General features: G+C 42.1%; 41 protein-coding genes and 2 pseudogenes (1 of these 43 running past the window's edge). 18 read left to right on the top strand and 25 right to left on the bottom strand.

What is annotated here, in order from left to right; all coding sequences use genetic code 11:
- Positions 1–1061: 1061 nt before the first annotated feature.
- Positions 1062–3062, bottom strand: coding sequence for a ribonuclease catalytic domain-containing protein (locus TPSD3_RS00980; RefSeq protein ID WP_086486729.1), 2001 nt, complete (start codon positions 3060–3062; stop codon positions 1062–1064).
- 26 nt (positions 3063–3088) lie between these two features.
- Positions 3089–3283: a DUF1737 domain-containing protein gene (locus TPSD3_RS00975; RefSeq protein WP_086486728.1), complete on the bottom strand. Its 195-nt coding sequence runs from the start codon at positions 3281–3283 to the stop codon at positions 3089–3091.
- Positions 3284–3570: 287 nt separating this feature from the next.
- Here TPSD3_RS00975 and TPSD3_RS00970 point away from each other — a divergent pair, with 287 nt between their 5' ends.
- Positions 3571–4029: a PIN domain-containing protein gene (locus tag TPSD3_RS00970; protein WP_140048448.1), complete on the top strand. Its 459-nt coding sequence runs from the start codon at positions 3571–3573 to the stop codon at positions 4027–4029.
- A 70-nt stretch (positions 4030–4099) separates the two neighbouring features.
- On the opposite strand, the gene TPSD3_RS00965 is transcribed toward TPSD3_RS00970, so the two are convergent.
- Together TPSD3_RS00965 and TPSD3_RS00960 are read right to left on the bottom strand one after the other, a co-directional pair.
- On the bottom strand, positions 4100–5131 hold the full coding sequence (locus TPSD3_RS00965; RefSeq protein ID WP_086486662.1) for an IS630 family transposase: 1032 nt from the start codon (positions 5129–5131) through the stop codon (positions 4100–4102).
- Positions 5132–5397: 266 nt separating this feature from the next.
- Positions 5398–6429, bottom strand: a complete 1032-nt coding sequence (locus TPSD3_RS00960; protein ID WP_086486726.1) for an IS630 family transposase — start codon at positions 6427–6429, stop codon at positions 5398–5400.
- A 62-nt stretch (positions 6430–6491) separates the two neighbouring features.
- On the opposite strand from TPSD3_RS00960, the gene TPSD3_RS00955 reads away from it, so the two are divergent.
- The 6 genes from TPSD3_RS00955 to TPSD3_RS00930 all read left to right on the top strand — a co-directional run bounded on the left by TPSD3_RS00955 (position 6492) and on the right by TPSD3_RS00930 (position 12300).
- Positions 6492–7304, top strand: coding sequence for a TonB-dependent receptor (locus TPSD3_RS00955; protein ID WP_086486725.1), 813 nt, complete (start codon positions 6492–6494; stop codon positions 7302–7304).
- On the top strand, positions 7297–8505 hold the full coding sequence (locus tag TPSD3_RS00950) for a methanobactin export MATE transporter MbnM (RefSeq protein WP_086486724.1): 1209 nt from the start codon (positions 7297–7299) through the stop codon (positions 8503–8505). The genes TPSD3_RS00955 and TPSD3_RS00950 overlap by 8 nt, the downstream gene beginning before the upstream one ends.
- A 239-nt stretch (positions 8506–8744) precedes the next feature.
- On the top strand, positions 8745–9518 hold the full coding sequence (gene ppgK / locus TPSD3_RS00945; protein ID WP_086486723.1) for a polyphosphate--glucose phosphotransferase: 774 nt from the start codon (positions 8745–8747) through the stop codon (positions 9516–9518).
- A gap of 21 nt (positions 9519–9539) precedes the next feature.
- On the top strand, positions 9540–10391 hold the full coding sequence (locus TPSD3_RS00940; protein WP_086486722.1) for an AAA family ATPase: 852 nt from the start codon (positions 9540–9542) through the stop codon (positions 10389–10391).
- 48 nt (positions 10392–10439) lie between these two features.
- Positions 10440–11576 carry a vWA domain-containing protein gene (locus tag TPSD3_RS00935; protein ID WP_245391497.1) on the top strand — a complete coding sequence of 379 codons (1137 nt, stop codon included), beginning with the start codon at positions 10440–10442 and terminating at the stop codon, positions 11574–11576.
- A 31-nt stretch (positions 11577–11607) separates the two neighbouring features.
- On the top strand, positions 11608–12300 hold the full coding sequence (locus TPSD3_RS00930; RefSeq protein WP_086486720.1) for a GntR family transcriptional regulator: 693 nt from the start codon (positions 11608–11610) through the stop codon (positions 12298–12300).
- 20 nt (positions 12301–12320) lie between these two features.
- On the opposite strand, the gene TPSD3_RS00925 is transcribed toward TPSD3_RS00930, so the two are convergent.
- Positions 12321–12599 carry an HP0495 family protein gene (locus tag TPSD3_RS00925; RefSeq protein ID WP_086486719.1) on the bottom strand — a complete coding sequence of 93 codons (279 nt, stop codon included), beginning with the start codon at positions 12597–12599 and terminating at the stop codon, positions 12321–12323.
- A gap of 12 nt (positions 12600–12611) precedes the next feature.
- Positions 12612–13994 carry a 23S rRNA (uracil(1939)-C(5))-methyltransferase RlmD gene (gene rlmD, locus TPSD3_RS00920; RefSeq protein WP_245391496.1) on the bottom strand — a complete coding sequence of 461 codons (1383 nt, stop codon included), beginning with the start codon at positions 13992–13994 and terminating at the stop codon, positions 12612–12614.
- 117 nt (positions 13995–14111) lie between these two features.
- Between rlmD and TPSD3_RS00915 the strand changes: the two genes are divergently transcribed.
- Positions 14112–14303: a hypothetical protein gene (locus TPSD3_RS00915; protein ID WP_086486717.1), complete on the top strand. Its 192-nt coding sequence runs from the start codon at positions 14112–14114 to the stop codon at positions 14301–14303.
- Positions 14304–14356: 53 nt separating this feature from the next.
- Here TPSD3_RS00915 and TPSD3_RS00910 read toward each other — a convergent pair whose 3' ends face one another.
- From TPSD3_RS00910 to TPSD3_RS00860, 11 genes are all read right to left on the bottom strand, one after another.
- Complete coding sequence (locus TPSD3_RS00910) at positions 14357–15502, bottom strand: ABC transporter substrate-binding protein (protein ID WP_086486716.1); 1146 nt, start codon at positions 15500–15502, stop codon at positions 14357–14359.
- Between the two features lie 39 nt (positions 15503–15541).
- Positions 15542–16684: an ABC transporter substrate-binding protein gene (locus tag TPSD3_RS00905; protein WP_086486715.1), complete on the bottom strand. Its 1143-nt coding sequence runs from the start codon at positions 16682–16684 to the stop codon at positions 15542–15544.
- Positions 16685–17071: 387 nt separating this feature from the next.
- The gene (locus TPSD3_RS00900) at positions 17072–17230 is read right to left on the bottom strand and encodes a hypothetical protein (protein WP_217884326.1); all 159 of its coding nucleotides are present in this window, start codon (positions 17228–17230) and stop codon (positions 17072–17074) included.
- 50 nt (positions 17231–17280) lie between these two features.
- A complete protein-coding gene (gene lpdA, locus TPSD3_RS00895) occupies positions 17281–19017 on the bottom strand; it encodes a dihydrolipoyl dehydrogenase (protein ID WP_086486713.1) in 1737 nt (578 codons plus the stop codon).
- Between the two features lie 94 nt (positions 19018–19111).
- Positions 19112–20488, bottom strand: a complete 1377-nt coding sequence (aceF, locus tag TPSD3_RS00890; protein ID WP_086486712.1) for a dihydrolipoyllysine-residue acetyltransferase — start codon at positions 20486–20488, stop codon at positions 19112–19114.
- Between the two features lie 14 nt (positions 20489–20502).
- Positions 20503–23175, bottom strand: coding sequence for a pyruvate dehydrogenase (acetyl-transferring), homodimeric type (gene aceE, locus TPSD3_RS00885; protein ID WP_086486711.1), 2673 nt, complete (start codon positions 23173–23175; stop codon positions 20503–20505).
- A 345-nt stretch (positions 23176–23520) separates the two neighbouring features.
- Positions 23521–24000 (bottom strand): hypothetical protein, encoded by a 480-nt coding sequence (locus tag TPSD3_RS00880; protein WP_086486710.1) that lies wholly within the window; start codon positions 23998–24000, stop codon positions 23521–23523.
- 3 nt (positions 24001–24003) lie between these two features.
- Entirely contained in the window at positions 24004–24198 is a 195-nt protein-coding gene (locus TPSD3_RS00875) for a hypothetical protein (protein ID WP_086486709.1), read from the bottom strand.
- Positions 24199–24381: 183 nt separating this feature from the next.
- On the bottom strand, positions 24382–24741 hold the full coding sequence (locus TPSD3_RS00870; protein WP_086486708.1) for a hypothetical protein: 360 nt from the start codon (positions 24739–24741) through the stop codon (positions 24382–24384).
- Between the two features lie 228 nt (positions 24742–24969).
- A complete protein-coding gene (locus TPSD3_RS00865; RefSeq protein WP_086486707.1) occupies positions 24970–25293 on the bottom strand; it encodes a hypothetical protein in 324 nt (107 codons plus the stop codon).
- 316 nt (positions 25294–25609) lie between these two features.
- Positions 25610–26641 carry an IS630 family transposase gene (locus tag TPSD3_RS00860; RefSeq protein WP_086486662.1) on the bottom strand — a complete coding sequence of 344 codons (1032 nt, stop codon included), beginning with the start codon at positions 26639–26641 and terminating at the stop codon, positions 25610–25612.
- A 775-nt stretch (positions 26642–27416) separates the two neighbouring features.
- On the opposite strand from TPSD3_RS00860, the gene TPSD3_RS17200 reads away from it, so the two are divergent.
- From TPSD3_RS17200 to TPSD3_RS17720, 4 genes and pseudogenes are all read left to right on the top strand, one after another.
- On the top strand, positions 27417–27788 hold the full coding sequence (locus tag TPSD3_RS17200) for a hypothetical protein (protein ID WP_140048447.1): 372 nt from the start codon (positions 27417–27419) through the stop codon (positions 27786–27788).
- 242 nt (positions 27789–28030) lie between these two features.
- Positions 28031–29353 carry an efflux RND transporter periplasmic adaptor subunit gene (locus tag TPSD3_RS00850; protein WP_086486705.1) on the top strand — a complete coding sequence of 441 codons (1323 nt, stop codon included), beginning with the start codon at positions 28031–28033 and terminating at the stop codon, positions 29351–29353.
- Positions 29354–29368: 15 nt separating this feature from the next.
- Positions 29369–31006: pseudogene (locus tag TPSD3_RS17725) on the top strand (efflux RND transporter permease subunit); the annotation flags it as partial.
- Positions 31004–32722 (top strand): efflux RND transporter permease subunit, encoded by a 1719-nt coding sequence (locus TPSD3_RS17720; RefSeq protein WP_217884333.1) that lies wholly within the window; start codon positions 31004–31006, stop codon positions 32720–32722. The pseudogene TPSD3_RS17725 and the gene TPSD3_RS17720, both read left to right, overlap by 3 nt.
- 305 nt (positions 32723–33027) lie before the next feature.
- Here TPSD3_RS17720 and tilS read toward each other — a convergent pair whose 3' ends face one another.
- The 3 genes from tilS to TPSD3_RS00830 form a co-directional block, all read right to left on the bottom strand.
- Positions 33028–34344 carry a tRNA lysidine(34) synthetase TilS gene (gene tilS / locus TPSD3_RS00840; protein WP_086486704.1) on the bottom strand — a complete coding sequence of 439 codons (1317 nt, stop codon included), beginning with the start codon at positions 34342–34344 and terminating at the stop codon, positions 33028–33030.
- A gap of 275 nt (positions 34345–34619) precedes the next feature.
- The gene (locus tag TPSD3_RS00835) at positions 34620–35417 is read right to left on the bottom strand and encodes a M48 family metallopeptidase (protein ID WP_086486703.1); all 798 of its coding nucleotides are present in this window, start codon (positions 35415–35417) and stop codon (positions 34620–34622) included.
- A 34-nt stretch (positions 35418–35451) separates the two neighbouring features.
- On the bottom strand, positions 35452–37353 hold the full coding sequence (locus tag TPSD3_RS00830; RefSeq protein WP_086486702.1) for an autotransporter assembly complex protein TamA: 1902 nt from the start codon (positions 37351–37353) through the stop codon (positions 35452–35454).
- A 116-nt stretch (positions 37354–37469) separates the two neighbouring features.
- On the opposite strand from TPSD3_RS00830, the pseudogene TPSD3_RS18245 reads away from it, so the two are divergent.
- The 6 genes and pseudogenes from TPSD3_RS18245 (at position 37470) to TPSD3_RS00795 (ending at position 44346) form a co-directional block, all read left to right on the top strand.
- Positions 37470–39557, top strand: a pseudogene (locus tag TPSD3_RS18245) (heavy metal translocating P-type ATPase).
- A 103-nt stretch (positions 39558–39660) separates the two neighbouring features.
- Positions 39661–40254 carry a DUF445 domain-containing protein gene (locus TPSD3_RS00815; protein ID WP_086486699.1) on the top strand — a complete coding sequence of 198 codons (594 nt, stop codon included), beginning with the start codon at positions 39661–39663 and terminating at the stop codon, positions 40252–40254.
- Positions 40255–40349: 95 nt separating this feature from the next.
- A complete protein-coding gene (gene rpoH, locus TPSD3_RS00810) occupies positions 40350–41219 on the top strand; it encodes an RNA polymerase sigma factor RpoH (protein ID WP_086486698.1) in 870 nt (289 codons plus the stop codon).
- 790 nt (positions 41220–42009) lie between these two features.
- Positions 42010–42369 carry an H-NS histone family protein gene (locus TPSD3_RS00805; RefSeq protein WP_176329667.1) on the top strand — a complete coding sequence of 120 codons (360 nt, stop codon included), beginning with the start codon at positions 42010–42012 and terminating at the stop codon, positions 42367–42369.
- 175 nt (positions 42370–42544) lie between these two features.
- A complete protein-coding gene (locus TPSD3_RS00800) occupies positions 42545–43549 on the top strand; it encodes a glycosyltransferase family 2 protein (protein ID WP_086486696.1) in 1005 nt (334 codons plus the stop codon).
- 23 nt (positions 43550–43572) lie between these two features.
- A complete protein-coding gene (locus TPSD3_RS00795; RefSeq protein ID WP_086486695.1) occupies positions 43573–44346 on the top strand; it encodes a uroporphyrinogen-III synthase in 774 nt (257 codons plus the stop codon).
- A gap of 21 nt (positions 44347–44367) precedes the next feature.
- On the opposite strand, the gene TPSD3_RS00790 is transcribed toward TPSD3_RS00795, so the two are convergent.
- From TPSD3_RS00790 to lepA, 5 genes are all read right to left on the bottom strand, one after another.
- A complete protein-coding gene (locus TPSD3_RS00790) occupies positions 44368–45504 on the bottom strand; it encodes an endonuclease/exonuclease/phosphatase family protein (RefSeq protein WP_086486694.1) in 1137 nt (378 codons plus the stop codon).
- A 23-nt stretch (positions 45505–45527) separates the two neighbouring features.
- Entirely contained in the window at positions 45528–46343 is an 816-nt protein-coding gene (folP, locus tag TPSD3_RS00785) for a dihydropteroate synthase (RefSeq protein ID WP_086486693.1), read from the bottom strand.
- A 3-nt stretch (positions 46344–46346) separates the two neighbouring features.
- Positions 46347–48179 carry a CHASE domain-containing protein gene (locus TPSD3_RS00780; protein WP_086486692.1) on the bottom strand — a complete coding sequence of 611 codons (1833 nt, stop codon included), beginning with the start codon at positions 48177–48179 and terminating at the stop codon, positions 46347–46349.
- Between the two features lie 348 nt (positions 48180–48527).
- Positions 48528–49358 (bottom strand): signal peptidase I, encoded by an 831-nt coding sequence (lepB, locus tag TPSD3_RS00775; RefSeq protein WP_086486691.1) that lies wholly within the window; start codon positions 49356–49358, stop codon positions 48528–48530.
- Positions 49359–50396: the 3' portion of a translation elongation factor 4 gene (gene lepA / locus TPSD3_RS00770; protein ID WP_086486690.1), read on the bottom strand. 762 nt of this gene lie beyond the right edge of the window; 1038 of the gene's 1800 nt are visible here — the last part of the coding sequence; its start codon lies beyond the right edge, outside the window — the gene reads right to left on this strand; its stop codon occupies positions 49359–49361. It lies immediately after the preceding gene.

Here is a 50396-nt window from a genome sequence, read left to right as displayed (position 1 = left end):
GTCTTTCAAAAAAAGACCTTAATGTTAAACGGTGATAAAGTCGGGCAGAACAGCTTATGTACGCGGAACGCTCCAGCGAGTAGCCAGTCAACGCCATGACGGAAAAAACGCAACAGTCTCCTCCATCCTCCTTTGGTGGTTTGGCGCGGTACAAAACGCCGCGCCTTTTTAAGAACAAGCAACAGCGACCGTACCATTTTTAATACTAAACGGTCACAAAGTCAGGCAAAAACAGCTTATGTACGCGGAACGCTCCAGCGAGTAGCCAGTCAACGCCGTGACGGAAAAAACGCAACAGTCTCCTCCATCCTCCTTTGGTGGTTTGGCGCGGTACAAAACGCCGCGCCTTTTTCGGTTACGCTGTAATGGTCTGCGTCTTCTCAGCAAGCAGACGATTACAACGAGTCTCCTCCGCCTTCCTTTGGTGGTTTGGCGCGGTGTAAAGCACCGCGCTCTTTTTGTCTTATAATGGCAATACTTAAACCACTTGAAACAACAGCAATTACGTCTCAAACGCGATTCGTTTCGCGGGGCATTACACACGACTTATCCAGCAAGCGGTTTAGTCTTCATTATCGTGTGCAACTAAATCCTTGATTGTTAGAGAATCTTCCCTGATATTCTCCATCCATCCCTCCTAGTGATTTGGCGTGGCGTACGGCTCGTGTTTGGACAGAGCCTTCGCTGAACCTTTTGACCGCCTGCATAAATGAAAGACAAACTCCGTTTATAGCCGCAAGCGGTGGCTGATTATAACACGTAAAATAATCCACTGATAGTAACGATATTGCTTTTTTATTGTTTTTCGTTTTTTTTTCGTGCTTAACGGCTGTTGTCACAATGTGGTCATTTTCATTTGAATTTATACAATTTGTGTTTCTTTACATTCACCGCATTTCCCAATGATGACAAGACAAAAAAAATGCAGAAACATAATACATTATTATGTCCCTGCACGATAAACTTCAGACTCTTCGCTTCAGCCAAAGAATAAGCGTCATTCTAAACCTAAGCCTTTTAAAAGCCAATACAAACATAAATTTTTTTGTATTTTATATTGTCTATCCCACTCTTAACCGAATTTGCCCCGTTTTCACCTTCGCTTTATCAAGTAACACTGTCACCACACTGCCCAAAGGCGGCAAAGATGCAGCATCGCTGCTGCCTAAAAAGGCCTCCACGCCCCACGGCCGCAATTCAACCTTGTAACCGCCGCGCACTGGGCTAATCAGTAAGGCTTCTAAGGGACGATTTTGCCATTCTCGGTTCAAATATTCGATAAACCAGCGTCGTTTCGCATCGGATTCTGCTTGTTTGGCTTCGCGGGCGGTGCGTTCAGCGGTGCTTAATACTTTTAGCAGTTCTTCTTGATCGTAAGGCAAGGTTTCGCCCAATAAATGCGCTAACAATTGTCGTTGCATCACCAAATCGGCAAAACGACGCAAGGGCGAACTTAATTGAGAATAAACCGATAAACCTAATCCACTGTGCTGGCCGGGATGTAAAGATAACGTCGATGGTTTTAACCATTTGATTACTTTATAAAAACCCAATGGCTCGGCTAACACTTCTGGCGTAATCGTTTCTGTCGGCGGCTCTTGTACGCGGTAAATAAACGGCACTTGACAGCGACTGGCATAACTGGCCGCAAGATGGTTGGCAAGAATCATCATTTCCGCCACCAACAATCGACTGGGAGAATCTCGATCCAATAGAGTCACTTCAATGTGATCATCGGGAGAAATACTGATTTTATATTCAGGACGCTGTAGATTAAACGCGCCCGCGGCCACCCGTTTATCTTGTAATTTTTTTGCTACATCAAACAGTTGCCGCAATGGCATCACCCAATCATGGTCTTCTGGCGTAGCGGTGTCACTCAAGTAATGATCCACATCGGTGTAATGCAAACGATAACGCACTTCAATGGCTTCACGGCTAATTTGACAATCTAACACCGTCGCATCGTCATCTAGCGTAATGCGCAAAACAATCGAAGATCGCACCACATTGGGATTAAGACTGGCTAAATCGCAGGAAATTCGCTCAGGAATCATTAAAACGGTTTGCGTGGGCAGATAAACTGTCGTACCGCGTCGCATGGCTTCCCGATCCAACACATCACCATTGTGAATTAACGTAGCAGGATCAGCGATGGCAATTTGAACCAACCAACGATCCCCGTCACGTTGAATACTGAGGGCATCATCGACTTCTCGCGTGTCCTCATCATCAATACTACATAATAACGGCGTAATCGTTTGTTGTGGCGCGGGCTGCCACAATTGAACGGTGGCGCAGGCTTCTTGTACGACTTGAGAAAATTCAGGTTTTAGCCCGGCGATGATCACATCTCGATCCGCATTGTCGGGCAAACGGCGTAATTTTTGTAAAATATCAAAAACAAATTCACGGGGAGTTTGCTTGGCTTGTTCGGCGACGGGATCGATTAATTCTTCAATGAATTTGTCATTATCACCGCGCAATAACCAAGCGTCTAAGCGGTCGGCAAAAGCATTTAATTCGCTGGGTAAAGTGAGAGATTCCGCGCGGATGGATTGTTTTAACCAATCGCGGGCTAATTCTTTTTCTTTAGCGCGCTGTTGTTCTCGTTCGCGTTGTTGTTTCAATTCATCAAGTTGCTGAACGGTGCGCGGCTCCCAAGCGCGTAATTTACGCTTAAAATAAAGCCGATCTTCTGCCAATAATAACCAAATGGCTGCCAATTGTTCCGTGCCAATTTCACCACCGAAATATAAATCGGCCAAATCATCCATTTCTGACACCGCCAATTCCAAAGCACTCTCCCATAATAGGCGAATGTCCATGGTAGAACGAATGCCCATCACCGCTTGAGAAATGCGACGAACGGCATTTGGCCACTCGCTGCTGTCTTTGACTTTCAAGGGATGTTGCCATAACAACTTGTCTTCGGACACGTTTTGTTCGCGTCCTTTGTCGGTTAATACGCGAACTTTGTTTTTATTGCGTTGTAAAACACAAACAAAACTCAGATCATCGTTATCGTGCATTGCCCAAATTTGGCCTTCAAAATCACTCACAGAATCAATTCCTTAAAACAAAAATGTTATTCGGTGGGTTGCACCATTCCCTGAGCATAACACACAGAGTCACCATGAAATGACACGGAGACTTGGCCGTGTAATTGCCAACCTTTGGCGATTAAGTCATTGGTTGTCTTTTCAAATGTGCTATGTAAATTGGCTTCAAGATGGGCAGTAGGTAAGACGGTTGTTATAAGACGGTATTTTTGATATTTCATTGATGTACACTCCACGCAAACACACAACGCGGTGTTTTTAGGGGCAGATTTAGAGACGAATTATAGCAGTTTTGTGGCAAAGGTTAATGAATTTAAAGGGGGATTTGATTGTTATTTTTAAATGAATATCGTGATCTGATGTTAAGATGAAATCTTCAAATCACCCAAATAAGTATGACTAACAAAAAATATAGACTGGTTTGAAATATCTTAGAGTGCTAAAATTGGCCAGAAGTAACGAATTGTGTCGTGCTTGAAGGGAAAAAAGTTTGAGAAATAATTACATTTTGATTGATTACGAAAATGTGCAGCCGAAAAGTTTATCTTTGCTTAATGCGCATGTATTTAAGCTGCTCGTTTTTGTCGGTGCTAATCAAACAAAAATACCGTTTGAAATGGCCGTAGAAATTCAGCAGTTAGGCAACAAAGCGGAGTATGTAAAAATAGGTGGAAGTGGGCCAAATGCTTTGGATTTTCATATTGCTTTTTATCTGGGTGAATTGGTGCAAAAAGACCCTAGTGGTTATTTTCACATTGTTTCCAAAGATACAGGTTTTGATCCGCTAATAAAACATCTTAAAGAAAAAAAGATTTTTGCCCAACGTAAAGAGGAATTAAATGACATCCAAATCTTAAATGTGTCAAGTTCCACGACAATGGACGAAAAAATTAGCGCAGTAGTGCAGCGTCTTGCTTCTTGCGCAAACAAAACCACGCAAAATGCCTGCATTAATAAATACAATTAATGCCTTATTCTTAAAAAAACTATACCAAAATTATGTGAGATATAAAAACAAATTAAGTTCTAATATCTAGCTAGATATTAGGTATAAGATACTGTTTAATTTTATTAAACTTAAACACTTTACCTGACAAAAAGGTCTCAAACATACTAGTGACTTCTTTAAAGCTTGATAGACGATGAAAATTCTTTCTGACCCAATTCTTACCTTGAAGCCAAATATCCTCGACTGGATTTTGCTCTGGGGCATTGGGCGCAAATCTTAATAAACGAACTTTCCATTCTGATTCTGGAAGTCCCCCATTTAATTTCTCTAAATAAGTTCTTAAACCTTCAGAACGATGATAACTTGCACCATCCCAAATAATCACATGACGGGCTTCTTTATATCTGTAAATGAGCCAGTTAATAAAGTCTATCGTATATTTTGTATCAGCTTTCTTTGCCCTATCTAAAATAAATTCTCCCGTATAAATATTCACCGCTCCATACCACGTTTGAGAAGTGCGATAATTACTCATCTTTATTGACGTTCTTTCTCCTTTTTTCGACCAAACATAACCACAAATATCTCCCCACAACTGATGGCTTTCGTCTTGCATCCAGTACATTACCTCTCCACTTTCTATCTGTTCACGCTCCTTATCTATTAAATCCTTAATCTCTTTTTTTTTAGCTTCTACTTTTACCTCATCTTTTGCCGAATTCTCTTTGTGTGTCTTCTTATAACTTAAATTCGCTTCTTCTAATAATTTAGTATAAGAAGTATTTGAAGAATAGAAAACATCATACTCCTCTTTTAAGTATCTCTTTAGTTCCTCTATTGTTATTGTCTTCTTTTCTTGTATCCAATTAATCACATCTTCTCGTTCACGCGGCTTTAAATACCCTGGTGAGCCTTTATACGCTAACTTTAATCCTTCAACCCCTGACGCTAAATAAATGGCTTTCCATTTATCCACAAATTGCACACTGACACAACACGCTAAAGCCGCTTCCGCACGCACAAAACCAAGCAAAGACATTCTTACTGCCATCGCTCGCTTCACTTCTCTCGCTTCACCTGTTGACATTAACTCTTCTAAATCTTCATATCTCTTGTTCATTATTCTCTCCTATTTAAAAAGTATTATTATACGACTCTGAAAAAATTGGTATAGGAGAAAGTGAATTGATTGCAATTGTTGAAGAAATGAAAAAACGCGGGATGATTGTGCTTGACAAGGAAAATGTCACCTATCATTTGTCTGTTAATTCACCTTAATTATTCTTTTTATTAAGAGAACGCGACAAAGAAATTGAACATTTAAAAAAATAAATCTTATACCAAAATTATGTGAGATATAAAAACAAATTAAGTTTTAATATCTAGCTAGATATTAGGTATAAGATACTGTTTAATTTTATTAAACTTAAACACTTTACCTGACAAAAAGGTCTCAAACATACTAGTGACTTCTTTAAAGCTTGATAGACGATGAAAATTCTTTCTGACCCAATTCTTACCTTGAAGCCAAATATCCTCAACTGGATTTTGCTCTGGGGCATTAGGCGCAAATCTTAATAAACGAACTTTCCATTCTGATTCTGGAAGTCCCCCATTTAATTTCTCTAAATAAGTTCTTAAACCTTCAGAACGATGATAACTTGCACCATCCCAAATAATCACATGACGGGCTTCTTTATATCTGTAAATGAGCCAGTTAATAAAGTCTATCGTATATTTTGTATCAGCTTTCTTTGCCCTATCTAAAATAAATTCTCCCGTATAAATATTCACCGCTCCATACCACGTTTGAGAAGTGCGATAATTACTCATCTTTATTGACGTTCTTTCTCCTTTTTTCGACCAAACATAAGCACAAATATCTCCCCACAACTGATGGCTTTCGTCTTGCATCCAGTACATTACCTCTCCACTTTCTATCTGTTCACGCTCCTTATCTATTAAATCCTTAATCTCTTTTTTTTTAGCTTCTACTTTTACCTCATCTTTTGCCGAATTCTCTTTGTGTGTCTTCTTATAACTTAAATTCGCTTCTTCTAATAATTTAGTATAAGAAGTATTTGAAGAATAGAAAACATCATACTCCTCTTTTAAGTGTCTCTTTAGTTCCTCTATTGTTATTGTCTTCTTTTCTTGTATCCAATTAATCACATCTTCTCGTTCACGCGGCTTTAAATACCCTGGTGAGCCTTTATACGCTAACTTTAATCCTTCCACCCCTGACGCTAAATAAATGGCTTTCCATTTATCCACAAATTGCACACTGACACAGCACGCTAAAGCCACTTCCGCACGCACAAAACCAAGCAAAGACATTCTTACTGCCATCGCTCGCTTCACTTCTCTCGCTTCACCTGTTGACATTAACTCTTCTAAATCTTCATATCTTTTGTTCATTATTCTCTCCTATTTGAAAAGTATTATTATACGACTCTGAAAAAATTGGTATAGATTATCCTGTGATTAATGCGCGTTTATTAGGCGGAGAAGGAACGCGAGGAATGGGGATTGAATTAGCACATCAATTGCCTGTGAATTGGTCATCACAAATTAGTTTTTCTATACAAAATGCAGATGATGAAACAGCGATCAGTTTTTTAGGCGAAGGGCATTCACACGGTGACGATGATCAGGATCATCAGCATATTAATACAGAAGAATATCCGTTTTACGATGGTGTGGGTGGTACGCCCATTGTGCGCACAAAAAGCAGTCAAATCAGTGACTTCCTTTATACTCTCCGCTCAACTCAACAGTGGCAGCCGTCTTCTTCTCTGACAGTAAATTGGGGACTTTCGGGCATGATGGGAGCGAATCGTGCGGGTAAAAACAGTAAAACTTATTTGTATGGTACTGATTTAACAGTCATTATTCATTTAACGCCCACGCATACATTAACATGGCAAAGTGAGTGGATGCAACGTCATTTCCAAGTCGGCGCGTATCAAGATGATATAATGACTATTAAAAACAATACGTTAAAAGATTTTGGCTTTTATTCCCAGTTATTATACCAATTTCACCCGCAGTGGAAAATTGGATTACGTTATGATGATGCAACAGGCGATCACGCTTTGTTTTACGGACAACGAACGCAAGATGAGTTACGTAGTGATCGTTATCGTATTTCTTCATTACTCACATGGTCTCCGTGGCGACCGCTTACTTTTCATTTACAACATAATTATGATGTTGCTGATTTTACGGATAAAAAAGCAAGCACCGTGTGGTTAGGCGCATCTTGGACATGGGGAATGGGACATCATGAATAAAAATTTTTATGGGATTATTTTATTCGCGCTGGGATTAGTCGGCTGTGGGGGCGGCTCTGAAGAGGGAATCGCCACGATAAATCAAAGTCAAGCCTTTGTTATTCATAGTAATTATGATTGGAAACTGCCCGCAGGATTTCCTACGCCACGACAACCTTTAGATAATCCTATGTCTGCGGCTAAAGTTGAATTGGGACGCTTTTTGTTTTACGATACGCGCATGTCTGTAAACAATACATTTTCTTGTGCCAGTTGCCATGAGCAGCGTATGGCGTTTACAGATGGACGTAAAACAGCAATCGGGGCAACCGGTGAAATTCATCCGCGTAATAGCATGAGTTTGGTGAATACAGCTTATAATTCAGCCTTTAATTGGGCGAATCCAATGCTAAAATCATTACATCAACAAGCATTAATTCCCATGTTTGGGGAATTTCCTGTTGAGTTAGGCTGGGCGAATCAAGAAGAAAAAATTTTAGATAATTTTAGAATAGATGTATTATATCAAGAACGATTCGCCAAAGCATTTCCCAATGAAACCCATCCTATTAATAGCGGCAATATAAGTAAAGCGGTGGCCGCTTTTACGGCCAGTTTAATTTCTGGCAATTCTCCTTATGATAAGCAGGTTTATCAAAATCAGAAAAATGCCTTATCCGAATCAGCGAAACGCGGAATGGAATTGTTTTTTTCTGAAACATTAGAATGTTTTCATTGTCATGGGGGATTTAATTTTACCCAATCTTCTCAGCATGATAAAACCATTATTCCCGAAATCGAATTTCACAACACCGGCTTATACAACATTGCTGGCACGGGAGCTTATCCCGATAATGGCGGACGCGGCTTGTGGGAATCGACATTTAAAGCCGAAGATATGGGACGTTTTCGTGCGCCCACATTGCGCAATATTGAACTCACTGCGCCTTATATGCACGATGGTTCAATCGCCACTTTAGAGGAAGTTTTAATGGATCATTATGCCCGCGGTGGACGAATGATTGCCACGGGCGACTATGCGGGCGATGGCAAATTAAACCCATTTAAAAGCGAGTTAATTAATGGTTTTCGTCTCAGTGCCAGTGAGAAAGAAGATATGATTGCTTTTTTAAAAAGTTTAACTGATTGGGAATTTATTTGTGATGCGTGCTTTAAAGACCCTTTTGGGAATATTCCTGATCATCAAAATTGTTTTAAATAGATGAATAATTCAGTTCTGATTCAGGCTATTATTTTCTTGTCTGAATCAGAATCATTAACCTGATTTCAAAATAGATCGCATTCGTTTTTGATAAATAGCCATTATTTATCACATCCCTTCGCTATAGCACAAATAAAATCCCCTCTTTGCTATCTTTTCCCATCAGCGTTACACTTAACGCATTTACGCGGTAAAATAAAACCCCATTCAACAACGATTGTTTTTAACAAGGAAAAACGATGGAATTTTTAGGCATAGACATTGGTGGCTCAGGCATTAAAGGCGCGCCTGTTGACTTACAAGAAGGCGGCGTTCAAACAGAACGCCATCGCATCGCCACACCACAACCCGCTACACCAGAAGCAGTGGCGCAAGTGGTGGCGGAATTGGTGGCTTATTTTAATTGGCAAGGGCAAATTGGCTGTACTTTCCCTTCTGTGATTAAACAAGGGGTTGCGCACACGGCAGCCAATGTGGATTCGGGTTGGATTGGGCTAAATGCCGAGCGATTATTTAGCGAACGTTGTCAACGTCGGGTGTATTTGTTGAATGATGCGGATGCTGCGGGCTTAGCTGAAATGCGCTACGGCGCAGGGCGCGGACAATCAGGCTTAGTCATTATGCTCACCTTAGGCACGGGCATTGGTAGTGCAATTTTTTATCGCGGGCAATTGTTACCGAATACCGAATTCGGCCACTTACAAATACGCGGCAAAGATGCCGAACATCGCGCTTCTGCTAGAGTACGACAAGAAAAAAACTGGGGATTTGATAAATGGAGTTTGCGTGTCAGCGAATTTCTGGTGATAATGGAAAACTTATTTTGGCCAGATTTGTTTATTATTGGCGGCGGAATTAGCCGTAAACATGAAAAATTTTTACCCTTATTAACTTGCCGCACGCCCGTTGTTCCCGCGCAATTGCAAAATAATGCGGGCATTATTGGTGCAGCATTGGCGGCTTCATTGCAATTTGAATATGATTTGCAAGAAAAACCTTTTTTACATTATTAATAGACGCTCATTTTAATTCGCATGATACGCTTTACCAGTACAGATAATTATATTGTTACGGAAGACTTAATGTTATCCGTGAATGCGGCTTTAACCTTACAGCGACCGTTGTTAATTAAAGGCGAACCCGGTACGGGTAAAACACGTTTGGCTGAGGAAGTGGCTAAACGTTTAAATGCGCCTTTATTACAATGGCATATTAAATCGACCACTAAGGCGCAACAAGGTTTATACGAATATGATGCGGTGGCGCGTTTGCGTGATTCTCAATTGGGAGATAGCCGCGTGCATGATATTGGCCAGTATATTGTCAAGGGTAAATTGTGGCAGGCTTTTGAATCTGATGTGCCAGTGGTGTTATTAATTGATGAGATTGATAAAGCGGATATTGAATTTCCTAATGATTTGCTTTTAGAATTGGATAAAATGGAGTTTTATGTGTATGAAACGTCTACCCAAATCAAGGCAAAACATCGCCCAATGGTGTTTATTACCAGTAATAATGAGAAAGAATTACCTGATGCGTTTTTACGCCGTTGTTTTTTTCATTATATTAAATTTCCCGATAAAGACACCATGACCGATATTATCGCGGTACATTTTCCCCAATTGAAAAAAACCTTGTTGCGCGAAGCCTTAGAAATCTTTTTTGAAATTCGAGAATTGCCGGGGTTAAAGAAAAAACCATCGACTTCAGAATTATTAGATTGGTTAAAATTACTCATGGCCGAGGACATTACTCCCGAAGTGTTGCGCGAACATAATGAACGCCAACTGATTCCGCCTTTATATGGTGCATTATTGAAAAATGAGCAGGATGTGCATTTATTTGAACGGTTAATTTTTACCTTACGCCGTCAACAACGTTCTTAACCTATTAATATGCTGGTTGATTTCTTTTTTCATTTAAAAAAATTAGGCTTGACGGTTAGCTTGCGGGAATTTTTAGATTTACTCACCGCATTAAAACAAGGTTTAGCCCGTTATCGCGTGGAAGAATTCTATTTTCTTGCTCGCACTGTTTTAATTAAAGATGAAAGCCAATATGATCGGTTTGATTTGGCGTTTAATCTTTATTTTAAAGGTTTAGAAAAATTACCTGATTTAACTGCTTTTATTCCTGATACTTGGTTGCAACGCTTGGCGGATCGTCACTTGACTGCAGAAGAGCGGGCGCAAGTGCAAGCGGTGGGCGATTGGCAACAGCTCATGGATTTGCTGGCAATGCGCTTACGTGAGCAGCAGGAACGACATGAAGGGGGGGATACGTGGGTAGGTACTGGGGGAACGTCTCCGTTCGGTGCAGGCGGTTATAACCCCGAAGGCGTGCGCATCGGGCAACATGAGTCGCGTTATCAGCAAGCGGTGAAAATTTGGGAGCGACGGGAATTTAAAAATTTTGACAGCGGTTTAGAATTAGGCACGCGCCATTTAAAATTAGCTTTGCGTCGTTTACGCCAATTCGCCCGCGAAGGCGCAGCACAACAATTTGATTTAGAACAAACCATTCACGCCACCGCACGCAATGCGGGTTATTTAGATTTAAAAATGCGTCCTGAGCGACATAATGCGGTTAAAGTTTTATTATTATTAGATGTGGGCGGTTCAATGGATTATTTCACACGCTTATGTGAAGAATTGTTTTCCGCAGCACGCAGTGAATTTAAGCATTTAGAATATTATTATTTTCACAATTTTATTTACGAATTTCTTTGGCGTGATAATCGTCGTCGGTTTGAAGAGCGCGTTCCCACTTGGGATATTTTGCACACCTATGGCAGTGATTATAAAGTGATTTTTGTCGGCGATGCCAGCATGAGTCCTTATGAGATTATTTACCCCGGTGCCAGCGTAGAACATGACAATCCCGAAGCAGGACAGGTGTGGTTAAAGCGAATGCAAGCCATTTATTCTAAAACCGTTTGGTTAAATCCTGTCACCCATTCTCAATGGAAATATGTGCAATCTATCGGCATGATAAAACGGTTAATGGGAGATAGAATGTATCCCTTAACGCTTTCTGGTTTAGACGAAGCAATGAAGGCTTTAATGCGTTAATTATTTTTCTAGTTTTTAAGGTAATGTATAGATGAGTATGGATTTTAATGCAGCCCCTTGTTTGGCAGAACAGATTGCGGATTATTTGGGAGATTTAATTATTCGCGGCCATTTGCAACCCGGCGAACGCATTCAAGAAGTGAAAGTGACCAAAGAATTAAAAGTCAGCCGGGGTTCGGTGCGTGAGGCTTTATTGTTATTAGAACGTCGTTATTTAGTGCAGAATGTGCCGCGTAAAGGCGCGATTGTGGCCACTTTAACGCATACTGATATTCGCGGTTTATATAATTTATTGGGTTGTTTATATGCGTTATTGGGGCGCGATGTGGTGGAAACGTGGCAAACAGAAGAAGATTTATTGCCCTTTGATGCGTTAATTGCTGAAATTGAAGCCGCAGCATTTGCCAATGATTCGGATAAACTTTTTTGTTTATCTTTTGGTTTTTCTAACGTGGCTAAAAAATTAGTGGGCAATACTTTTTTAAATCAAACCTTAGAAAATTTGCGCCCTGTTTTTAGTCGAATTTATTACCAAATTGTGAATCATGATCCCAATGAATTGATTTTTATTGCAGATTTTTTAAAAAAATCAATGCAATTGGTGCGGGCAAGGGCTGCGGATGAGAACCGCGAATTAGTAAAACAGTATTTTGAGCGACAATGTCAAGTGGCATTAAGCTTATATCCCGACTTAGGACAAACGGATAAAAAGATTATTTCTTAATGCCTAATGTTCTCATTTTGCTACAACACCATTAACACTTTCGGATGTTGGCTTAATTCTCGATAAAGATCGTCTAACTGTTTTTTATTATGCGCAATAATTTTTGCGGTAATAGAGCAGTATTTAATCCCTTTACTTAAATTAATATGCCACCGATCTTTTTCCTCAAAATCAGGACAATGATGATGAATAATGGCTTTCACCAAAGGGATAAATTCATTATCCATTTTGCCGATGATTTTAATGGGAAAATCACAAGGAAATTGTAACAGCGTTTCATTTTCTTGATTCGACATCATAACTCTCCTGTCTCATTCACGAATTAACAGTGCCATTGATTCAACATGCGCCGTCTGTGGAAACATGTCCATAACGCCAATTCGCGCCAAACGGAAACCGTGTTGATGCACTAAAAAACCCACATCTCGCGCCAATGTCGCAGGATTACAAGAAATATACACGATACGCTTGGTCTGCTGCAAAGGCAAAACCTGTAGAATTTCTTGCGCGCCACTGCGCGGTGGATCAAGTAAAAGATAAGGATAAGATTGTTGTAACCAATCGGCTTTTAATTGCGCATCCGCTAAATTAGCCACATAATAGTTAATATTATACAACTCATGTGTGTGGGCATTGGCTTTGGCGCGGGAAATCAACTGGGCATCACCTTCTACGGCGGTGACTTGCTTCACCGTACGCGCCAATGGTAGGGTAAAATTACCCAAACCACAAAACAATTCTAATACGTCATCATTCGCACTGGCATTTAGCCAAGATAAAGCCTGTTTCACCATTTGTCGATTCATCTCAGGATTAATTTGAGTAAAATCGCTGGGCGCAAAATGAATTGTCACGTCATAATCAGGATGGCGATAATAAAGCCCATCCAACGGTAAATTGGGCGGCCATAATGCGGTAATCGAATCAATGCCTTTGGCTTGGGTATAAAATGCAATTTGGTATTGCTGAGCAAATGCGATAAGACGCTGTTGGTCATCCAGCGACAATGGCACAAGATGACGAATGACACAAGCCGTTTGGTGATCGCCAATCGCCACTTCAATTTGCGGAATATGTAGTTTACAATCCAGTGTGTCTAAGCAATTTCGTAATTCTATAAACCGCTCGCCTATGCTATGATGTAAAACGTCACAGCGACTTAAATCGGCTAAATAGCGATTTTTTTCCTCCCGAAATCCCACCAACATTCCGCCTTTGGCTGGTACATGGCGCACGCCTAAACGTGCTTTATGCCGATAACCTGAGACCGCACTGCGCAATGGCGGAGCGATTTCTTCGGCTTGAGTTTGGGCGATGTGTTGGATTTGTTCTAACAACATGGCTTGTTTTAAAGCGATTTGGGCATCACTATTGAGATGTTGTAGGCTACAACCGCCACAAATATCCGCATGAGGACACGGTGGTGTCACACGTTCTGGCGCAGCTTGTAAAACTTCTAATACGCGCCCTTCATCAAAATGGCGTTGACGTGATAAATAACGAAATACTACTTTTTCTTGCGGTAATGCGCCAGAAATAAAAACGACTTTGCCATCCAGTTGTGCGATGCCGCGTCCATCATGGGCGAAGCGTTCCACAGTGGCTTCCGTAGGCGTTTGCGGTATTCGTTGGCGAGTTCGCGGCATAAACATATCCAATTGAGCAGTGAAAAGGTTTAAATAGGAACGGGACATTTTTATTCCCATTGCTTTAATTGCGGTTAAATTGTACCATTTTGGCCTGAGTTTTGTTTGTGAGAACAAGCCATGTTTTTTCTCAAAGTATACATTAATTCACAGGAAGTGAACATTATGGAGTTATTTGTAGATAAATTGCTACAGTTTGGGCGTATTTTATTAGGAGCGGTTATTTTAATTACAGGTACTTTTGGCTTGTTTATCAATTTTCATGATATTTTCTTTTTGATTGTTAATGTTTGCTTTTTGGTGGTGGGCTTATTCTTATTTTTAGAAATAAATCCTGCCAAAACCCAATCTCGATAAATAAAAAATGCACCTGTTAAAAGGTGCATTTTTTTATTGGGCTTAATGAAGGATTAAAACGAAGGCGTAACGGTTTTAAACAACTTTAATTCGCCTTTTTCTACCGTTAAAATCACCACCGATTTATTTAACGGATCGCCATGTTCATCAAAACTAATTGCACCTGTTGCCGTTTTTAATTGATTGGTTTGGGTTAATGCCTCTCTAATTTTTTGAGAATCCGTGCTATTGGCGCGGGTAATGGCATCGGCTAAAATTAACACCGCATCAAAACTGGTGGCGACACTTCCATTGGGAATGGTACCGGGATATTTGGCTTGATAACGTTGTTTAAACTCTTGGCTCATGGGCGAGTCGATATCAGGATGCCAATGGGTAGAGAAAAAAATGCCTTCAATCGCTTCTAATGGCTGATAATCCGCCAATGTTCCTCCCAACATGCCATCTGCCCCTAAAAAGCGCGTTTTTACGCCCAATTGATAGGCTTGTTTTAAAATCAATGCGGTATCTCGATAATGGCCGGGTAAATAAACCACGTCGGGTTTTAATTCTTTTACTCGCAATAATAATTGGGCGAAATCAATTTGTTTTTCCCGATATTCACCTTTCCAAATAATTTGACCAGAATGTTGGGTAAAAGTACGGCTAAAGATTTCTAATAAACCAATGCTATATTCACTGCTAACATTGGTTAAAACAACAGCGGTTTTAGCTTTTAAAGTATCAATCGCAAATTTGGCCATCACCGCGCCTTGAAACGGGTCAATAAAACAGGAACGAAACACATAATCTAAGCCTTTAGTGACTCTCTCATGGGTGGCATTGCTGGCGATCATGGGAATTTTGGCTTGATTTAAGATGGGTCCTGTAATCATCGCGTGGGAACTCCACGCCGGCCCAATCACCGCAACCACACCCGCTGCCACTGCATCCATTGCGGCTTGACGACTGCCTAATGGGGTGCTTTGATTGTCAAAAGAAATTAATTCAATCGGTCGCCCTAATACCCCGCCTTTTTCCATTACATATTCCACGCCTAATTCTGCCCCACGCAGATCGTGAATATTCGTCCCCGCCGCCACGCCCGTTAAGCCATAAATTGCGCCAATTTTAATGGGTTCTATGGGATCGGCTTGTAACAGCGATACTTGACTTATTAAAGCCACAAAAACAAAATATAAACGCAAAAAATAACGCATTGTTTAACCTCTTTGGTGGAAAGAAATAAGCCTACCTAATTAAAATGAAGGCGTAACTGTTTTAAACAACTTTAATTCGCCTTTTTCTACTCTTAAAATCACCACAGATTTATTCAACGGATCGCCGTGTTCATCAAAACTAATCGCTCCCGTCGCAACGGGCAATTGATTAGTTTCCGTTAATGCCACTCTAATTTTCTCCGATTCAGTGCTATTGGCACGGGTAATGGCATCGGCTAAAATCAATACCGCATCGAAACTATTGGCCACGCCACTGGGAACAACACCGGGATATTTCGCCAAATAACGCTGTTTAAAATCTTGGCTAATAGGCGTGTCAATATCAGGATGCCAATGGGTAGAGAAAAAAACGCCTTCAATCGATTCAACAGGCTCATAATCGGACAATCTCCCCCCCAGCATTCCATCTGCCCCTAAAAAGAGATTTTTTATTCCTAATTGATAGGCTTGTTTTAAAATAAAAATCGTGTCTCGATAATGGCCGGGTAAATAAATCACATCAGGATTGAATTCCTTTATGGGTAATAATATATCCGCAAAATCAACTTGTTTTTCTTGATATTCTCCTTTCCAAAGAATTTGCCCAGAATGTTCCGTAAAAATACGGCTAAAAATGTCTAATAAACCGAGGCTATATTCGCTATTGACATTGGTTAAAACCACCGCGGTTTTAGCGTTTAATGTTTCTCTGGCGAATGTGGCCATGACCGCGCCTTGAAACGAGTCAGTAAAACAGGAACGAAACACATAATCTAAGCCTTTAGTCACATTTTCATGCGTGGCATTGCTGGCAATCATGGGAATTTTGGCTTGATTTAAAATGGGACCAATAATCATCGCGTGCGAACTCCACGACGGCCCCACCACAGCCACTACGCCCGCAGCAATCGCATCCATTGCGGCTTGACGACTGCCCAGCGGAGTACTTTCATTGTCAAAAGCAATTAACTCAATCGGCCGTCCCAATAAGCCGCCTTTTTCCATCAAATATTCCACCGCTAATTCTGTTCCTCGTAAATAATTTACATTGGTGCCAGAAGCCGCGCCCGTTAAGCCGTAAATAGCACCAATTTTAATGGGTTCTACTGGATTAGCATGGGACAGTGATAGGGGAGTGATTAAAGCCAATAAAACAGAATATAAAAGTAAAAAATAACGCATTTGTTAGTCTCTTTAGTTAAGGAAAGAATCAGATTAAAATAACAATCCAAAAATTAAGCCAATATGTACGGCAGCATGAAATAAAATTGTATCGTGTAATCCTTGTTTTAATTCACGCAATGCCCGAATGGTTACAATACAAAAGGGGATGCTGATGTCGTGCGTAAGAATATAGGCTGTTTATGATGATGACGAAAATAACTATAGCAAAATTAAGCCATTTATAAAACTTTTTTGTCTGAATCAGAATTTACAGAATTTCAGGATTTTCAGAATTTAAGTCTAATAAAAAAAACAGCCGAATAGCCACAAAATATTATCTTAGCTATTCGGCCGCATGGTGACGTTTAATTCACGATTTATTATGGCAACGTTTTTTAGATTTACTCACTTTTCCATCTTTACAAACAAATTTCCCGTCAGGAGTGCAATGGCTAACGCCGCCTTTTTTCCTGAGCAAGCTCTGTTGCCTTTGTCTGCCAGTGAAGGATTGGATACCAAAAATAGTCCCATAAACACAAAATAAAGTAACGATTTTTTCATCATTATTCCTCAGTAAGTTGAGACATACAATGTACCAGCATTTGTAATAGTTCTCAACCCCGATTAACAGGCCACGCCTGCCGCCGCGGCGCATACAAATCCGTAATTTCTCCCGTTGCCATTTCCGCGGCGAAGCCGATGGTTTCGCTTAATGTGGGATGGGCGTGGATTAATAGGCTTAAATCATCGACATCCGCGCCCATTTCGCAGGCTAATACGGCTTCGGCCAACAATTCCCCCGCCGATAATCCCACAATCCCCCCGCCGATCACTCGACGAGAATCCCGATCAAACAATAACTTAGTCACGCCTTCTTCGCGTCCCATGCTCAAAGCGCGTCCGCTGGCCAGCCAAGGAAAAACACCTTTTTCAAAGGCGAGTCCTTGCGCTTTTGCTTCCGTTTCTGTCACACCAAACCAAGCCACTTCGGGATCGGTGTAAGCCACAGAAGGAATCACACGCGCATCCATAAATGCCCGATGTCCTGCGGCATTTTCTGCGGCAACTTTCGCCTCATGCACCGCTTTATGCGCCAACATCGGTTGGCCGACGACATCACCAATCGCAAAAATATGGGCAACATTGGTGCGCATTTGTCGATCTACGGGGATAAAACCGCGTTCCGTCACCGTTACGCCTGCTTTTTCAGCGGCTAATTGCGCGCCATTCGGTTGTCTCCCAATGGCAATTAATACTTTATCAAAATCATGTTTTTCTAACGCGCCATCACGCGATAAAGAAACCTCTAAAGATTCTGGTTTTGTCACAATATTTTCCAGCTTAGTATTAAGCCAAATTCCTGCATATTGTTTAGCAATTCTTTGCTGTAAAGGTTTCACTAAATCGCGGTCGCAACCAGGGATTAATTGATCCGTTAATTCCATCACAGTCACTTTTGATCCCAGCGCATGATAAACCGTCGCCATTTCTAAACCAATAATGCCCCCGCCGACAATTAATAATCGCTCAGGCACATCGCGCAAAGCCAGCGCGTCGGTCGAATCCATTAAACGATCATCTGACCACGGCAAATGCGCTAATTTAATTGGCCGCGATCCCACAGCAATAATACACTGTTCAAACTGCACCGTTTTTAAACCTTCGGCCGTCGTCACTTGTAAACGGTGATCGGCGACAAATTCAGCCATTCCCGTCAATCGCGTGACTTTTCGTTGTTTGGCTAAACCCGCTAAACCGCCCGTTAAACGCTTAATAATGCCGTTTTTCCACGTCAATAATGCGGCTAAATCAATTTTCGGCGGGGCGAAATGTACGCCGCACGTTTCCATTTCACGCGCTTCATTGAGAATCGCGGCGGTATGCAGCAGGGCTTTAGAAGGAATACATCCCACATTCAAACACACCCCACCCAAATCCGCAAAGCGTTCAATTAACAACACTTTTTTACCCAAATCCGCCGCACGAAATGCAGCCGTATAACCGCCAGGCCCCGCACCAATCACCACCACTTCCGTTTGTATATCTGCACTTGTATTTGTTTGCACTGCGGCGACGGGCGCGGGCGTAGAAACGGGCGCAGGCGCGGTTTGTGTGGCTTCGGCGGGAGAAATATCGAATAAATGCGTGCCTTGCGTCACTTTATCGCCCACATTAACCCGAATTCGCGTAATCACCCCCGCACACGGCGCAGGAATGTCCATTGTCGCTTTATCACTTTCCAAAGTGACTAAAGGCGCATCAACACTGACACGGTCGCCTTCTTTAACCAGAATTTCAATAATAGGTACGTCTTTAAAATCGCCAATATCAGGCACGTAAATAGGAGTCATTGCATTTCCCTTTAAAAAATCGTGATGAAGGGATAATTACGTCTATAAAAAACGCATTATCCCTTGCCTATTTATCTTTGTTAATGACTGTTCATTACAACAGCAAATTTCTGACATCGGATAAAATAAAGCTCAAATAACTGGTAAATCGCGCCGCGGCCGCGCCATCAATCACCCGATGATCGTAAGATAAAGACAAAGGCAACATTAAACGCGGCAGCCATTGTTCATCTTTATAAACGGGTTTTAAACTGGAGCGAGATACGCCTAAAATCGCCACTTCAGGCGCGTTAATAATGGGCGTAAAAGCCGTGCCACCGATGCCGCCTAAACTGGAAATTGTAAAACATCCGCCTTGCATTTCACTGGGCGATAATTTCCCGTCGCGGGCTTTTTTGCTGGCCACGCCCAAATCGGCCGCCAAATCGAATAAACCCTTTTGATCCACGTCTCGAATGACAGGCACAACCAAACCTTCTGGCGTATCCACTGCCACGCCAATATGCACGTATTTTTTACGAATCAATTGGGATTTGTCGGGCGACAACGACGCATTAAAATCAGGATAACGCTTTAACGCACTGGCTGAAGCCTTGAGCAAAAACGCCAATGGAGTCATTTTTACGCCGCGCCGTTCGCTTTCTGTGGCTAATTGCTGACGAAATGCCTCCATTTCGGTAATATCAGCTTCGTCAAATTGTGTGACATGGGGGACGTTTAGCCAACTGCGATGTAAAGCTTGTCCTGAAATTTTCTTAATGCGGCTTAATGGCACGGTTTCGATTTCCCCAAATTTGCTGAAATCGACCGCAGGAATTTCTGGAATGCCCACCGCGCTTGTACTCGCTGCGGCGACGGGAGTTTGTAGGGCTTGTTTGACAAATGCCCGCACATCATCGTGTAAAATACGCGATTTAAGTCCCGTTCCCTTCACTTTGCCCAAATCCACGCCCAATTCTCGCGCAAAACGTCGCACAGAAGGACTGGCATGGGCTTTTTTAAAGGCTGCTTCGTCTAACAAACTCACCGCTTGCACCGGTAAAGGCGGCCGATAAGGATAATCCGTATCCGCTTTTGGCATGTTATCGGGGAGATTTGCTGGGGTTTGCGTGGTTTGTGCCTCTCGATCTGCGGCTTTGGCTGATGCCACAATGGGATCAATGGCAGGTGCAGCGGGTGTTTTCGGGGGGGGTGCAGCGGCCGCGGGAATCGTCGCCGTTTTTGCGACGGCTTCCGAAGCCTCCACTTGTATTAACACGCTGCCTTGTGAAACACGATCACCAATTTTTGCCACTACGTTTTGTACAACACCAGCCACATCACACGGCACTTCCATGGTGGCCTTATCGCTTTCCAATGTCGCCAGCGGTTGTTCCACGGCGACTTTATCGCCCACTTTAACAAGTATTTCAATAATCGGCACATCGGAAAAATCACCGATGTCAGGCACTTTTACGTCTTGAACAGCCATCGTTATTTCTCCCCTTATACGCGACTAGGATTGGGTTTGTTGACATCCAGCTTGTATTTTTTGAGCGCATCGGTCACTTTACGCGGCGAAATTTCGCCCGCATCGGCCAAGGCTTTTAACGCCGTGACCGCAATGTAGTAACGATCCACTTCAAAAAATCGCCGTAAATTCTTACGTGTATCACTGCGCCCAAATCCATCCGTGCCTAGCACGTAATAAGGTTGGGTGAGAAACGGCCGAATTTGATCCGCCATCAATTTAATATAATCCGTCGCGGCAATAATGGGTGATTTACAGTCTTGAAAACACTGTTCAACGTAAGTTTTACGCGCTTTCTTTTCGGGGTTTAATAAATTCCACCGTTGCACGTCTAAACCCTCACGACGCAATTCGTTGAAACTGGTCGCGCTCCAAATATCCGCTGCAATATTAAAGTCTTGTGCCAATAAGGCTGCGGCTTCAATCACTTCGCGTAAAATCGTACCACTGCCGATTAATTGCACTTTTTTTGCATCTTGCAATGCGCTAGTTTTTAAGCGATATAAGCCTTTTAAAATACCTTCTTGAATTCCTGATTCTTTAGGCATTTCGGGTTGCAGATAATTCTCGTTCATGGCCGTGATGTAATAAAACACATCTTCTTGTTCGCTGACCATGCGTCTTAATCCGTCGTGAATAATCACGGCCATTTCGTAGCCGAAACACGGATCATAAGAAATACAGTTAGGAATGGTGGCGGCTTGTAACAAGCTGTGGCCGTCTTGATGCTGTAAACCTTCTCCCGCCAAAGTCGTACGCCCTGCCGTGCCACCGATGAGGAAACCACGCACTTGCATGTCTCCCGCTGCCCACGCCAAATCGCCCACCCGTTGGAAACCAAACATGGAGTAAAAAATGAAAAACGGAATCATGATCACACCATGATTGCTATACGCCGTCCCCGCAGCCATCCAAGAAGAAAATGCGCCTGCTTCGTTGATGCCTTCTTGTAAGATTTGTCCTTGTTTGTCTTCTCTATAATACATTAATTGATCCGCGTCTTGCGGCTCGTATAACTGACCTTGAGAAGAGTAAATGCCCAATTGACGAAACATCCCTTCCATACCAAAAGTACGCGATTCGTCAGGCACAATCGGGACAATGTGCCGTCCTAAGTTTTTATCGCGGGTTAATGCGGTCAGTAAGCGCACAAAAACCATTGTCGTCGATTGTTCTCGATCTCCACTGCCCGCTAATACCGTACCGAATAAGTCATCTAAAGGCGGTAAATTAAGCGGGCGCGCTTTGCGTTGGCGAGCGGGTAAATATCCCCCTAAAGCCTGACGACATTGTTGTAAATATTGAATTTCTGGGCTATTTTCCGCCGGGCGATAATAAGGCGCGTCGGCAATTTGCTCGTCGGCAATGGGAATATTAAAACGACGTTTAAAAGAACGTAAATCTTCTGTTCCCATTTTCTTTTGTTGATGGGTGATGTTTTGGCCTTCGCCTGCGGGTCCCATGCCGTAGCCTTTGACGGTTTTGGCAAGAATAACAGTGGGTTGTCCCGTATGTCTCATGGCAGCGGCATAAGCGGCATAGACTTTATGCGGATCGTGGCCGCCGCGATTGAGTCGCCAAATGTCTTCATCAGTCATGTTGGCGACCATTGCTTTTAATTCGGGGTATTTGCCAAAGAAATACTCACGAGTATAAGCCCCACCTTTGGCTTTAAAATTCTGGTATTCGCCATCAACGGCTTCTTCCATGCGTTTGCGCAATAAGCCGTCTTTATCCGCGGCCAATAACGGGTCCCACGCTGATCCCCAAATGACTTTGATCACATTCCAGCCTGATCCGCGAAAATCGGCTTCTAATTCTTGAATAATACTGCTGTTGCCGCGCACGGGGCCGTCTAAGCGTTGCAAGTTGCAGTTGACTACGAAAATGAGATTGTCTAATTTTTCTCGTGCGGCTAAGGCAATCGCGCCGAGGGATTCGGGTTCATCCATTTCGCCATCGCCCATAAAAGCCCAGACTTTGCGGTGGGTGGCGTTGATGATGCCGCGATCATTTAAGTATTTCATGAAACGCGCTTGATAAATTGCCATCAACGGACCCAATCCCATAGACACGGTGGGAAATTGCCAAAAATCAGGCATTAACCACGGATGCGGATAAGAAGATAAGCCGTCTTCGTGGGCGATTTCTTGACGAAAATGATCTAATTGTTGTTCGGTCAAACGCCCTTCTAAATACGCCCGCGCATAAACACCGGGTGCGGCATGACCTTGAATATAAACCAGATCGCCGCCGTGTTCGGCGGTGGGCGCGTGGAAAAAGTGATTAAATCCAACATCATAAAGCGTTGCGGCTGAGGCAAACGTAGCGATATGGCCGCCTAATTCGCTGCTTTTGCGATTGGCGCGCACGACCATCGCCAGCGCGTTCCAACGGACTAATGAGCGAATTTTCCATTCGAGTTCAGGATCGCCAGGGGTATGTTCTTCTTGATGGCGCGGGATGGTGTTGACGTAAGCGGTATTGGCTTTGTAAGGCAGGTAAGCTCCCGAACGACGCGCTTTATCAACCAGTTGTTCTAACAGATAATGGGCGCGTTCTGTGCCTTCTTGTGCCAGTACGGCATCGAGGGCATCCAGCCATTCTTGGGTTTCTTGGGGATCGAGGTCTGAATAAGACTCAGCCATTGGGGGACTCTCCTTTGTATTTTGCACGCTTGTTATGATGAAAAAAATAGGTTCAAGCGTTTTTTGGTGGGGTGATTTCTTTGGCGTGTTTTGCGCGGGGAAATCGTGGTTTGTTGTCGGTAACAACGGGGCTATTGTACGGTTTTTACGGCGGAGAAAAAGGGTGTTGCGATAAATTCGGCTTATGGATTCTATCGTGATAAAGCAGCGGTATTTTTAAGTGCTTGTTATTATTGTTATTTAACAGGATTAAGGACAGTTTTTGTGATTCATTTAATTTGTTAATGATGGGATAAAGTTTTGGGGGTGGGGGATTTTTTTTGGGGGAGTTTGGGAGGGGTGGGGTTATTGGTCTTTGGAGAGGCGGAAGATCATCCAAGCGTCTTTTGTGCCTTCTAATTTTTTAAAACCGGATTTTTCGTAAAAATCAATTAATTTATCATGTGCAGCTTGCAAAAGTACAAAACGCACAGCAACAATTTTTTTAACTTCTAAAGCACAACTAATTGCAAATTTGACAAGATATTCAGAGGGTTTTATATCACCCAACTCATTAATTGTTTTTTTTCTGAAGATAGTTTGAATATACAAATAGTCGATAAGAACAACAGGGTCGTTATTAAGCCGAGAAACAGACAGCGCAACAAATCCAACATATAATTCAGGACTTTTAAGCAAATAAATCTTGGTAACTCCTTTATTTGAGTCTTTCAGAAATTTTTTTATCAATTTCTCCTCCAAAGCGTTTTCACAATTGAACTTCCTCATTTCGCTCGTAACGTAAACTTCGCTTGAAAGTTCAATTAATTCGTAAGTGGTATTCAATAATTACCCTCCATTTTTCTTCTTTACAACATCAAGAGCCATTTTTGAAACTTTCACGTTTTTAAAAGTTTCTTCAATTGCACGAATGCGCGCCTCATCAACAGGAATTAACGAAATACTATCACGTTGTTTTTTGCTTAAACGAGTAGGGGGATTAATATTAACGACTCGTCCTGATGCAGTTAGTTTTACGGCCATAAAAACTCCTTATTTTTTAAACCCATATCAACCATTTGGACAATGTTTAGCTTGGTTAATAGTTCATGAATTACTAGCATTGTTACATCAGATTCACTGATATAGCTAAGAGACGGTGCCGGGCTTTTTTACTGCTCGCCCGGCTGGCAGGTGATTAATTAGAAGTTTTTGTTAGATTTATTTTTAAGGGTGGAAAGATATTATTTTAATTTTACGATTTTTTAGAAACTTTAATTTGATATAAATATTAGTACCATTATGGAAACAATTGAATTGAAAAAGAAGTTGCCCTTTAAATCTTTCATGTTCGTCTTCCAAAATATCTTCAAGATTATCTATTTTGATAGACTTTATAAATTGTTTGACTGATTTCCAGTCATTACCGATAAGATCTAATCGCATTTTTTCTGGATCACGTCTTTCAACTACACGAAACCAACGAGGTGAAGTTAACCGTTTTTCAATTTCTTCCTTGACTAATTTTTTATCTTCATAAAAGTCGCTGCGTAAATCATTTCTAAAAGTAATAGTTGTATTCTTCATGTTTTTTCCTTAATAAAGGTGAAAAGAATATATCCCATTCAGTCCACCCCATTCGAGGGGACGGGCTTTATTTTCACTTTTACAGAACATGAACACTACAATTACATCTACATCCAAGCTCCTACAATTACATCTACATCCAAGCTCCTACAATTACATCTACATCTAAACTCCTAATACAACTAATCAACAGAAAAAAGTCTAGCACTAACTGCTAGAGTTTTCCAATTATGAACTCTCGCTACTTTCTACAGACGACGAATCTTCAGCATTTTCCCCATGCTTACGCTTTTTTTTAGGTTTACTAGGTTTTGTTTCGGGTTTATAGGTTGAGAAAGTAAAGTCAGCAGTTTCCCCCAGTTCAGGAAAGGTAACAGTTACTTCAAATTTTCCTCCCATAGCCTCTATGTGTTTTCTAAAAAAACTGAGGTATTTATCCACTTGTTGTTCAACTGGATATAAATCTTGAATATTTTCATGAGGATTTAAATGTACTCTACAGTGTTTGCGAGCTTGATCAATTTTAGCTCTTAATTCTTCATCATTACCCATAAATACTCCCAAGCGTTTTGTGATTAATACGATTATAAAAAAATACAAATCATGTCGTATGTATTTTACGCCAGACCAATTACTCTGTCAACATACAATTCAATAGCCCAGCAAGTACAATATTAAAAGTGTAACAACTTGTTGATTGAATGTTCATAATGGATAAAAACAATAAGAAAATGCCATGACTTTAAAATCCACTCACAAATTCAAAAATAATTTTTTCTCTAAAAATTTCCTTAGTCAAATTAAATTCTTGTCCTGTATATACCAAAATTATGTGAGATATAAAAACAAATTAAGTTCTAATATCTAGCTAGATATTAGGTATAAGATACTGTTTAATTTTATTAAACTTAAACACTTTACCTGACAAAAAGGTCTCAAACATACTAGTGACTTCTTTAAAGCTTGATAGACGATGAAAATTCTTTCTGACCCAATTCTTACCTTGAAGCCAAATATCCTCGACTGGATTTTGCTCTGGGGCATTGGGCGCAAATCTTAATAAACGAACTTTCCATTCTGATTCTGGAAGTCCCCCATTTAATTTCTCTAAATAAGTTCTTAAACCTTCAGAACGATGATAACTTGCACCATCCCAAATAATCACATGACGGGCTTCTTTATATCTGTAAATGAGCCAGTTAATAAAGTCTATCGTATATTTTGTATCAGCTTTCTTTGCCCTATCTAAAATAAATTCTCCCGTATAAATATTCACCGCTCCATACCACGTTTGAGAAGTGCGATAATTACTCATCTTTATTGACGTTCTTTCTCCTTTTTTCGACCAAACATAACCACAAATATCTCCCCACAACTGATGGCTTTCGTCTTGCATCCAGTACATTACCTCTCCACTTTCTATCTGTTCACGCTCCTTATCTATTAAATCCTTAATCTCTTTTTTTTTAGCTTCTACTTTTACCTCATCTTTTGCCGAATTCTCTTTGTGTGTCTTCTTATAACTTAAATTCGCTTCTTCTAATAATTTAGTATAAGAAGTATTTGAAGAATAGAAAACATCATACTCCTCTTTTAAGTATCTCTTTAGTTCCTCTATTGTTATTGTCTTCTTTTCTTGTATCCAATTAATCACATCTTCTCGTTCACGCGGCTTTAAATACCCTGGCGAGCCTTTATACGCTAACTTTAATCCTTCCACCCCTGACGCTAAATAAATGGCTTTCCATTTATCCACAAATTGCACACTGACACAACACGCTAAAGCCGCTTCCGCACGCACAAAACCAAGCAAAGACATTCTTACTGCCATCGCTCGCTTCACTTCTCTCGCTTCACCTGTTGACATTAACTCTTCTAAATCTTCATATCTCTTGTTCATTATTCTCTCCTATTTAAAAAGTATTATTATACGACTCTGAAAAAATTGGTATAGGAATTTACCAATAACCACTCGTCAGTGTCCTTTTCCTTGGCCACCAAAAACCACGTATCAGAATCTGACTTAATATCAACTCTACCAAATCCATTTACAATATCGATGCTGGCAGGATGTAATGAAATTACTTCGTTATTAAAAAATCGAATGAAAATAACTTTTGGGTTGTAATAATCATAATTAATGTCGGGATAAAGTTCAGGCATGAGTGCATATTCTTCTTTAAACCAAAGCACTTTCACATCAGGAGAAAGATCAAATAACCACTCCTTAATTAAGGCATAGAGTGTATTTAATTTCTCTTCCCAAATGCGTGGATATTCTTCTTTTTTAAAGAAATATTCCTCTTTTTTTCTCTTAATTTACGTTACCTATTTCGTGAGTTTTTAGAAAAATTGCTAAATTTTTGTGGTTTATTTAGACCAATAAAATCTGATTCATAAAAACATCTTTTGGTCAGAATCAGAATTTACAGACACAAGAATTTTCAAAATTTATTCTTTCAAGTCGTTTATTTTAAACAGATTTTTTATTCTTTAATTCTGTAAATCCTAAAATTCTGTAAATTCTGATTCTGACAAAATAAGGATTCTATGAATCATATCTTTTTGGTATAGCAGTTTTTCATTTTTTGTTCAGTTAAAGAAACAAAGGTAAAGACAATTGGGCGAAGATCGGCGATAATCATAAGGATGAATCGAAAAGGAATGCTTCTCTCATGATCAGTGGACATCGCCGTTCTCGCCTGTTGATGTATTTCTTGCTGCTGCTGTTGTTGCTGCAAGGGATGGTGGCTGCGCGAATGCCTGTGTTAGGCTTGGGACAAGGCACAAAAATCGACACGACCGTAGTGGCTTTTCTGCCTTCATGTAATACTGAAACATCCGTCGATTCCACTCCTGACGCACCTAGAACACAAAATTGTGACACATGTAGTCTTTGTCATCTCACCCGCCATGCGGTCTCGTTTTCGCATCTATTCCTATTGCCGCCACTGGCAAGTGATACTTTTATCAAGGGTTTAACCCACCGCTTTCGTTCTCACATCATCAGCCCCGAACATCGGCCGCCCATTCTTGTTCTCGTGTAAAAAATCACTATAGCAAGATGATGTGATTTATAAAACCTTTATTTTGTCAGAATCAGAATTTACAGAATTAAAAAATTTTCAAAATTTATTCTTGCAAGTCGTTTATTTTAAACAGATTTTTTATTCTTTAATTCTGAAAATCCTAAAATTCTGTAAATTCTGATTCTGACAGAAAAATTTTATGAATGACTTAATTTTGGTATATAACCACTTGATTTATTTATCATAAAGAGGACATTATCATGACACGTCATCTGTCAGGGTTCGTGCTGTGTTCGGGTTTATTTTTGCTGCTTTTCAGCGGCTGCGAAGCCCCAAAATCCCCCGATAACACAGCCACAGAAACCGCATTAGAACACGCCGTTAAACATTTAGACCCGACTTACATTTGCCCGATGCACCCACAAATCATCAGCGACAAACCGGGGAATTGTCCCATTTGTGGCATGGCATTGGTAAAACAAAAAACCAGTTCCAGTACACAATCAAGCACTGTATCCGATTCTGCCGTATCTTCGCCCAGTTCTTCTCCTGCTACTCAGGAAATTCCCCCATTACCCGTAGTCACTATTGAGCCAAATGTAAAACAAAATATTGGCGTAAGAACCGCACACGTAAAACGCAACACCCTCGCCAAAACCATTCAAACTGTCGGCACAGTGACTTACGACGAAGATCGTTTAAGCCATGTTCACGCTCGTGCCGAAGGCTGGGTAGAACGTTTACATGTCCGTGCGCTGGGCGATCCCGTAAAACGAGGCGACACTCTTCTACAACTCTATTCGCCCGCCGTATTGGCTGCACAAGAAGATTTTTTGGTGTCATTACGCACCCAAGTCTCTGGAATTCAACCGTCGCGGGTGCGCGAGGGCGCGGCCAATCGCTTGCGTTTATTTGGTATTCCCGAATCATTTATAAAAAATCTGGAAAAAAACCAACAATCTCAAGCCAATTATCCCATTTTAGTCCCCCAAGATGGCGTTGTGACTGCGATTGGCGTGCGTGAAGGTATGTTTGTTAAGCCTGAAACGGAATTATATACCATTGCCGATTTATCACAGGTGTGGGTTATTGTTGATGTTTTTGAACAGCAATTAGACTGGGTTAAAGTAGGCTTAAAAGCAGAAATGAATGTAACGGCTCGTCCGCACCAAAGTTGGCAGGGAACAGTGGATTATTTATATCCTGAATTAGACCCTGTGACTAGAACTTTAAAAGCACGCCTACATTTTCCTAATCCAAAACGGGAATTAAAACCCAATATGTTCGCTAAAATTACCATTTATGGCGAACCTAAAACCAATGTATTAACCATTCCTAAACAAGCCCTGATTGTCACAGGACAACGAGAAGCCGTGATCACCGCATTGGGTGATGGACGATTTCAAGCTGTTGATGTAACAACAGGAATTTGGGAAAAAGATCAGATCGAGATCACTTCTGGTTTAACAGAAAATAATGTGGTGGTGATTTCAGGTCAATTTTTAATTGATTCTGAAGCTAATTTACAAGCCAGTTTTTTGCGTTTTCAACAAGCGCAATCTGACACCGCTCACAATCATTAATCGAGGTATCTGATCATGTTAAAACATGTTATTTATTGGTCAATTAAAAATCGTTTTTTAGTGTTAATTGCGACGGTTATTTTAGCGGCTTGGGGATGGATTGCGGTAAAAAATGCGCCATTAGATGCCATTCCTGATTTATCCGATGTGCAGGTGATTATTAAAACCAGTTATCCCGGCCAATCGCCGCGAGTGGTGGAAGATCAAGTCACTTATCCGATTACAACAACCATGTTAGCGGTGCCGGGGGCGCAAACCGTGCGGGGGTATTCGTTTTTTGGTGAATCTTACGTTTACGTGATTTTTGCTGATGGGACAGATATTTACTGGGCGCGGTCGCGGGTTTTAGAGTATTTAAATCAAGCGATTGCGAGTTTACCCGATGGCGTACAGCCGGCTTTGGGGCCGGACGCGACGGGGGTGGGTTGGATTTTCAGTTACGCGCTGGTGGATCGCACGGGACAACACGATATATCACAATTACGGGCGTTACAAGATTGGTTTTTAAAATTCGAGTTACAAAGTGTACACGGTGTAGCCGAAGTCGCTACCGCGGGTGGCGCAGTAAAGCAATACCAAATCGTAGTCGATCCCGATAAATTACGTATTTATAATTTACCTTTATCGCAAGTGATTGCTGCCGTGAAAAATGCCAATCAAGAAGTCGGCGGCTCTGTCATCGAATGGGCAGAAGCCGAATACATGATTCGCTCACGCGGCTATTTCCAAGATATTGAAGATATTGAACAAATTGCTTTAACCGTGACTTCTTCAGGCACGCCGATCCGCTTATCCGATGTGGCTGTAGTGCAACTCGGCCCTGAAATGCGCCGCATTGTCACCGATTTAGACGGCGAAGGCGAAGTGACAGGCGGCATCGTTGTCATGCGTCATGGCGAAAACGCGCTGGCCACCATTCGCCGCGTGCAAGACAAGTTAGAGGCGTTAAAATACAGCTTGCCCAATGGAGTAGACATTGTCACGACTTATGATCGTTCAGGGTTAATTTTACGGGCTGTTGATAATTTAAAACAGAAATTAATAGAAGAACTAATTGTTGTGGCATTAGTGTGTTTAATTTTCCTGTTTCATTTGCGTTCTGCTTTAATTGCCGTTATCAGTTTACCTTTGGGAATTATGACGGCATTTATTATTATGAATGCGCAGGGTATTAATGCCAACATAATGTCTTTGGGGGGAATTGCCATTGCGATTGGTGCGATGGTGGATGCGGCGATTGTGATGGTGGAAAATGCGCATAAGCATCTGGAACGCTGGCAATTATAGCATCCACATCGCACCATTAGCACTGAGGAACATTGGCAAGTGATTCATCGTGCTGCGAATGAAGTGGGACCTGCGTTATTTTTCTCTCTATTAATTATCACATTAAGTTTTATTCCCGTTTTTGCTTTAGAAGCACAAGAGGGACGATTATTTGCGCCATTGGCTTTTACTAAAACGTATGCGATGGCTGCGGCCGCAGGTTTAGCAGTGACGTTAATTCCTGTATTAATGGGTTATTTTATTCGCGGTCACATTCCTAAAGAAGACAGTAACCCATTAAATCTTTTATTAATTGCAATTTATCGTCCTTTTTTGCAATTAGTATTAATATTGCCGCGCACGACGTTATTGCTTGCTTTTTTAATGTTTTTTTCCATTGCTATTCCAATTTCAGGCTTAAATGGTTTATTTGAACCTTTGCGTTGGCCAGTTCAAATGAGCCAAATGATTTGGGATGAACCTATAGAGCATAGTTGGCGCGAAAAATGGTTATCTCAAGTTGATTTGTGGCAGGAAGAAACCACGCATTTTTGGCGCAATCAGTTTGCGGATTATCCGTTATTAGCGCGATTTGAGCAGGGTTTAGGTTCTGAATTTATGCCTGAATTATTTGAAGGCGATTTGATGTATATGCCAACCACTTTGCCCGGTATTGGAATTGGTAAAGCGCAGGAATTGTTACAACAAACGAATCGCTTAATTGCCAGTTTTCCTGAAGTTAAAAGTGTGTTTGGAAAAATGGGAGCAGCAGATACGGCCACCGATCCTGCGCCATTAAATATGGTAGAAACGGTGATTCAATTACATCCGCCCGAATTATGGCGAGAAGGCATGACCTTAGCACGTTTAATTGAAGAATTCGATCACGTGGTTAATATTCCCGGTGTCACGAATGCTTGGGTGATGCCGATTAAAACGCGAATTGATATGTTAGCGACGGGAATTAAAACGCCTTTGGGTGTTAAAATATCGGGTGCAGATTTAGACGTGATTCAGAAAATTGGACAGGAATTAGAACGCATTTTAATGGCCTTACCGGGGACACGTTCGGCTTATTCTGAGCGCGTGGCTGATGGGCGTTATATTGAGATTATTCCTGATCGGGTGGCTGCGGCGCGTTTTGGGTTAAATATCAATGAAATCAATGAAATGATTAGCATTGCTGTGGGTGGCATGACCATTACGCAAACGGTGGAAGGACGAGAGCGTTATCCTGTTTCTATTCGTTTTCCGCGAGAATTGCGCGATAGTTTTGATGGATTGGCGCGATTGCCGTTGATATTGCCCAATGGAATGCAAGTCCCTTTGGATCAAATTGCTGAGATTAAAATAACGTCAGGCGCGCCGATGTTGACCAGTGAAAATGCGCGCTTAAATGGTTGGACTTTTGTGGATGTTTCTCCAGAAGTTGATTTAGGTCGTTATATTGAAATGGCGCAGCAACATGTGCGGGAAAGTTTGTCATTACCTGCGGGTTATTCTTTGGTGTGGTCTGGACAATATGAATATATGTTGCGGGTTAAGGAATGGTTAAAGCAAGTCTTGCCATTGACTTTAATGATTATTTTTATTCTGCTTTATTTAACCTTTAATCGAATCGGTGAAGCGATATTGGTGATGGTGACATTGCCATTTGCTTTAGTGGGTGGATTTTGGTTAATTTATTTATTGGGATTTAATTGGTCGGTGGCGGTGGCGGTGGGTTTTATTGCATTAGCGGGTGTTGCGGCGGAATTTGGCGTGATTATGTTGGTTTATTTGGATAATGCTTTAAAGCAATATCAAGCCGAAAATCGTTTATATACCCATGCGCAATTAAAAGCGGCAATTATGGAAGGTGCAGTGTTGAGAGTTCGTCCTAAAGCGATGACGGTTTTAACCTTAATTGTCGGGTTAATTCCGATTTTTTTAACGGAGGGGACGGGTTCTGAAGTAATGCAACGTATTGCCGCACCGATGATCGGCGGAATGGTGACTGCGCCGTTATTGTCTTTATTCGTGATGCCTGCGTTGTATTTGCTGTGGAAACAGCCCGTAGTCAAGAAAAATGCAGCAGAACGGTGGCCAGAAGTGGTGGGGTGAGAAGGGTATTATTTTTGTCGATCCGTACCGTCCTCGTTCCTACATGCCATGTAGGAATGCCGTCCAGACGCGCCGCGTCATGAATTCACACTATACCAAAATTAAGTCATTCATAAAATTTTTCTGTCAGAATCAGAATTTACAGAATTTTAGGATTTTCAGAATTAAAGAATAAAAAATCTATTGAAAATAAACGACTTGCAAGAGTCAATTTTGAAAATTCTTGTGTCTGTAAATTCTGATTCTGACAAAATAGGGATTCTACGAACCCTATCTTTTTGGTATAAGCATCGCCCCCAAAAAAATCACACCGACCACCAAATAAACCACCCCTGATCCGTGCCTGTCGTGCGTGGAACATCGCCCACGCCCACGCCTGCTACCCATAACAACTCATTTTCTGCATACAACAAAGGTAAATAAGCACGCCACCACGGCGGAAAAGATAAAGCCTGTAACTGCTTTTTTAACCGTCGATGATGCCCCTCCGATAACCACCGCTCCCCCCCTTCACGTAATCTCACCCGCAGCGGCAAGCTCACCTGATCCGACAACAAACCCGCACCGCGCCGACATTCCGCACGCAACTCCCCCAACGGCAACCGTAACGGCTGCTGCAAATCCCACTGCACCTCCCAGCGCGGCGGACGCGGCGGCAACGGCAACATCGCATAAAGCTGCCCACGACATCGACGCAACTCCACCCCTTCCCACTTCACCACAGGCTGCCTATCCGCTTTTGCCTGACACAACATCTCTCTGATTTCCCTCAACTTCACCCGAGACGGCATAGAAAACTTCAGCGCATTCAACCAATAACGCAACACCTGTTCTTGTCGTTCGCTGGACAAACTGAGCAATGTGGCTATATCCAACTGCTTATCCGTTTCCCCACGACATAACAACCAATCCAAACGCGCACAATCCCGCAACAAACGCGTTGCCGTTGCCTGAAGTTCAGCCGAGCGCGACAGTGTTTGGGCAAAACTCGGCCAACGTTTGCGCAATAAGGGAGTTATTTTTTGACGAATAAAACTACGGTCATAGCGTAAATCCTGATTGCTTTCGTCTTCGATCCACGTTAAACCCTGCGCTTTAGCGTAGCCTAATAGCTGTGTTCGTGTAAACGACAACAATGGCCGCACTCGCCACCCTTCTCCTAACGCACTACGAGCTGCCATTCCTGACAAGCCTGCCGTTCCTGCCCCGCGCAACAATTGTAATAAAACCGTTTCAGCCTGATCATCGGCATGTTGAGCGGTCAACACCGTCTCATGGCGACGCAACAACACACCCAACGCCCGATAACGCAAATCCCGCGCTCGTGCTTCCACACTTTCGCCTGTTCGCGCCCGCGCATCCACGCGGCACACCTGATAAAAAATCTGCCGTGACCGACAAAATTGCCGACAATGTCGCGCCCATTGATCGGCATCGGGATGTAAACCGTGATGCACATGCACGGCACACACGCGCTCAATTGGCAAATGGTGTCTTATTTCATGCAGCGCATGTAACAACACCGTCGAATCCAAACCCCCACTATACGCCACCCACAAACGACCTTGTAAGTTGTATTGTTTTAATATCGCCAACAGTTGTTGTGCAGAGAATAATGTCATGATTACACAAAAAAGTTAAAAATCGCTCCGTGTTCTCGTTTGCTTTGCGACAACATCGGCATAAAGAAGAAAAATAAAACACGGCTTTACCGTGATTAACCGAAATAATTATTTACTAATCAAGTGATTATGAGAAGGTTGTTTTTTGAATTAAAAAATAAGAATGTGGCATGAACCTTGTATATAATTTAAGTAATTAAAGTCATCTGTTTCTCCTTGTTGGGTTGGTTGGCCTCTCGTTAGCAGGATGCTGGTGAGAGGCTCTTTTTTTTGTGCTATGACATGCGACAATTGGGACGGCGACCGCTGCGCTGTGCTTGTTCGTATAACTGCATCGCATAAGGAATGGCATTCTGCAACTCAGAAATACGTGTTTGATGAGACGGATGGGTAGAGAGAAATTCAGGCGCATCACCGCCGCCGCTACTGGCCATATTTTGCCAAAGTGCTACGCTTTCTCGTGGATCGAATCCTGCCCGCGCCATCAAATGCAAGCCTAAAATATCCGCTTCACTTTCTTGTACGCGACTATAGGGCATCAAAATCCCCAATTGCGCCCCCACCCCCAACAATCCCATTAACAATTGTCCCGTTTCCGTCTGTACATTGGCTAAGGCTTGCACCAACGCCAGTCCTTGTTCTACGGCAAACTGTTGTGAGACGCGCTCATTGCCATGATTGGATAATACATGAGCAATTTCATGCCCAATCACAGTGGCCATTTGATGGGGGGTTTTGGCCACTTGGAACAATCCCGTATGCACACCGATTTTTCCCCCCGGTAACGCAAAAGCATTGGCGGTGGGTTCTTCAAAAACCGCAATTTCCCAATGAGGAATAGAAGATTGACTGACATCAATAATTGCACCCGAAACGCAAGTGACATAATTACTTAAAGAAGCACTTTTGGTTAAACGCATTTCTTGTTTAAGATTCAAAAAAGCCTCTTCCCCCATAATATCCATTTGTTCTGCGGGTAAAAAAGCGAATTGACTGCGTCCTAATGGCGAAGTCGCACAACCAAAAATAAACAGCACCAAAGACATTAATACCATTCTTTTCCACAGCATCATGAAAACTCCTTTAACGCAATAAATAAAGACACATTTACCAACTAAAATCAGGCCCAATATTAATATGAATCCGAAAACCATCGGCATTCTCATCATTCAAAGGATGCGCCACATCCAAACGCACTGGCCCCACAGGCGAATACCAACGAATCCCCAAGCCAATACTTTCTTTTAAATACATATCGGAAAAGGAATTAAACGCATTTCCTGTGTCATAAAATAAAGCCGCGCTCCATTTATCGATCACCATTTGTTCAAATTCAATACTGCCGACTAATAAATGTTTAGCATAGAGTAAATTATTCGGACTTTTTAGCGATTCAAAGCCATATCCGCGCACACTGCGGTCGCCACCTGTACGAAATTGTAAAGATTGGGGAATATCATGCGTCACTTGGCTAAAAATGGGTTGCGTCTCTGCATGAGTATAGGCAATATCCGCACGAAAAATAACACGATTGCTCGGACTAAAAAGACCATGAATATATTTACCTTGCACCCGGGTTTGTATAAAAGAAGAAGTGGATAAGAAACCATTTAATGCGCCTTTTATAGAAAAACTAAATTGTTGGCCACGTTGGCTAAAAGGTTTCTCATCGGTTTTTATATATCTCCACTGGATACCAGGGACTAGGGTTTTTAATTGTGGGTTTAAGGCTTGTGCCATTTCAGGGCGATTGCGAATAAAAACACTTTGCCGCAATGGATCATCAAAAATCACTTCTAATAAATTATAATCTTCAATTAAATACTCTACCGTTAAACTTTCTTGAACGCTCCAACGATTCAATAAACGACGCGGATAATGTCGTCCTGTCGATAAAGCAATACTTTGTAAGCGTGTATCGCCGCCTTCCTCTAAGCCAAAATCTTTAAAACCATAATCAAATCCTTCATAACGCAAGCCAAAATTCCAATAATCTTTATTTAGATTTTTAACAGGAATTAAATAGTCTAAAGAAGATACTAAATGACGTTTTTCTTGAACGGCAATTAATCCTGCTTGCATACGGTGGCCGTCATCATTGATATAGCGGCGTTCCCAGTCTAATTTGCCACGCAATTGGGTATCTGTGCCGTAACCTAAACGAATGCGGTATTTATTCTTTTTTAACGGCTTTAATTTAACCCGTAATGGCACCATCGGATGGCCGTCAGAATCTGTGGTGATATTTTCTTGTTCCAAATTCACTTGATCGAAATAACCACTGCTGCTTAACGCATTACGAAAAGCAATAAATTGTTGTGCCGAATAATAATCACCCGGCTTAAACGTCAAAAAATTGTCTAAAAAATCAGATTCAAACTCAAAAGTTTCCTGTTCAAACGTCACTGCTCCAAAACGAAAACGTTTTCCCGTGTCTAAAGTCAGTTGAATCGTGGCAGCATAAGCCTGCATATCCACCACAATCCGACTCAGGCTATAATTGGCTTCTAAATAACCGCGATCTTGGACGGCATTTAACATATTTTTTTTAGCCTGCTCATAAGTTAAATGCGCCAAAGGATCGTTAATTTTAATAGGAAATTGTTTTAAACTATTCTGCAAAAAAGCGTCTTGTTCTCCCTCCCCAAGCAGCGTTAATGTCACCGCAGCAACGGGCATCACGTCACCGGCGGTGATGTGATAACGGGCTTGCCATGTGTTTTGGTCGGCGACTGGGGGCTGCAACTGTGCTTCAATCGTGGGACGATAATAACCAAATGGTTGCAGAGCCTGCGCAATTTCCTGTTCGGCGGTTTGGTGCATCCGCTGAATGGAAGATTCGGTTAAACGGGGACTTTGTTTTTGTTTTTCAATGGTTAATAGCGCACGGACGTTGCTCAACAGGGGATCATCTATACCATGTATTTCTACATGAACCTGAATACCCTCCGCAACCGCCACAACGCTATACAATAAAACACCCATTAGAGAGAAAAAGAAACGCATCATAAATTTTATTCAATTCGTCAATGGTGAGAATAATGGGCTGCAATTCTATAACAAATAAGGAATGAAATCTGCACAATAAGGCGAGATTTTATCATACAAATCAATATCGTGAGGTCATGATGTTTCCACTAATTCCATTGTTAATTGCGGGTATTGCTGGCACAGCCGCCTATCGCCATTTACCCCCAGAGAAAAAACAGGCAATGAAAGAAAAAACCCAAAGTACGTTAGAGCGTCTGGATCAAGGTTATCAACAGTGGATTCGCACGCATGTGGATAAACGTCTAAACACGCAGAAACGCGAACAGCAGTTAGAAGAATTTGCAGGCGAATATAGTGAAGAAGAACAAGCACTTAATCGCAAATTAGGTTTATCTGTGTTGAATGTGGGCGTGGCGACTGCGGGGGCTTTGGTGTATCCGCCGTTATTGATTTTGAATGCGGTTGGTTTGGCGTATCTCATGGGGCCGATAGCGTATCGTAGTTTGCAGGTGTTATTTCAAGAAAAACGGTTGCAATATCGACTTTTTGCGTTTTTAGGGGTATTAGCCAATTTTCTTGCGGGTTTTTATGTGATTGGTAGCCTGTTTATTTCGGTGATGTTTTTGGCGTTTAAAGTGTCGGCACGCAGTGAAGCGTATTCACGCCAAGCCTTAGTGGGTGCATTTGCGCTACATCCACCTGATAAAGTGTGGGTGTGGGTCGATGGCGTGGAAGTGGAAATGGCTTTTAATGAATTACAAATAGGTGACATTGTGGTGTTAAGCGCAGGGCAGTCTGTGCCAATTGACGGCCACGTGGTGGATGGCGCGGCGACAGTGGATCAGCACCGTTTAACCGGCGAATCGCAACCGATAGAAAAAACAATAGGCGATACCGTATTTGCGTCAACCCTTGTTTTATCAGGAAAATTACACGTGCGCGTTGAGCAAACAGGCGAGCAAACCAACGCAGCACAAATCGCTAAAATTTTAAACCATGCCAGCCAATCTCGTCTTGACTGTGCGATGAACAGTGAAAAATTAGCTGACCGTCTTGTTTTACCTGTACTCGGTGCGAGTGGTTTGGCGATGTTGACGGTGGGCGTAGGCGGTGGCGTGGCGGTGCTTAACGGCAGCTTTGGTTCTACGATGTTTTTTGCCGCGCCTTTGAATATGCTCAGTTATCTTAACTTGGCTTCCCATCAGGGAATTTTGATTAAAGAAGGTCGTCCTTTAGAGATTTTACCGACAGTTGACACGGTTGTTTTTGATAAAACAGGCACATTAACGCAAGAAGAGCCTGAAATCGGTAGAATTTACACACTGGGGAATTAGAAGGAGTCAGAAGTATTGCGTTTAGCCGCCATTGCCGAATACCGCCAAACGCATCCGATTGCGCGGGCTATTCAAAATGCCGCAGCAGCACGTGGGTTAATTTGCGATGTGCCTGATGAGGTGGATTATTCGCTGGGATTTGGATTACGGGTTAATTATCAAGATCATGTTTTACACGTGGGCAGTTTACGCTTCATGGTACAACAAAATATTACAATTCCATCCTTGTTAGAAGATGCACAAACGTGGTGTGCGACACAGGACGGATCATTGGTGATGGTCGCGGTGGATGGTCAGTTAGCGGGTGCAGTGGAATTACAAACCCAATTACGTCCCGAAGCACAAAGTTTGGTGGCACAACTTCATGCTCGCGGGTTAAAATTGGCGATTTTATCGGGGGATCATGCCGCGCCCACTCGTCATTTAGCGGCGCGTTTGGGCATTGATGAGTATTATGCTGAAGTGTTACCCGAAGCAAAAGCCGAACAAATCAAAGCCTTACAAGCAAGCGGACGTGTGGTATGTTTTGTTGGGGATGGTATTAACGATGCTATTGCGCTACAACAAGCCGATGTTTCCGTCTCCATGCGTGGTGCGACGACCATTGCTACTGACAGTGCGCAGGTGGTTTTAAGCGGTGGTTCATTGCAACAATTAGCGGATTTATTCGAGCTTTCTCATGCGTTTAAACGCGATTTAAATACGACTTTAAGATTTGCTTATATTCCTGGTAGCATTTTAATTGCGGGTGTTTTCTTGTTCCATTTTGGAATGGGGTCAGCTTTGATTTTGTACAGTGCTGGTTTGGTGGGCGCAATTTACAGTGCATTACGTCCGATGCGGCAATTGAAGCATGAAGAAAAAGAAAAGCAAAGTGATTTGGATTAATTTGCACACTCCCATGCGGGAGCGTGGGAGCGAGAAATCGCTTTTTTATTCTTAAAATTCTGTTAATTCTGATTCAGGCAAAAAATCGAAAAAAGGTCTTATCATGCAAATCACCTGGTTATTGTTGCCGTTATTAGGTGCAGTGATTGGCTATTTAACCAATTATTTAGCCATAAAAATGCTGTTTCATCCTCGTTATCCTATTATTATTTTCGGCGTGAAAATACAAGGAATCTTTCCCCGTCGTCAAGTAGATTTTGCTAAAAAATTGGGTTATTTGGTGGCCAGCGAATTATTGTCTATTGATGAAATTACCGAACGCTTACAACAACGCGCCGCCAGCCCAGAATTTATTGCTTTATTAGAACAGCATATTCAACAGGTTTTATTAAGAAAATTACCCGATTACTCGCTATTATTGTCAATCAGTGACAAACTATTGAACAATTTAACCGCTTATTTTCGAGATGATATTGAAGATTTATTACAACAATTAATTATAAAACTGCGCGAAGACATGAAACAAGATATTAATATTGAGCAAATTGTCAGTGAAAAAGTCGCCGCTTTCAATATCGAAAAATTAGAAAAAATTGTGTTTGATGTCATGGCTAAAGAATTTCGTTTTGTCGAATGGATAGGGGCGGTGTTGGGATTTCTGATTGGTTTGGTGCAAGTTGTGATCGTGATGGGGTGATGGCTTCCCTCTTGAAATTTACTCCGCAGTGCTTATACTGTTAGCACTCACTGCAATAGAGTGCTAGATCAAAACGACAACGGAGAAAACCAACAATGTCCACAGCATTAACGCTCGGTTTAAACGCACAACTTGCGGTTTTGGGTCACGATACCGAAGCCTACGCCCAAGCCGTTAAAGCCATTCCCATTCTCACTGCGGAAGAAGAACAGGCTTTAACCCTGCGTTATCACCGTGATCAAGATTTGGATGCGGCGCGTACGCTGGTTTTATCACACTTGCGTTTTGTGCTGCATATTGCCAACGGTTATCGCGGTTATGGCCTGCCCCAAGCGGATATTATTCAAGAAGGTAATGTTGGCTTGATGAAAGCTGTAAAACGCTTCGATCCCAGTGTGGGCGTGCGTTTAGTCACGTTCGCGGTACACTGGATTAAAGCAGAAATTCATGAATATATTTTGCGCAATTGGCGCATCGTCAAAGTGGCCACCACCAAAGCACAACGTAAGTTATTTTTTAATTTGCGCAGTGCGAAAAAACGTTTAGGGTGGATGACACAACAAGAAGTTGAACAAGTCGCTACTGATTTGGGCGTTTCCACACGAGACGTGTTGGAAATGGAAAAGCGCATGAGTATGCACGATACGGCATTTGATCCGCCGGCCGATGCCGAAGATGACGATTTGCCAGCACCCGCGGCTTATTTAGAAGATGACCGCTACGATCCCGCGCAGCAAATTGAAACCGAACAATGGGAAAGTCGCCATTACGCCGCATTACAAAACGCATTTGCCCAATTGGATGATCGCAGTAAAGACATTATGCAAAGTCGCTGGCTGGCCGAAGAAAAGGCAACGCTACACGACCTCGCTGCAAAATACAACGTCTCCGCCGAACGCATTCGCCAAATCGAAACAGCCGCCATGGGTAAGTTAAAAAAACAAATGAACTTTCTCATCGCTTAGTGTCATATTCGTCTGATAGCCGCTCCGTTTGAGAACTACAAACGGAGTGGGATTTCCCCACCGCTGTGCTTAATCATTCTTAATCCGCTTTAAATTCCCTTATTCCATTCCCTTTGCCTTGCATAAAAATCCCCTTGTTAATTGCTTTCTGCAAACGGCTGTGAAATTGTAATCTATTTAACCTAAGAGAAAATTTTTATCCTGCGTTTTTTGATTCAGGTTTTTCCTAAATTTTGGCGGTTTAATTTTCTCAAAAATAGTCAAGATCACTTGCGTAAAACAGAAATATGCGCCAAAATAATTAAAACCTCTCATTTTTTACCGCATTTTCAAGGCTGCTAAAACTTATTTTTTTATGTCTTAGAAGTATTACTTTGATATAAAAATAAAACAGAATTTAACTTATTTAAGTTATTGATTTTAATAAAAAAATTTCAATTAAAGTCGTTAATTACTTTTCCTTATTGCTTAAAAATAAAACTAAGGTGACTTTTAATGATTTGAATGGGTCAGTGGAGTCAATTTTTTTTAAATAATCAAATTATTTCACGGGCTTATTGGGCGAAAAAGTAATGTATTTCTCTGATGGAAAAATTAAAATTGAACCCACAGAATTGCCTTAAATAAAAGGAAAAGCACACTGTCCACCATTCAGATTTCTACCGACGAATGGACTAGGCTATTGCGTGTTTGCACGATTTGAATTATTATTAGAGTAATACTATTAACAATGTCCACCATTCATCCACCCAATCTATTTTCCCCTACACCCACAAAGAGGATATTTATCGTGATTCAATCTGAAATTGTCAAACAACTTCAGTCTCTAACAACCGCCGAATTGGTTGAAGTTAAAAAGTTGACTGAAAAATTAATCCTGCAAGCGCAGAAAGATGCCAAATCCGAACTGAAAACTAAAATTCGCAAAATGGCGAAAGAACGCGGATTACGTATTCGTGATCTCAACTTAGATGATTTGGGCGATTTAGACAAGAAACCCAAAAAACCTAAAAAAGTATTTCCCGTGAAATACCGTAATCCACAAGACTCCAACCAGACATGGACAGGTCTGGGTAAGCAGCCTTTGTGGGTGCGTGCGTGTTTAGCGGAAGGTACGACGCTTGAGCAATTGTTAGTCCCCAAAAGTTAAAAATGGCTTTTCCTCATTCCAGACAATAATATAAGGCCGCACCTTACAGAAACAACACCCTGCAAAATCTGCCATCCCCTTTGCACCCCTTTAACATTTTAGAGTCATGTGCCAACTGGATGGCATTTTTTCGTAGGTTTTTATCTGCCGAGTACTCACTTACAGGGAATAAAGCATGATTCCTGCGTTATCCGTGGTTATCATTGGTCGCAACGAAGGAGAGCGTTTAAAACGCTGCATCCAGTCAGTACAACACATGAACAGCCCTTTTGCCTTGTCTCAAGTGGAAATCATCTATGTTGATTCTGATTCCAATGACAACAGTTGTGAAATTGCCCACGGTTTAGGCGCAAAAGTATTATCCGTCAAACCCGAACGCCCCGCCGCCGCCATCGGACGCAATGCCGGGTGGCGCGCCGCACGGTTTCCTTTTGTATTATTTTTAGATGGCGATACCCTTTTGCACCCCGATTTTGTTAAAACGGCTTACGAAGTGTTACGGACAGAAAATGATGTCGCGGTGGTTTTTGGGCATCGTCGGGAAATGTATCCGAATGCGTCGATTTACCAACGGGCTTTGGATTTGGACTGGTTGTATCCTTTGGGCGATGTGGCATTTTGTGGTGGCGATGCCTTAATGCGTCGGGATGTGTTAAAACAAGTCGATGGTTACAACCCCAATCTCATCGCTGGCGAAGAACCAGAAATGTGTCAACGGATTCGTGCTGCGGGTTATCGCGTTCGCCACATTGACCATCCCATGACCTTACACGATTTAGCGATTACGCACGCTTGGCAATACTGGCGACGTGCTGTGCGTACGGGTCATGCTTACGCGGAGGTGTCTAACTTATTACGTGACAGCAAGCATCCATTATGGCAAGCCGATGCCCAGAGAAATTGGCGTAATTTTACCATTTGGAGTGGTTTATTTTTAATTGCATTAATAACGTCTATTGTGGGCATGACATTATGGCCGTGGGCTATTTTTCTCTTGTTTTTTTTAACGATGAGTTTGCGCACGTCTTGGAAAAATCGTTGGCGCAGTGAAAATAAAGTAACTTTATTCTGGTACGGTATTCACAGTCAATGGCAACATGTACCGATTGCGATAGGACAAATTAATTACTATTGGCAATCCTTCAAAGGAAAACGGCAACAATTAATTGAATATAAATAACTTTTTCTCTACGGAATTTTACCATGAATAATCTTGACGGCATTAGCGTCTTAGTGACACGTCCTGCCCATCAAGCAGAGAGTTTGTGTCAAATGATTAAAAATGCGGGGGGAGAACCTTTGCCTTGTCCGGTGATTGAAATTGTAGAAATTCCTCATAATGCTTCTTTACAGCACATGGCCAAGCAATTGGATCGGTTTTATTTAGCGATATTTATTAGCGTCAATGCGGTGCAATATGCCATGCCGACTTTATTAAACGTGCAAAAACGGTGGCCAAAAAATGTCCTAGTGGCCACTGTGGGCAAAAAAACCCTTGAGCATTTAAATGAACATGAGCAATTATCAGTATTATGCGGTGTAGAACCGTACAACAGTGAAACCTTACTACAACGTCCCGAATTGCAAAGCGACATCATTCGCGGTCGGCGAATTGTGATTTTTCGTGGAGAAGGGGGGCGAGAGTTTTTAGCGGAATCCTTGCGTTTACGTGGGGCTGAAGTGAGTTATGTCAACGTCTATCGCCGCGTACAACCGATTCCTCCCGATTGGAGGGAACAACAAAAACCTGATATTGCCGTCGTCACCAGCCGCGAAGGATTACAAAACTTATTTGCCATGTTTGACGGTCAACCCTGGTTACGCCACACGCCCTTGGTGGTCATGAGCGAGCGGGTCTTGGCGGAAGCGCACGTGTTGGGTGTGCAAGCTCCGACTTTAGTCGCCCAAGTGGCATGTGATGAGGGGTTATTTAACGCGCTGATTCGATGGCGCAATGAATATCACAACGTGATGTGATTCATAAAAATGCGTGTCAGACTAAACACAGTCCAAGACATCCACCCACACCAAACGGTGATCAGAGCTGACATCATGGGCTACCCACGCAAACTCAGCTTGATCCAACGTCGGCCAGAATACGCCACTGGCACGCACAGATAAATCATCACTCGGCAGCACATAATCCGCCCGCAAGCCCCAACTGGCCGTGTGCGCTCTAGCAAAATACAATCGGGAAAACGGTAACGAACTGCGTTGCGCCGCATGGGTTTGTCCGCCGCGACTGCGCGGAATCCATCGCCCCGTAGCCACTTCTGCGTGTAAGCGCGGATGCTGTAATAAAGCCCGAATACCACGACGAATGCCATCTCCCGCGTTTGGATCGGCATTTAAATCACCCATGATAACGGCGGATTCTCCCGCCAGCAATCCGCCATATGTCCCTTGATCATCATACAAATACCCGCTTCGCTCTGGCAAAAGGTAATCGTGCCACAAACGAATTTCGTCATGATTACGGCACGCATTGAACGCGGGAGAAAGGACGTGAGACAGCGGCGGAGTGGGATGACTCAGCAATAAATGCACCGTGCGACACGGCAAAACCACAGGAATATCCACATGATTTTTAGACGATAAACGAAAACGTGGCCATAATTTTTGCGTAAAAAAAGCCGCTTTATCCGAATCATTTATTGTCGGCAATAAAGGCTCTGGCATATCGCGCCATAGAAAATATTGAAAACGGCGTTGTTGTCGTGTTAATAACGGATATTTGGATAATAAAGCAAAGGCATATTGACCCGCAAAATGACCAAAACCAAAGGTGGGATAATATAATTCCCCCGCTAATTTTTCTTCGGGTGGATAATCTACGGCAATTCCTGTATTAGAAGGAAAAACGCACTGATAAGGATAATCGATAGGGGATTGTTGATATTGGCTGTGATTAAGATAATGTTGATTAAAAAGAGATAAGGCGCGTCCTTTCTCGTCATAATCTATTTCTTGCAACAATAAAACATCAGGACGAATCCATTGAATAATTGCCGCTAATTTTTGTAATTGTTCATGCTGCGGTGTTTCTAACTCCCGTAATAACGCTCCCATTTCTTGGCGCGCTAATGACACATTAAACGTCGCAAAACGACAAAAATTCCGCCGTTTTTTCTCCATTATTTTATGTTCCAAAATAGATTTTAACAGGCGAGAATGGCTTGAATGGTTTTTAATACATCACGAGTCGCGGCGACATCATGCGTGCGTATTATTTTCACTCCCTGATAAAAAGCCAACGCCGCAACCGCTAACCCCGCATAAAGTCGCTGATCCACCGCTTTTCCTGTGATCGCGCCTAGCGTTGATTTACGCGAAACGCCCAAAAGAACAGGATAAGGCAGCGCGGTGAATTCGGGCAAGTGACGCAACAATTGCAAATTGTGATCGACGGTTTTACCAAAACCAAATCCAGGGTCTATTAGAATTCGCTCTGCGGTTATCCCTGCTTGTTGGCAAATTTGCGCCCGTTGTTGCAGAAAATCACGCACTTCAGACACGACATTCTTATAAAAAGGCTGTTGTTGCATGGTTTGTGGCTCGCCTTGTTTGTGCATCAAACACACCTTCACGCGACTATTTGCCACAATTTCTAAGGCATTTCCCTGTTGTAAGGCATTGACATCGTTGATTAAATCTACGCCTGCATCAATGGCTGCTTGCATCACTTTAGGTTTACTGGTATCCACCGATAAAACCACCGCCAATTCACGGCGTAATTTTTCTAACACCGGAATAACCCGCGCCAATTCCAATTCCTCACTCACCCTTTGCGCTCCAGGGCGCGTCGATTCGCCGCCCACATCAATGATGTCAACGCCTTCGTTCAGCATTTGCTCGGCGCGGCGTAGTGCAGCATCTTGGGATAAAAATTGTCCCCCATCGGAAAAAGAATCTGGTGTTAAATTCAAAATCCCCATGATGTGCGGGGGGGAAGTGGGCGAAATGGATAGATTCATATTTTACGGTAATGCAGGAAAATGGAGAATAAACAGGGTTCTATCCCCTTGTAAAGCCACAGAAATGCGTCCATCCAGCATACGCCACAAGTGCGCACTGATCACCAAACCCATACGTAAATCGGCTTGTTCATCGCTGGTAGAGGTTTCAGCGCGTTTTAATTTTTGCTGTAAGGTTTCTCGGTCATGCTGCGTCATTTCCAATAAACGGCCGCTAATCTCAAAACGAATCCACTCATAACCTTCTAAAGTTTCTCTGGACACCACTAAACGCACTTCATCTTTATAAGAATTTTCAGCAATATGATTAATTAAATTTAATAAAATTTGGTGAATTCGGGTAATATCCGTGTTCATTGCGCCCACATCGTGACCACAAGTAATCACCAATTGATTACTATTACGACGCACCAACGGCATGGCAATGTCTTCAATATCTCGAATTAATCCTGACACTTCGCAGGTTTCTCGACGCAATTCAATACGTCCTGACTTAATTTTAAATAAATCTAAAATTCCCTCACTTAATGATAATAAATAACGGGCAGAAATATAAATTTTCTCAATATCTTCGCGCAAACCTGATTCTTCTAATTCTCGTGCTTCTTCCATTAACAATTCAATATAACCCGTAATGGCATTAATGGGTGTGCGCATTTGATGGCTCATGCTGGCTAAAAAATTAGTTTGGGCTTTATTGGCTAACTCGGCCGTTTCTGCCAAATCATAGGCGTGACGCATACTAATGTAAAAATAACCCGCTAATAATGCGGTAATCAATAAGCCAAAAAATAATAAACTGATCGCTTCCAAACGATTAACGGCTTTATAATCAGGCGAAGGTAAACAACGCACTTTAAACTTTAATCCACCCACTTTAAAAGTGGCTTCAAATTTTAATGCCGCATCTTCAAAATCACTGGAATCAGAAAAATGATAAGATAAATAATCTTCTGTGCTGTAGCGACTGTCGTTTTTTATGCCGGGGTAAAAATATAAAAAACGTTCTTCATCATTTGGCGGATGTAAACTGTATAAACGAGTGTCAATAGAAGTCAATGAAAAATGTTCTTTTAAACGCGAATCTAAAATATCTCCAATTTGGTAAAGTCCCGTGATAAAACCAATAAAAGCCGCTCGACGCGCTTCAACCGTTTCTAATTCTTTTCTAATGCCGCGATAGACGGGAATAGCCACTAATAACCCGTGCAATTCAGCCTGTGGCACTTCTACCAAAGTAATGTGCGGCGCAACGCGCACCTCAGCCGCATCAATGGCTTCTTGCAATAAAGTTTGCAATTCAGGGTGCGACATTAAATCAAATCCCAAAGCCACACCATTACCACTTCCAGGTTCAATAAAATCCAAAGGAAGATAAAAAGGACGATCCGCCGCACGAATCAGATTTTTTTTGCTGCCATCATGTTCTAGGATTTCAAATGTAGGAAGTTTTGTCTCATATTTTAATTCATATTCTGCACGTTTTTCATGTTCTACTTTTTGTGACCATTGCAAAGATTGAATAAAATCATAATTATTTGTTAAATGTGTGGCTAATCGCGCAAATAAATCTCGCTCCAGTACATATTGATTCATCTCCAAAAACGAATCAACGGTATATAATAAATCTAAATTAAAATCTAAGGCATTTTCTAAAATTAAAACCCGATCTCGGGCAAAACGTTCAAATTCAGCTTTATTTTTTTGATCTTCCCAGTGGCGTGCGAATAAAAAAAGCCCAACGGATAAAATTAAGCCGAAGGTGGCTGTTAATATGATCGGTAAAAAACGACGAATGGCTTCCCAATTGGATAATTTAGCAAGAGAGGTTTTCATGAGTCCTCTTTATCCTTAAAGATTTTATTTACTGTTGGCTTAAACAATGCCGTTGGAGCGATGGCTTTTAAGCAAGGCGACACGATTTTAATCGGTTCAGTTTACCCTATTTTATCGCAAACTTATATGGAAAAAAATTGATACCATTTCTGACAGAGTTTCCTCCATTAAAGCCCATTAAACTCAATTAAAATAAGTTTCATGGAGAGATAATGACGATAATATTGAGCGATCAATGAATAAGCAATGTTTTTGCCACCACAAAATCAATGTGATGATGCGATAAAAAAGGGACAACAGCCAAAAGTGTGTTATCCCTGTTTTTTTACGCATTGATCAAGCGTGGTGTTATTCGATACGCATTCCTAAGCGCGGCCAACTAATGCCACCATTGGCACTGTCCCAGTTCATCCAAATGAAAAACGCCTTACCAATCAAATGCTCATCATGTACCGTTCCCCAAAAACGACTGTCACGGCTGTTGTCTCGATTGTCTCCTAAGACAAAATATTCATCAGGTGGCACGATCATTTCCTGATACGGCCCCGGTGATAATCGCCCCGGCAACACTAAAATCTCATGTTGTACATCAGAGAGTTTCTCCAGACGTTGTTCCGCACCTGTCATATTACTGCCAGAGCCTACCCCTTGATAAGTCCCAATGTACTCTTGCGGCATTGGCTCGCCATTGATGTAAATGGTTTTGTTGGCGTTATGATACACGATATGATCGCCGGGAATCGCCACCACGCGCTTGATAAACGGAACGGCAGTGTCTTCAGGATAGCGAAAAACCACCACATCTCCCCGCTGCGGTTTACCCATTTCAATCACTTTTGTATTTAAAACCGGTAAGCGAAAACCATAACTAAATTTGTTGACCAGAATAAAATCCCCAATCAACAAAGTCGGCATCATCGAACCAGAAGGAATACGAAACGGCTCGACCAAAAATGATCGCAGCAATAATACAATTAAAAACACCGGCAAAAACGAACGCGCCAAATCCACCATTAACGGTACGCGCACGGTTTCCGAAGGGTCTAAACCGGCGGCGTTTTTTGACGCATTGGCTTGTGCGGCCAGGCGTTTGCGTTCAAGAAAAAGTTTGTCGTAAAGCCAGATCAATGTGCTGACTCCAACTAACAACACCAGTAAGGTAGCCAAATCCCAATTCATTTATTTTTTTCCAACATGTAAAACTGCCAGAAACGCATCTTGTGGAATACTCACTGCACCCACTTGTTTCATGCGCTTTTTGCCTTCCTTTTGTTTTTCTAACAGTTTACGTTTACGGGTAATATCACCACCATAACATTTGGCGGTAACGTTTTTGCGCAAGGCCTTGACGGTTTGACGCGCAATAATGTGATTGCCAATGGCCGCTTGAATCGCCACGTCAAACATTTGTCGTGGGATAACTTCCTTCATTTTTTCAGTCAGATCGCGTCCATGCCCATTGGTTTGATCGCGGTGAATAATAATTGACAACGCATCCACTCGATCTCCATTAACAAGAATATCCAATTTCACCAGATCAGCCGGTTGAAAATGGAGAAAATTATAATCCAGCGACGCATAACCCCGACTGACCGATTTAAGCCGATCAAAAAAATCTAAGACCAATTCGCTCATGGGTAAACGATAACTCAAAGCCACTTGCTGTCCCATGTATTGCAGTTTGGTCTGTACGCCGCGCTTTTCAACACACAAATTGATGACATTGCCCAAATATTCTTGGGGTAAAAGCATATTGGCTTCTACGATGGGTTCGCGGATTTCAGCGATTTTATTGGGTGGGGGCAGTTTGGCTGGATTATCCACCATTAAAGTTTCGCCGTCGGTGGTGATCACTTCGTAAATCACAGTGGGTGCTGTCGTGATCAAATCTAATTCATATTCCCGCTCTAAGCGTTCTTGCACAATTTCCATGTGCAGCATTCCTAAAAAACCACAACGAAAACCAAACCCTAAAGCCTGTGAATTCTCTGGCTCATAATATAACGCGGCATCGTTTAAACGTAATTTCCCCAAAGCCTCACGAAATGCGTCGTAATCGGAAGCGTCAATGGGAAACATGCCCGCAAATACCCGCGGTTTAATGGCTTGAAATCCCGGCAAGGGTTTATCAATGGGATTATCCGCACTGGTGAGGGTATCACCTACGGGCGCGCCGTCAATATCTTTGATGGCGGCCACCACAAAACCCACTTCGCC

This window comes from Thioflexithrix psekupsensis (assembly GCF_002149925.1).
In the GTDB taxonomy this organism is placed as follows: Bacteria; Pseudomonadota; Gammaproteobacteria; order Beggiatoales; family Beggiatoaceae; genus Thioflexithrix; species Thioflexithrix psekupsensis.
This window is presented reverse-complemented; position numbering and strand designations above follow the sequence as displayed.

Bases quoted from the DNA above. Each gene is read 5' to 3' on its own strand.
- TPSD3_RS00795 (WP_086486695.1), top strand. From the start codon at position 43,573: ATGAATAATCTTGACGGCATTAGCGTCTTAGTGACACGTCCTGCCCAT.
- TPSD3_RS00870 (WP_086486708.1), bottom strand. From the start codon at position 24,741: ATGAAGAATACAACTATTACTTTTAGAAATGATTTACGCAGCGACTTT.
- TPSD3_RS00875 (WP_086486709.1), bottom strand. From the start codon at position 24,198: ATGGCCGTAAAACTAACTGCATCAGGACGAGTCGTTAATATTAATCCC.
- TPSD3_RS00815 (WP_086486699.1), top strand. From the start codon at position 39,661: ATGCAAATCACCTGGTTATTGTTGCCGTTATTAGGTGCAGTGATTGGC.
- aceE (WP_086486711.1), bottom strand. From the start codon at position 23,175: ATGGCTGAGTCTTATTCAGACCTCGATCCCCAAGAAACCCAAGAATGG.
- ppgK (WP_086486723.1), top strand. From the start codon at position 8,745: ATGGAATTTTTAGGCATAGACATTGGTGGCTCAGGCATTAAAGGCGCG.
- TPSD3_RS00900 (WP_217884326.1), bottom strand. From the start codon at position 17,230: ATGATGAAAAAATCGTTACTTTATTTTGTGTTTATGGGACTATTTTTG.
- TPSD3_RS00835 (WP_086486703.1), bottom strand. From the start codon at position 35,417: ATGATGCTGTGGAAAAGAATGGTATTAATGTCTTTGGTGCTGTTTATT.
- TPSD3_RS00850 (WP_086486705.1), top strand. From the start codon at position 28,031: ATGACACGTCATCTGTCAGGGTTCGTGCTGTGTTCGGGTTTATTTTTG.
- lpdA (WP_086486713.1), bottom strand. From the start codon at position 19,017: ATGACTCCTATTTACGTGCCTGATATTGGCGATTTTAAAGACGTACCT.
- TPSD3_RS00940 (WP_086486722.1), top strand. From the start codon at position 9,540: ATGATACGCTTTACCAGTACAGATAATTATATTGTTACGGAAGACTTA.
- TPSD3_RS00905 (WP_086486715.1), bottom strand. From the start codon at position 16,684: ATGCGTTATTTTTTACTTTTATATTCTGTTTTATTGGCTTTAATCACT.
- TPSD3_RS00965 (WP_086486662.1), bottom strand. From the start codon at position 5,131: ATGAACAAGAGATATGAAGATTTAGAAGAGTTAATGTCAACAGGTGAA.
- aceF (WP_086486712.1), bottom strand. From the start codon at position 20,488: ATGGCTGTTCAAGACGTAAAAGTGCCTGACATCGGTGATTTTTCCGAT.
- rpoH (WP_086486698.1), top strand. From the start codon at position 40,350: ATGTCCACAGCATTAACGCTCGGTTTAAACGCACAACTTGCGGTTTTG.
- TPSD3_RS00800 (WP_086486696.1), top strand. From the start codon at position 42,545: ATGATTCCTGCGTTATCCGTGGTTATCATTGGTCGCAACGAAGGAGAG.
- TPSD3_RS00790 (WP_086486694.1), bottom strand. From the start codon at position 45,504: ATGGAGAAAAAACGGCGGAATTTTTGTCGTTTTGCGACGTTTAATGTG.
- lepB (WP_086486691.1), bottom strand. From the start codon at position 49,358: ATGAATTGGGATTTGGCTACCTTACTGGTGTTGTTAGTTGGAGTCAGC.
- TPSD3_RS00950 (WP_086486724.1), top strand. From the start codon at position 7,297: ATGAATAAAAATTTTTATGGGATTATTTTATTCGCGCTGGGATTAGTC.
- TPSD3_RS00925 (WP_086486719.1), bottom strand. From the start codon at position 12,599: ATGATGTCGAATCAAGAAAATGAAACGCTGTTACAATTTCCTTGTGAT.
- TPSD3_RS00865 (WP_086486707.1), bottom strand. From the start codon at position 25,293: ATGGGTAATGATGAAGAATTAAGAGCTAAAATTGATCAAGCTCGCAAA.
- TPSD3_RS00780 (WP_086486692.1), bottom strand. From the start codon at position 48,179: ATGAAAACCTCTCTTGCTAAATTATCCAATTGGGAAGCCATTCGTCGT.
- folP (WP_086486693.1), bottom strand. From the start codon at position 46,343: ATGAATCTATCCATTTCGCCCACTTCCCCCCCGCACATCATGGGGATT.
- TPSD3_RS00930 (WP_086486720.1), top strand. From the start codon at position 11,608: ATGAGTATGGATTTTAATGCAGCCCCTTGTTTGGCAGAACAGATTGCG.
- TPSD3_RS00830 (WP_086486702.1), bottom strand. From the start codon at position 37,353: ATGATGCGTTTCTTTTTCTCTCTAATGGGTGTTTTATTGTATAGCGTT.
- tilS (WP_086486704.1), bottom strand. From the start codon at position 34,344: ATGACATTATTCTCTGCACAACAACTGTTGGCGATATTAAAACAATAC.
- TPSD3_RS17200 (WP_140048447.1), top strand. From the start codon at position 27,417: ATGATCAGTGGACATCGCCGTTCTCGCCTGTTGATGTATTTCTTGCTG.
- TPSD3_RS00910 (WP_086486716.1), bottom strand. From the start codon at position 15,502: ATGCGTTATTTTTTGCGTTTATATTTTGTTTTTGTGGCTTTAATAAGT.
- TPSD3_RS00860 (WP_086486662.1), bottom strand. From the start codon at position 26,641: ATGAACAAGAGATATGAAGATTTAGAAGAGTTAATGTCAACAGGTGAA.
- TPSD3_RS00975 (WP_086486728.1), bottom strand. From the start codon at position 3,283: ATGAAATATCAAAAATACCGTCTTATAACAACCGTCTTACCTACTGCC.
- TPSD3_RS17720 (WP_217884333.1), top strand. From the start codon at position 31,004: ATGTTTTTTTCCATTGCTATTCCAATTTCAGGCTTAAATGGTTTATTT.
- rlmD (WP_245391496.1), bottom strand. From the start codon at position 13,994: ATGTCCCGTTCCTATTTAAACCTTTTCACTGCTCAATTGGATATGTTT.
- TPSD3_RS00960 (WP_086486726.1), bottom strand. From the start codon at position 6,429: ATGAACAAAAGATATGAAGATTTAGAAGAGTTAATGTCAACAGGTGAA.
- TPSD3_RS00915 (WP_086486717.1), top strand. From the start codon at position 14,112: ATGGAGTTATTTGTAGATAAATTGCTACAGTTTGGGCGTATTTTATTA.